This is a genomic window from Streptomyces sp. NPDC020898 (assembly GCF_044333925.1).
In the GTDB taxonomy this organism is placed as follows: domain Bacteria; phylum Actinomycetota; class Actinomycetes; order Streptomycetales; family Streptomycetaceae; genus Streptomyces.
On the sequence record NZ_JBIRRV010000019.1, the window covers coordinates 57,672 to 113,764 of the forward strand.

Here is a 56,093-nt window from a genome sequence, read left to right on the forward strand (position 1 = left end):
ATGCGGTAGCCGGGAACCGGCTGGCCGTTCCTCACGGCGTCGCGGCCCAGCGCCGGTGGGCGAGTGCGACGTACTCCGACACGGAGGAGAGCTCCCCGCCAAGAGGATCCGCAGCTTCCACATCCCGTCGAATCTCACACCGCAGCTCGTTGAAAATCACACCGCGCGGCCTACAACCCTTGATATGACTCAGAAGTCTCTGTGCGTGAGCCATGGGGCTCTACGGTGTTCGAGGGTTTGGCGTGACTGTCGCCGGGCAAGCGTCCGCCGGTCCGCCGCAGGTCGCTGCCGTTCCCTGGGCGGGTGGTCACTGCGGGTGGGCTTCTCTGATGGGGGTTGAACAGGTGTCGATGCAGGGCGCGGACAGTGGGCCGCCGGTACGGGGACGGGTCATGGGAGGGCTGCAGAAGGTGATCCCCTCTCCGCGGCAGCCTCTCCCGCCTGTCGCCGCCGAGCAGCCGCCGGAGGCCCCCGGGACGACGAAGAAGTCCACCCGGACGCCGGCGAAGCGCGCCGCCATCCAGGGCCGCGGCGACCGTCGGCTGTACGCCATCGACGGGCTCCGTCTGCTCGCGGCCCTCGTGGTGGCCTTCCACCACTACGCCGGAACCTGGCGGGCCAACCAGCCGAACAACCTGATCTGGGACCGGCCGGTGTCCGACATCATGCCGACCTGGTTCCGGTTCTCCGCATACGGCTGGATCGGCGTCGAGATCTTCTTCGTGATCAGCGGCTTCGTGATCTGTATGTCGTGCTGGGGCCGCACCCCGAAGCAGTTCTTCACCTCACGCGTGATCCGGCTCTACCCCGCGTACTGGTTCGCCATCATCTTCACCACCGCCGCCCTGATAGCCCTGCCCGGCGTGTGGGAGCGGCATCCGACGCGCGAGGTCCTGCTCAACTTCACGATGCTCCAGTCCGGCTCGGGCGTGTCGAACGTCGACGGCGTGTACTGGACCCTCTGGTCGGAGCTGCGCTTCTACCTGCTCTTCATGGCCGTCGTCGTGACCGGGCTGACGTACCGCAAGGTCGTGGTGTTCTGCTGCCTCTGGGGAGCCGCCGCGATGATCGCGCCGGCCGCCGGATTCCGCCCGGCGACGCTGATCATCAACCCGGAGGGCGCCTGGTACTTCATCGCCGGTCTCGCCCTCTACCTCATGCACCGCTTCGGCCAGGACCTGCTGCTCTGGGGCATCCTCGCCATGTCGTGGCTGATGGGGCAAATGGAACTCGGGCATCGCATCGACACGGTCGAACGGGTCTCCAGCTGGCGCGGAAGCGTGCTGATCTTCACCGTGTTCCTGCTGGTCATGGTCGCCATCGCGCTCGGCTACACCGACCGCATCCGCTGGAAGTGGCTGGTCACGGCGGGTGCGCTGACGTACCCGTTCTATCTGACGCACTACCTCGTCGGTACGACGATCATCAACCGCCTGCGCGACACCATGGACGCCCGGCTGCTGGTCATCTCCGTCATCGCCGGCTTCCTCGTACTGAGCTGGCTGATCCACAAGTTCGTCGAGGCGCCCCTGGCGCGGCTGCTGAAGAGGGGACTGGACACGTCGTTCGCGCGGCTGCGCAACGCCTCGGCCAACACCACCTGAACCGGCAGACCGCCCCCTCCGCCGAAACCCCGGGTCACCCTTCTGGCCCGGGGTTTCCCGGCGTCCGGAGCCGGTTCAGGCAAGGGGCAACCCACGTACGTGTCATGGGCGTTGACCCACCCCGGGCGTACCAGCAGAATGAGCGCGCGCGTTCATGAGAGCGCTCTCAAACCTTTGAAGGAGTCCCATGAACGGCAGGCCCGGTACGTCAGGTCCCAGCCGCCGTGCGCTCATCGGGGCCGCCGGTCTCGGCGCCGCGGCGCTCACGGCAGCGGCTTCCGGAGTGGCCCACGCCGCCGACTCCCGTACCGCTTCCGGGAGTTCGGCCCGGCGCCGGGGTCATACCTTCCTCGCCGCCGCCATGGACGCGTACCCCGACCACGGCACCCTCAGCCTCACCCAGAGCTACGCCGACCAGGCCAACCTGTTCAGCACCGCGTTCACCTACGACAACGCCCTCGCGATACTCGCCCACCTCGCGGTCCGCACCGAGGACGGCGAGACCCGGGCCGTCGCCCTCGGGGACGCGCTGCTGTACGCGCAGGCCAACGACCCTGCGTACGACGACGGCAGGCTCCGGCAGGCCTACAACGTCGGGCCGTACGTCTTCTTCGACGGCGTCGCGCAGCCCGACGGGTTCGTGCGAGCCGACGGGACAGCCAACGTCGGCACCCAGTTCGGTTTCACCGGTACCGCCGTGGGCGACATGGCCTGGGCCGGGATCGCGCTCAGCGCGCTGGCCCGCCGGACCGGGAAGCGCCGTTTCCTCGACGGGGCCGTGCGGATCGGCACCTGGATCGAGGTGAACGGCGGCACCGACCAGCCCCTCGGCGGCTACAAGTTCGGGGTCGACGGGGCGAACGTGAAACTGCCGTTCAGCTCGACCGAGCACAACACCGACCTGGTCTGCCTCTTCGGACGGCTCGCCAAGCTCACCGGGGACCCGGTGTGGCGGGAGCGGCGGGCGAGGGCACGGGCGTTCGTCGAGAAGATGTGGGAACCCGCCGCCGGGACAGGAGCAGGAGCAGGAACTGGGTCAGGGGGCTTCTTCTATACGGGCACCAACGACGGCGTGACCGTCAACAAGTTCCCGATCCCCGAGGACACCCAGACCTGGACCCACCTCGCCCTCGACTCCCGCCGGTACTCCGGATCCCTCGACTGGGCGGGCGCCGAACTGGCCGTCCTGGACCGGTCCGACCGCACCAACAGCACGGTGCCCGCGGGACAGTCGTACGAGGGCGCCACCTTCAGCTCCGCGAGCCTGGTGGCGAACGAGGACGCGCCGATCGCCGAGTTCCAGCCCCGGCCCAACCGCAACGGCGTGTGGTTCGAGGGGACCGCGCACCTCGCGCTCGCCCTGCGGGACCGGGCCGGACGCGGCGACGAGGCACGCGCCCACCGGCTGATCGCCTCCATCGAGCGGGCCCAGGAACTCCTCGGCACCGGACAGACCGTCGGCGGCCGGGCCCTGCCCGAACGCGCCGGGGTCGTCTCGGCGACCAGCCCCCTCGACACGGGCTTCGGCTTCGGCTACTACCCGTACCGGCACGCGGGCGCGACCGCCTGGTACCTGCTGGCGGCAACCCGCACGAACCCCCTGCGCGCGTGAGTATGTGAGCGGCGGCGGCCCTGTCGGCCAACGCGCGGGAGGCGCGTCGGAACCCCGACGCGCCTCGCACCCAAAGGAGTTGAGCCTGAGCCCCGGCCGGTCAGGCCGTCGCCGCTGCCGCCGCCCTGCCTGCCTGTCGGCCCGAGAACAGGCAGCCGCCGAGGAACGTCCCCTCCAGTGAGCGGTACCCGTGGACCCCGCCGCCGCCGAAGCCCGCGACCTCACCGGCCGCGTACAGCCCGGGAACCGGGGTGCCGGTGGCGTCGAGGACGCGGCCCGACAGGTCGGTCTGGAGGCCGCCGAGTGTCTTGCGGGTGAGGACGTTGAGGCGTACGGCGATCAGCGGTCCGGCGGAGGAGTCCAGGATCTTGTGGGCGGACGCCGTACGGCTGAGGACGTCACCGGGGTAGGCGAGGGCGTTGCGGATGCCCATGACCTGGAGGTCCTTGCTGTACGCGTTGTCGATCTCGCGGTCCCGTGCCTCGATCTGGCGCTGGAGCGTGGCCAGGTCGATCAGGCTCGTGCCGGTCAGCTTGTTCATGCCCCGGACCAGCTCGGACAGCGTCGTGGACACGACGAAGTCCTCGCCGTACTTCTTGAACCGTTCGAGCGGCTCCGGGGTCTGCCAGGCGCGCGAGAGCAGCTTCCAGATGTCCTTGTTGGTGAGGTCGGGGTTCTGTTCGGATCCGGAGAGCGCGAACTCCTTCGCGAGGATCTTCTGGGTCGTCACGAACCACGAGTAGTCGTAGCCGGTGTCGACGATCGTCTTGAGGGTGTGGAGGGTGTCGTAGCCCGGCATGTCGGGTGCGGAGAACCTCTTGCCCTTCGCGTCGAACCACATCGACGACGGGCCGGGCAGGATGCGGATGCCGTGGTTGGCCCAGATCGGGTCGTAGTTCTTGATGCCCTCGGTGTAGTGCCACATCCGGTCCGGGTTGACGATCCGGCCGCCCGCCTTCTCGGTGATCCCGAGCATCCGCCCGTCCACGTGCGCGGGCACGCCCGCGATCATCGACTTGGGCGCGGTGCCCATCCGGGCCGGCCAGTTCCGCCGTACGAGATCGTGGTTGGCGCCGATCCCGCCGGACGTCACGATCACCACGGGCGCGCTCAGCTCGAAGTCCCCGACCACCGTGCGCGAACTGGCCTTGCCCCGCGCGGCGGTGCTCGGTTCGAGGACCGCGCCGCGCACGCCGGTGACGGCGCCGTTCGTGCGCACCAGCTCGTCCACGCGGTGCCGGAACCTGAACGTCACCAGACCGGACGCCACCGCCGCCCGTACCTTCTTCTCGAACGGTTCCACTACGGCGGGACCCGTGCCCCAGGTGACGTGGAAGCGCGGTACGGAGTTGCCGTGGCCGTCCGCGAGACCGCCGCCGCGCTCCGCCCAGCCGACCATCGGGAACCACTGCATGCCCAGCCCGATCAGCCAGGACTGCTTCTCGCCGGATGCGAAGTCGACGTACGACTCGGCCCACTTGTAGGCCCAGTGGTCCTGGCCCAGCGGGTCGTCGATGCCCCGGTCGAAGCCGGCCGTGCCCAGCCAGTCCTGCCAGGCCAGTTCCTTCGAGTCCTTGACGCCCATCAGGCGCTGTTCGCCGGAGTTGACGAAGAACAGTCCGCCGAACGACCAGAACGCCTGGCCGCCGAGGTTGGACTCCGGTTCCTGGTCGAGCAGCAGCACCTTGCGGCCCGCCGCCGCGAGTTCGGCCGTGGCGACCAGTCCGGCCAGCCCGCCGCCCACGACGATCGCGTCGGCCGACGTGGCCGCCGCCGAGGCCGCGAAGGCGGTGCCCGTCTGGGTGAGAGCGGTCGCGGCGACCGCGCCGCCGGCCAGTGTCAACGCCCGGCGGCGGCTCACGGGGTCAGTCAAGTGCTCCATGTGGGTGCCTTCCGGGGGTGCGGCTGGTGCGGGTGCGGGTGCAGAATCGGGTGCGCGTGCACGTGCGCGAGGGCGCCTGTGCCGAGGGCGTACTTCTGGCGGGCCTGAGGTTACCGCCGGTAGCGCCCAGGGAATCAGGTCCGTACGACAGCGCGGTAGTAGCCGGGAGCCAACGCATCCGACTCTCCGTTGTGTCCCGGCGACACCGCACCGACGCGGAAGGGGAGGCCCATGACGACCCTCACCGGGCGGTCCGGACGCTCCGAGCGGTCCGAACACGCGACCGTCACCGAGGTGCTGCGGGCCATGGCCACGGACGCGGACGTCCAGGGCGAACTCGTGCACGCGGCCCGGATGCACTCCCCGGAGGTGGCCCGCCTCGCGGAGGCGGAGACCCACTGGCACGTCACCGCCATGATCAACGCGGCCGGCGCCTGGCTGGGAGACCCCGGCGAGCGTGACTCCCGTACCGGTGACCCTCGTTCGGGCGACTCCAGTACGTCGGAGGACCCCAGGACAACGGACGACGAGCAACAGGGCGACGAGCAACAGGGCGTCGAGGAACAGGACTTCGCCGCCGCCCTGCTGCTCGGTGCCGACCGGGCCGGTCAGGGCGTGCCGATGACCGCCGTACTGCGCGGAGTTCAGGCCGCCCACACCCGCGCCGTCGAGATCACCGTCGACCGTTGCCGCTCGGCCGGGGTACCCGACGCGGCGCTGCTCGCCACCGTCATGCGGCTCAAGGAGTACGGCGACGCCCTGCAACGGCACGTGGTCAGCGGGTACCGCGCCGCCGAGTGGGGCACCCCGCGCGGGCTGGGCGAGACCCGGGCGCGACTGCTCCGCCGGCTGCTCGTCGAGGGTGAACAGCCGCCTGCCGCCGAGGAGTTGGCGCGAGCAGGGCTGCGCCAGGACGCCGTACGCCACTGCCTGGTCGCCGACCCGCGCCGCGACCCCGCCCGCACCCGCCGCCTGGCCCACCGCCTCGCCGCCCTGCGCGGCTGCCTCTTCGGCATGCTCGACGGACGGCTGGTGGGCCTGTATCCACGGCTGCCGGCAGGCGACGAGATCCAGGCGGAGGAGGGGGAGCCGGCGGGGGAGGGAGCAGCGGGCGGTGCGGAGAGCGGCGGGGCGCTCGTCGTGGTCTCACCGGCCGTGCCCCTGGACGACCTCCGGGCGGCGTACGGCCTCTGCGTCCGCGCCCTGGACCTCGACGGGACCGGTGGAGCCGACGGGACCGACGGGCGCCACGGGGTGTACGAACTCACCGAGTTGGCCGCAGAGATCGCCCTCGCCGGCCAGCCGCTCCTCGGCGCCTGGCTCAGCGCCCGGCTCCTCGCGGACCTCGACCCGCGGGACGACTTCCACCGCCAGATCGCGGTCACCGCGCTGACGTTTCTCGACCACGGTCGCCGCCTCGACCGGACGGCGGCTACCCTGTTCACCCACCCCAACACCATCCGCTATCGCCTCGCCCGACTTCAGCAACTCACGGGAGAGTCCTTGGCGGACGACGTGCCGGGCAGCGCTTCGGGGCCGCTGGGCACACTGCACTGGTGGTGGGCGCTGCGGACGTGGCTGGGGTCGGGCTCCAGCTGAAAGCCGTAGGGTGTTATGGAGAAGAGACGTACTTAATGCGTACTTAATACATCCTTACTGTAAACAGATAGCATCCGACCGCGATGGTGTACGTCGGCGGCCGGAACGAGGTGGGTCTGGTGGGTGGCATGACGGTGGAGCCGCGTATCGCGGTGGCCGTGGTGACCATGGGAAACCGGCCCGTCGCGCTGAACGCGCTGCTGGAGTCGATCGCCAAGCAGGACCTCGCCCCCGCCCGCATCGTGCTGGTCGGCAACGGCTGTGCACTGCCCGAACTCCCCGGTCTCTCCGGCGAGGTCACCACCATCGAGGTCGACGAGAACCTCGGCTGCCCGGGCGGCCGCAACGTGGCCCTGGCCCGGCTGCGCGCGTTCGGTGACATCGACGTCGTGGTCGACCTCGACGACGACGGCCTGCTCGTCGACGTCGATGTGCTCAGCCGCGTACGGGACTTGTACGCCGCCGATCCCCGGCTCGGCATCGTCGGCTTCCGCATAGCCGACGAGAACGGTGTGACCCAGCGCCGGCACGTCCCCCGGCCCGGCGCGGGCGACCCGATGCTCGGCGGATACGTCACCCAGTTCCTCGGCGGCGGCCACGCCCTGCGCATGACGATGCTCGACGAGACCGGCGACTGGCCCGCCGCCTTCTTCTTCGCCCACGAGGAGACCGACCTCGCCTGGCGGGCCGTCGACGGCGGCTGGAAGATCCTCTACGAACCGCGTCTCCTGCTGCGCCACCCCAGCACCTCGCCCGCCCGGCACGCCATCTACCACCGGGTCACCGCCCGCAACCGGGTCTGGCTGGTCCGGCGCCGGCTGCCGCTGCCGCTGATCCCGGTGCACCTGGGCGTATGGATCGCGATCACCGTCCTGCGCGCCCGCTCCAAAGGGGCGCTGCGGGCCTGGTTCGGCGGCTTCGCGGAGGGCCTGCGCGAACCGGCGGGCGAGCGCCGCCCGATGCGCTGGCGCACGGTGTGGCGACTGACCCGGCTGGGCCGACCGCCGATCCTGTGACGCCGCGGCCTCGATCCGGTCCCTGACCATCACCTCTGGCGGTCCGGGCCCTTTCGCGCAACCGGATCCGGCCGCGTTGCCCACCTCGCCCGCACCCTGCGACTGCCGGCCAGAGCTGACGCGCGCCGGCCACACCGAACGCGCCGACCAAACCGAACACGCCGCCAACACCCCCACCACCGCCACCAGCCACACCACGTGAGCCCCGCCGATCACTTGGCGTCCCCGTAACACTCCACCACCGCCGTACTGAACGGAAACCGCACCGGCGTCTCCCCGAACGTCAGCCGCCCCGCCAGTTCCGCGGCCTCCCGGATCGCCGCCACGACCGTCTCCGCCTCCTCCTCGGGACAGTGCACGATCACCTCGTCGTGCTGGAAGAAGACCAGCTCGGCCGCCATCCCCGCACAGGCCCGGCGCAGCGCGGCGAGCAGCAGCAGGGTCCAGTCGGCGGCGCTGCCCTGGACGACGAAGTTGCGCGCGAAGCGGCCACGGGCACGGGAGTTGGAGGAGGCGTACCCGGGCACCCACTCCTGCGCCCCCGAACCTCCCGCGCCCTCCGTCGCGTCGGCGACCTGGTCCTCCGAGTCCGGGATGCCCGCCTCCTCCAGCGAGTCGCCGTTCGCCCCCGCGGCCGGCGGGCAGGTCCGCCCCAGCCAGGTCCGCACGAGCCGCCCCTCCTCTCCCGCACGCGCCGCGTCGTCCACGTACGCCACCGCCTTCGGGAACCGGCGTCTGAGCGCGGCGAGGTTCTTGAGGCCGTCCCCGGAGGTCTGCCCGTACACCGCGCCCAGCACGGCGAGCTTGGCCTGCTCCCGGTCGCCCGAGAACGCGCGCTCGGAGACGGACTGGTAGAGGTCGCTCTCCCGCCCGGCGACCTCCATCAGCCCGGGGTCGCGCGAGATGGCGGCGAGCACCCGCGGTTCCATCTGGTCGGCGTCGGCGACGACCAGCCGCCAGCCCGGGTCGGCGACCACGGCCCGCCGGATCACCTTGGGGATCTGGAGCCCGCCCCCGCCGTTGGTGACCCAGCGTCCGGTGACCGTGCCGCCCGCGAGGAACTCGGGCCTGAACCGCCCGTCGCGCACCCAGTCCTGGAGCCACGACCACCCGTGCGCGACCCAGATCCGGTACAGCTTCTTGTACTCGACCAGCGGCTTCACGGCCGGATGGTCGAGGCTCTCGATCTCCCATCGCCGCGTGGACCGCACCTTGATGCCGGCCTGCGCGAAGGCCTTGATGACATCGGCGGGCAGATCGGGCCGCACCCGCCGCCCGAACGCCGCCGACACCTCGTCCGCCAGTTCGGCGAGCCGCCGGGGCTCACCACCGCCCGCGTACCGCTCGCCCAGCATGTCGTGGAGCAGGTCGCGGTGGACGTCCGCGCGCCACGGCAGTCCCGACGCGTTCATCTCGGCGGCGACCAGCATCCCCGCCGACTCGGCGGCCGTCAGCAGCCGCATCCGGTCGGGGTGCGCGGTCGCGTCGTGCCGCCGCTGCTGGCCGGCGTACACCTCCAGCAGATCAGCCAGCGGTACGTGCACAGGACCCGGTTCGAAGAGCGGCGACTGCGCGCCGGGTTCGGCGGACCGCTGCGGCGGATCCGGCGGTACGGGACCGCCGCGCAGCCGGCCGAGGGCCGCCGCCGCGTTCCGGGGTTCGCCGAGCCGTCCCTCGTGGCCGAGCAGCAGCGTCTCGGCGTCCTCGATGTCGTAGCACCGCTCGACTCGCACCCCCGTGGCGAGCAGTCGCGGATAGATCTCGGGGGTGGACCGCCACACCCACCGGGTGACGTCCGGCCGGCCTCGGACGGCCGCGACGAGGTCCCCCTCCCGCCGCACCGGCGCGGCGGGCAGCCCGTCCGGACCGAGGGGGGCGATCTCTACGCCACCGTCCTCGGCCGGAGCGAGAGCCCACCGCTCGGCCGTCTCCGCTACTCCTGCCATGTCCGCGAGTGTGGCAGGAGGGTCTGACAATGCCCCCGACCAGCGCTTTCATCGCTTCCAGAACATTCAGCCATTCAGCACATTCAGCTCTGTTCGCCGAACTCCACCTTGATCTTGGCGAGGGCGGCGACGACGTACTCCTCCGTCGCCGGCTTGGTGAGGCCGAGGCCGGACAGGACCCCCTCGCCGTTCTCGAACTCCAGCAGGGCGAGCAGGATGTGCTCGGTGCCGACGTAGTTGTGGCCCAGGCGCAGGGCCTCGCGGAAGGTGAGTTCGAGGGACTTCTTCGCGTTGGCGTCGAAGGGGATGAGGGCGGGGTCGTTCTCGCCACGCGGCGGGAGGCCGGCGGTCGCGGCCTCGCGCACGCTGTCCAGGGAGACGCCCTGCGCGGTGATCGCCTTCGCCCCGAGGCCCTCCGGGTCGGCGAGGAGGCCGAGGATCAGGTGCGCCGGGCCGATCTGGTCGTTGCCGGCGGCCTTGGCCCCTTCCTGGGAGAGGACCACCACGTTCCTGGCCCGTGGCGTGAAGCGGCTGAAGCCCTGGCTCGGGTCGAGGTCCGACTCGCTCTTCGGCACGAACCGCTTCTGTGCGGCCTGCCGGGTGACGCCCATGCTCCTGCCGATGTCGGTCCAGGAGGCACCGGAACGCCGTGCCTGGTCCACGAAGTGCCCGATCAGATGGTCGGCCACCTCGCCGAGGTGATCAGCGGCGATCACCGCGTCCTGGAGCTGTTCGAGGGCGTCGGTGTGCACTTTCTTGATCGCCTCGATGAGGTCGTCGAGACGTACGGAGGCCCGGGCGGGCTGATTGGTCGTCATGTGTCAACCGTAGGTTGTCAGTACGAGGACTGTCAACCCGAAGTTGACAGTCGACGTCGGCGGCATGAAACGATCGACCGGTGACCAGCAGCAAGCCCCTTCCGCCCAGCATCGTCGAACGCGCCTTCGAGGCCGCTCTGTACGCCGACACGGACGCAACCCTCGACACGGGCGCGTCCCTCCTCGCCGCCGACCCGTCCGCGGACCCCGAACTCGCCCGCCGGGGCGAGGAGTTCGTGGCGTCGGCCTGGCGCCGCGGCTGGCAGCCGGCCGACGTCGTACGCCTCGTACGGCGCGAGCTGGACGACGTACACGTACGCCTGCTGTCGGCGCTGATCACCGCCCAGGCGCCGAACGACCGCCCCCGCGGCCCCCGCTGGACGGACCAGCTCGCCGACCTCGCCGCCACCCCCGCTCCGCCGCGCACGGACCGCTTCACGCACGCGACGACGGTTCTGGAGCTGTACCGCCTGCTGCTGACCCTGCCGACGCTGGAGTCACTGGACGAGCAGTCGGCGAGGTCGGGGGAGAGTGCTCGCCGGGACCACCCGGAGTCCCGCATGCTGCCCCGTATCCGCGCGCTGCTGGCGAAGGCGGAGGCGACCGGGTTCCCGGAGGAGGCGGAGGCGCTGAGCGCGAAGGCCCAGGAACTGATGGCCAGGCACAGCATCGACGAGGCCCTGCTCGCGGCCGGCGCCCCCGCAGCCGACGCCCCGCGCGCGTGCCGTCTGGGTGTGGACGCGCCCTACGAGGAGGCCAAGGCCGTCCTCCTCCACGCGGTGGCCGACGCGAACCGCTGCCGAGCGGTGTGGAACGAGGCACTGGGTTTCTCCACAGTGGTGGGCTTCGAACCGGACCTGGAGGCGGTGGAGCTCCTCTACACGTCCCTGCTGGTCCAGGCCACGGCGGCGATGACGAAGGCGGAGGCGGCGCAGCGCGCGCGGGGCCGCAAGCGGACGAAGACCTTCCGCCAGTCCTTCCTGGCGGCCTACGCCCACAAGACGGGCACCCGCCTGGCGGCAGCGGTGGCAGCGGAAACGGCGGCGACGCAGTCCACCACAGCCCTCCTCCCGGTCCTGGCCACCCGGGACCTGGCGGTCACCGCCCACGTGGACCAGATGTTCCCCACGACCACGACAACCCGCCTACGCGGCGTGACAGACGAAGCAGGCTGGACAGAGGGCACAGCAGCAGCGAACCGAGCCGCCCTCCACACCCACCCCCGCCTGCCGAACGCGTAGGGCTTCTGCAGCCCAGGCTCAGGCATCTCAGCCCGTCCGGCCCTTGACGACAGGGCCCGTCCGGCCCCAGCTTCTCTCCCACCCACCCACCCACCCACCCACCCACCTGCCCCCGCCGTGTCTTCAGCCCACGCCCAGGCCTCTCAGCCCGTCCGGCGTTTGAGGACGAGGCCCGTTCAGGGCCGTAGGGGGTCTGGGGGCGCAGCCCCCAGGAAGGGATGGGACGGGTAGGGGCGGCGGGGGCGAAGAACCCCTCAGGACCCCAACCCCACCGTAGGCAACCCCGACGGCAGCTGCCCGCCCTGCGACTTCGTGTACGTCTCCGTGCCGAGGCCGCTCTCCCACGTGACCTTCATCGACGTCTTGTCGACGGAGTCGACCATCCCCTCGGCCCGTTCGTCGCTCCCGTCGGAGCACTTGAGGCGGATCATCTCCATCCCCGCCTCCTTGCCGGCCGTACCGCTGCACACGGTCCCCCCGGTCGCGAACAGCCCGGCCTTCGTCCCGTCGATCACCAGCGCCACGGCACTGCCCCTGCTGGTGGTCAGCCAGCTCCCCACCAGCTGACTGTCCGCAGCCGTCGTACCGCTGCCGCCACCACCGTCCCCCGAGCCCGAGCCCGAGCCCGAGGGCGAGGGCGACGGGTCCGCAGAGGACGACGAGCCCGAGCCACCCGCCCCCTCGTCGGACCCGCCGTCCCCACTGCACCCGGTCAGCACGAGCGCGGCGGCCAACCCGACCGCCGAGGCCACACCGGCCCTGCGCGTCACGGCCCTGCGCACCACAGCCCTGCGCGTCACGCGCGCGTACGTCACCGAAGTCACCGGAAGCTCCCAAGCCCTAGCTGTTGGCGGCAGCCGGTACGGCCGCACGACCGCAGCAAGCTACCAGGAGGACTTGCGAACCCCCGGAAGGAACCCTGCGTGAGCCTGCGACCGCAGGCTCACCCGGGACAGTCCGAACGTCCGGAAGTACCCGCGGGGCCGCCCGTCCACCTGGTCCCGGTTGCGCACGCGCGTGGCGCTCGCGTCCCGGGGCTGCCGCTCCAGCTCCCGCCGGGCAGCCGCCCGCTCCTCGTCCGTCGACGACGGCCGCCGGGCGATCTCCTTCAGCTCGGCCCGCCGCTCCGCGTACCGCGCGACGATCTCCTGCCGCTTCTCGTTCTTAGCGATCTTGCTCTTCTTCGCCATGTTCCGTACTCCTCCCTCAGACCTTGACCCCGCGGGCCCGGATCCGGGCCACCGCCGCCTCGACGCCGATCGTGTCGACCGTCTTGATGCCCTTCGTGCTCAGCCGCAGCCGAACGTTCCTGCCCTCGCTCGGCAGCCAGTAGCGCTTGGACTGGATGTTGGGGTCGAACCGGCGGGGCGTACGCCGGTGGGAGTGGGAGATGTTGTTGCCGAAGCCCGGCTGGCGGCCGGTCAGCATGCAGTGGGCGGACAAGGTGACGCACCTCTCTCGGTCGGATCGCACTCGGGTTGTGCAAATGGAAGTCGTTTTCAGTAAGGTACCAGCATGGCTCGCAATGAACTCCGGCCGGTCATCAAGCTCCGGTCCACGGCCGGGACCGGCTTCACCTACGTCACCCGCAAGAACCGCCGCAACGACCCGGACCGTATGACCCTGCGCAAGTACGACCCGGTCGTCCGCCGCCACGTCGACTTCCGAGAGGAGCGCTGATCAGCCGCCATGCGTGAAGGAATCCACCCCGCGTACGGACCCGTCGTCTTCCGCGACCGGGCCGCGAACCACGCCTTCCTGACCCAGTCCACGATGACCAGCGAGAAGACGATCGACTGGGAGGACGGCAACACCTACCCCGTCGTCGACGTCGAGATCTCGAACGTCAGCCACCCCTTCTACACCGGCACGGCCCGCGTCATGGACACGGCCGGCCGTGTGGAGCGCTTCGAGCGCCGGTACGGCAAGAAGGACTGAGGAGTTCACACGTGCAGGTGCATGAGCATGAGCTCTCCGTGGCGATCGTCGGCGGACTTCACTCCGACGCCCGCAAGGCAGCCGTCGCGCGGCTGCTCGCCGACGTCCCCGGCAGCGTCGTACTCCACCACGACCTCGCCACGGCCGCCGCAGGCACGGTCGTCCGGACCGTCAGCGACACCACCGGCATCCTCTCCGCGGGTGAGGCGCCCCTGGTCAACGACTGTGCGTGCTGTGCCCTGCGCGAGGACCTCGTCCCGGAGCTGCGGCGGCTCGCGGACGCCGGGCAGACCAGGCTGGCGATAGTCGAGCTGTGGGACTCCGTCGAGCCCAAGGCGATGGCCGAGGTGGTGACCGAGGGCGGCCTCACGGTCACCGGCGTCATCACCGCCGTCGACCCGGCCCTGCTGCTGCCGTACCTCGGCAACGGCGACGACCTGGCCGACGGCGGCCTCGCCGCCGCGGCCACCGACCAGCGCACGGTCGCGGACACCTTCGCCCGCCAGCTGGAGTACGCCACCGTCCTCGCCCTCGTCGACTCCCCGGACGCCGACGACGAGGACCGCGAGCTGCTCGCGCAGCTCCACCCGACAGCCCGCCAAGTCCCCGTCTCGGGCGGCCACCCAGGGGACTTGGCGGGCATGGAAGCCCCTGCGGATGCACCTGCGGAAGCATCCGCGGCGGCTGGCGCCGGGGAGGAGACGGGCCGCCCCCTCTCGCCCCTCGCCGCCGCCGCTCTCGCCGGCTTCGACGTCGAGGCCGCCGCCGCTGCCCAGCACCCGGCGTGCGCGCTGCTGCCGGCCGAGGCCGACGCGCACGGCGTCGCCACCTTCGTCTGGCGCCGGCACCGCCCCTTCCACCCCGGGCGGCTGTACGAGGCGCTGGAGGACCTGACCTGCGCCGCCGCGCGCAGCCGGGGCCGGTTCTGGCTCGCCGACCACCCCGACACGCTGCTCCACTGGGACGCGGCGGGCGGCGCGCTGTGCGTGGAGAGCGCGGGCCCCTGGCTCGCCTCGCTCCCGGACGCGGCCTGGGACATGGTCCCGCCCGTGCGCCGGGCCGCCGCCGCGCTCGACTGGCACCCCGAGCACGGCGACTGCTGCCAGCACCTGGTGTTCACGTCTCCCGGCCTCGACCGCGACGGGCTCGAAGAGCTCCTGGAGTCCTGCCTGCTCACCGACGCCGAGTACGCCGGCGGGCGCACCGCCTGGAAGCGCCTGCCGCCCGCCTTCGACACCCTCCTGGAGGTCTGACCCGCCATGGCCCGCAAGATCGAACGCAAGCCCCTCAAGGCCCGCCCCAACCCGCTGGACGCGGCCAAGATCACGTACATCGACTACAAGGACACGGACCTGCTGCGGAAGTTCATCTCCGACCGCGGCAAGATCCGCAGCCGCCGGGTCACCCGCGTCTCGGCCCAGCAGCAGCGGATGCTCGCCCGCGCGATCAAGAACGCCCGCGAGATGGCGCTGCTGCCGTACGTGTCCCGGTAGCCGCGAACGCCCTGCTCGCGGGCCCGGGACCGGGCAATCGCACCACCCCGCACCCCCGTCTCCGTATGTCCCAGGAGGCGGGGGTGCGGGCGTGCGGGGGAACGAGACGGGGCGCGGATGCGTCAAGGTGTGTAGCGGAACGAACACCCGGCGTGCACGTGCATCTGCTCGTGCGCATGCCTGTGCATAGGCCCGTGCATACGTCCATGCGTCTGCACGTGAACAGAGTTATGATCCGGGTCAGTTGACCACTGCATCAATGGCCTCACCAGCCAGTGCACCACCAGGGAGCGACCTGTGGACCACGACGTGTACGGCGTTGGCGTAGACGATGAGTCCGGCGTGTACAACGGCATGGCCGCCGCGCGGCTGGAGGGGGTCGCCGCCTGGCAGAAGAGCCGGCACAGCAACTCGCAGGGCTCCTGCGTCGAGTTCGCGCGGCTGCCCGGCGGCGAGGTGGCGGTACGCAACTCGCGCTTCCCCGACGGTCCGGCGCTCGTCTACACGCGCGCCGAGATCGAGGCGATGCTCCTGGGCATCAAGGACGGCGAGTTCGACCACCTGGTAGCGAGCTGACCGCCCCGCAGCCAGGCGAAACGGGGCGTAGTCGGCACTCCACGCGCCGTGACGCGCGTAGAACCGCGACCCGAAGGTGCGCCGCGGCCCCTCAGTCGGCGGGGTGCAGCCGGAACAGGGCCCAGACGACCTTGCCGCCGAGCGAGCCCGACAGCGGATGCCAGCCCCAGCTGTCGCTGAACGAGTCGACGAGGAACAGTCCGCGCCCCGACTCGGCCGCGAAGTCCTCCGAGAACTCCTCGGCGTCGTACGCCACCGGACTGTCCCGGCTCGGGTCGCGCACCGCGCACACCAGCCGCCCCGTCCAGCGCATCAGATGCAGCCGTACGGGCGGCTCCTGGGCCGACGGGAGCGGGGTGTCCGTGGGCAGCGCGTGCCGCAGGGCGTTGGTGACCAGCTCGGAGACGACCAGGCAGACGTCGTCGAAGCGGTCGCCGATGTCCCATTGGGAGAGTGTTCTGCGGCTGAACTGCCGTGCCTCGCGCACCGCTTCGTAGCGGGCGGGCAGCGAACAGGACGCCGCGTCGGACACGGTCGAGGGATCCAGTGGCGGAAGCCCCTGCCTTAACGGCTCGAGCATGGTCGATCCATTCATCCCCATGCGAGGCACTCCCGGGAGATTGCGGTCGTTGCGATGCAGTCATTGCGTTGCAGCGGTGGCGCGAGACCATGGTTTCCGATGCGTACGGCGGATGCAAGGGCAGATGCACGTGCACGTGCCTGAATTGGACCCTCCCGTACCGCTTCTTGGTCATTTTTTCCGCCAAGTTTTCACCTCTGGCCGGTCTTCCCCTTGCCTCTGCCTGTGCGTACTCTCTGACGTCTTCCCATTTGAGTAACCGGACGAGTACTGCTCGGAGTGTTTTAGTGGCAGACTGCGGCCCCTGGAGAGGTTGGGGAGGGTGACGAACGTGAGCGCGGGAGAGCCGGGATCGGTGGTGCGGCGGATGCTGCTCGGATCACACCTGAGGCGACTGCGTGAGGCGCGGGGGATCACGCGAGAGGCCGCGGGCTACTCGATCCGCGCCTCCGAATCGAAAATCAGTCGCATGGAGCTGGGCCGGGTGAGCTTCAAGACGAGGGACGTCGAGGACCTGCTGACGCTGTACGGCGTCACCGACGACACCGAGCGCAACGCGCTGCTCTCCCTCGCCAGGGAGGCCAACGTCGCGGGCTGGTGGCACAGTTACTCGGACGTCCTGCCGAACTGGTTCCCCACGTACGTGGGTCTGGAGGGCGCGGCCTCGCTGATCCGCGCCTACGAAGTGCAGTTCGTGCACGGCCTGTTGCAGACCGAGGCGTATGCACGTGCGGTCGTCGGACGCGGAATGAAGGGCGCGAGCCCCGCCGACATCGAACGCCGTGTCGCGCTGCGCATGGAGCGGCAGAAGTACCTCCTCTCCGAGGGGGGCCCGGAGTTCCACGTCGTCCTCGACGAGGCCGCGTTGCGCCGCCCGTACGGCGACCGCGAGGTGATGCGCGGTCAGCTCCAGCACCTGATCGAGATCTCCGCGCGGCCCAACGTGCGGTTGCAGGTCATGCCGTTCGGCTTCGGCGGGCACGCGGGCGAGAGCGGCGCGTTCACCATTCTGAGCTTCCCGGAGTCGGACCTGTCCGACGTGATCTTCCTGGAGCAGCTCACGAGCGCGCTGTACCTGGACAAGGCGGAGGACGTCACCCAGTACGAGAAGGCGATGAAGGAACTCCAGCAGGACAGCCCCGGGCCGGACGAGAGCCGGGACCTGCTGAGGGGCCTGCTTCAACTGTCGTAACTGATCCCCCAACTCCCTCTGGACACACGTACGATGACGTGCGATCAGACCGTGATACGGGATTGAGGGATTGAGGGATCGCATGCCATCGCCTGAGTACTACTTCACCGACCTGGCCCAGCAGTACATCGGTGGTGAGTGGCGCCCGGGAACCGGATCCTGGGACATCATCGACTTCAACCCGTACGACGGTGAGAAGCTCGCCTCGATCACGATCGCCACGGTGGACGAGGTCGACGAGGCGTACCGCGCCGCCGCCGCGGCCCAGAAGGAATGGGCCGCGACCAGCCCGTACGCCCGCCGCGGGGTCTTCGAGAAGGCCCTGCGCATCGTCGAGGACCGTGAGCCGGAGATCGCCGAGGCGATCATCGCCGAGCTCGGCGGCACGCACCTCAAGGCCGGCTTCGAACTGCACCTCGCCAAGGAGTTCCTGCGCGAGTCGATCCGGCTGGCGCTGAGCCCCGAGGGGCAGATCATCCCGTCGCCGGCCGAGGGCAAGGAGAACCGCGTCTACCGCGTCCCGGTGGGTGTGGTGGGCGTGATCAGCCCCTTCAACTTCCCCTTCCTGCTCTCCCTGAAGTCGGTCGCGCCGGCCCTCGCGCTGGGCAACGCGGTCGTCCTGAAGCCGCACCAGGACACCCCGATCACCGGTGGCTCGCTGGTCGCGAAGATCTTCGAGGACGCGGGCCTGCCGCCCGGCCTCCTGAACGTCGTCATCACGGACATCGCCGAGATCGGCGACGCGTTCATCGAGCACCCGATCCCGAAGGTCATCTCCTTCACCGGCTCCGACAAGGTCGGCCGCCACGTCGGCACCGTCTGCGCCTCCCTCTTCAAGCGCGCGGTCCTCGAACTGGGCGGCAACAGCGCCCTGGTGGTCCTGGAGGACGCGGACATCGACTACGCGGTCGACGCGGCGGTCTTCAGCCGGTACGTCCATCAGGGCCAGGTCTGCATGGCCGCGAACCGTGTCCTGGTGGACCGGCGCATCGCCGACGAGTTCACCGAGAAGTTCGTGACCAAGGTCAGGTCCCTGAAGGTCGGCGACCCGCGCGACCCCGGGACGGTCATCGGCCCGGTCATCAACTCCTCGCAGGCGCAGTCGTTGTCGGGCACGGTGGAGCAGGCGATCGCGGAGGGCGCGACGGCCCTGGTGCACGGCACGACGACGGACAACCTGGTGTCGCCCTCGGTCCTGACGGACGTACCCGCCGACTCGGCGCTCCTGCGGCAGGAGATCTTCGGCCCGGTGGCGTTCCTCATCCCCTTCGACGGCGAGGAGGACGCGGTCCGCCTCGTCAACGACACCCCGTACGGCCTCAGCGGCGCCGTCCACACGGCCGACGTCGAACGCGGCGTCGCCTTCGCCAAGCGGATCGACACGGGCATGTTCCACGTCAACGACGGCACCGTCCACGACGAGCCCCTGGTCGCCTTCGGCGGCGAGAAGTCCTCGGGCATCGGCCGCCTGAACGGCGACGCGACGGTGGAGGCGTTCACCACCCAGAAGTGGATCTCGATCCAGCACGGCCGGAGCGGCTTCCCGTTCTGAGGTTTCTGGTATTTCCGGGTATCGCGGGCCGTTTAGGACAGTTGCTGTCCTAAACGGTCCGTAACTTCATCGGTGTCAGGCAGCACGCGAACCCGACCCGATGAAAGGCGGCCGACCATGGTCACTCACGTCCCCTCCGAAGCACCCGGCGACGAGCGCGGCGCCCTGCTCGCGTTCCTGGAGGAGCAGCGCGGCGGTATCCGCCGGGCGCTGCTGGGGCTGACCGAGGAGCAGGCGGCCTCGCGGCCCAGTGCCAGCGAACTGTCCCTCTCCGGGCTGCTCAAGCACGTCGCCGAGGTCGAGCAGGGGTGGATCGCGCGGGCCAAGGGCGAGGCGTCGGCCATCAAGCGGGACGAGTCGAACTGGCACGAGTGTTTCGTCCTCGTCGGGGGCGAGACCGTCGCGTCGCAGCTCGCGTACTGGGAGAAGGTCGCCGCCGAGACCGAGGCGTTCCTGCGGTCCGTGCCGAGCCTCGACGACACCTTCGCGCTGCCGCCGGAGCCCTGGTTCCCGCCGGAGGGCCGGGTCTCGGTGCGCTGGGTGGCGCTGCACCTGATCCGCGAGACCGCCCGGCACGCCGGTCACGCCGACATCGTCCGCGAGTCCCTCGACGGTGCCACCGCCTTCGAGCTGGTGGCCCGGGAGCAGGCGGCTTGACGCCGGGGCCCTAATGTGGCCTGCATGTCAGCGATCCGTCTCCTCGTGCTCGGTGCGGTCCGTCAGCACGGGCGGGCCCACGGCTACCAGGTGCGCAACGACCTGGAGTACTGGGGCGCCCACGAGTGGTCCAACGCGAAGCCCGGCTCGATCTACCACGCCCTGAAGCAGATGGCCAAGCAGGGCCTGCTGATCGCGCACGAGATCGCCCCCTCGACGGCCGGCGGCCCGCCGCGCACGGAGTACGAGATCACCGAGGCCGGCACCGAGGAGTGCTTCCGGCTGGTGCGCGAGGCGCTGACCTCGTACGACCAGAAGATGGACGTCAAGTCGGCGGCGATCGGCTTCATGGTCGAACTGCCGCGCGCCGAGGCCGTGGCGCTCCTCAAGGAGCGGATCCGCGGGATCGAGGCGTGGCGCTCCTCGGTCACCGAGCACTACGTGCCCGAGGAGGGCCCCGAACAGCTGGGCCACATCGGCGAGATCATGAACCTCTGGATCCACACGGCCGACGCCGAGGCCGAGTGGACCCTGGGCCTGATCGCCCGGATCGAGGGCGGGGCGTACACGTTCGCGGGCGAGGGGGAACCGTTCGTCGGCATCCTGGCCGAGGGCGAGGAGAACCCGTACGCGACGGGGGAGCGGCATCCAGGAGACGCTGGCTAATCAAGTTTGACCAACCCTTCCGGGTGGGTTACTTTGGAGGGGTAATCAAGTTTGATTAGTACAGATGAGTGGAGGAGTGATCCGTGGCCGACGCGGCGATCACCGTCGAAGGCGCACACAAGAAGTACGGCGACACACAGGCACTGTCCGGACTCGATCTCACGGTCGCCCGCGGCACGGTGCACGGCGTGCTCGGGCCGAACGGCGCGGGCAAGACGACCCTGGTCCGCATCCTGTCCACCCTGCTGCGGCCCGACGGCGGCCGGGTCGAGGTGGCCGGCCACGACGTGCTGACCGAGGCCCGGGAGGTCCGTTTCCGCATCGGTCTGCTCGGCCAGCACGCGGCGCTCGACGAGGAGTTGAGCGGCCGGCAGAACCTGGAGATGTTCGGCCGCCTCTACCACCTGGGCGCCAGCCGCGCGCGCGTGCGGGCCGACGAACTCCTCGTCCGCTTCGGGCTCGCGGACACCGGTCGCAAGGCGGTCAAGCAGTACAGCGGCGGAATGCGCCGCCGCCTCGACCTCGCCGCCTCCCTCATCACCGACCCGGAGGTGCTCTTCCTCGACGAGCCGACGACCGGCCTCGACCCGCGCGGCCGCAACGAGGTGTGGACCGCGGTCCGCTCCCTGGTCGGCGGCGGTACGACGGTCCTGCTCACCACCCAGTACCTGGAGGAGGCCGACCAGCTCGCCGACCGCGTCTCGGTCGTCGACCGGGGCAGGGTCGTCGCCGACGGCACACCGGACGAGCTGAAGGCTGCCACCGGCGGCGACCGCATCGACGTCGTCCTGCGCGACGCGGGTCAACTGGGCGCGGCGGTCGCCCTGTTGCCCGTACCCGCCGAGGGAGTCTCCGTGGACCCCGACCGGCGCCTGCTGAGCGCCCAGGTCACCGACCGCATGGCGGCGCTCTCCGGGGTTGTACGGGCCCTGGAGGAGGCCGGGATCGAGGCCGAGGACGTCGCCCTGCGGCGCCCGACGCTGGACGAGGTGTTCCTGGAGCTCACCGGGGGCGACGAACGGGCGAAGGAGGCCGTGTGACGACGACGTACGGGACGAAGACGGGCGGTGGCCGGGCCCTGGCACCGGCGCCGGGCACGCACGCGTGGGCCGACTGCTGGACCATGACCCGCCGCGAACTCGCCCACTGGGCACGGCAGCCGGTCCAGGTGCTGGTCGGGCTGGTCTTCCCGGTGATGCTGCTGTTGATGTTCGGCTATCTGGTGGGCGGCGGCCGGGGAGTGAGCGGCGAGTACGTCGACTACCTGGTCCCCGGCATGCTCGCGCTCACCATGGCCTTCGGCCTGGAGGGCACGATGCTCGCCGTCACCCAGGACCTCAACAAGGGCGTGATCGACCGCTTCAGGTCGATGCCCATGGCCAACGGAGCGGTCCTGGTGGGCCGTTCGGCCGCCGACATGCTCCAGTCGGCCCTGGGGCTCGCCGTGATGCTCGTGGTGGGGTACGCGATCGGCTGGCGCGCGAACGGCGGCGTGGCGGCCTTCCTGGGGGCCGTGGGCCTCCTCCTGCTCTTCCGCTTCGCCATGCTGTGGATCGGCATCCAGCTGGCCATGGTGGCCGGAAAGCCGGAGCTGGTGCAGGCGGTCCAGATCCTGGTCTGGCCGGTCGGCTTCCTCTCCAACGCCTTTGCGACCCCCGAATCCATGCCGGGCTGGCTCGGTACGGCCGTCCAATGGAACCCGATGTCCCAGACGGCCACCGCGGTACGCGATCTGTTCGGCAACCCCGGCGGCGAACCGGGCCACATCTGGGCCGCCGTCGCCTGGCCGCTGGCCCTGCTGGCGGTCTTCTTCCCCCTGGCGGTACGCAGGTTCGGGCGCCTGAGCAGCTGAGCGTTCCGCTGGAAGCGCGGTGATGTACCTGCGGGCCGGTGGGGGCTGGTCGCGCAGTTCCCCGCGCCCCTTTCGGGGCGCGGTCGCGCACCCGCCGTGGGCCACACCCGCCGTGGGCCACACCCGCCGTGGGCCGCACCCGCCGTGCGGCGGGACCGCCGCACGGCGGAGCGCAGATCGACACCGCCCGCGCCCCGGTCTCACCAGGGCCGCTCAGGCCGGTACCCATGACCCATGGACCTCGTTCAGTGATGGAATCCGGTGGCCGCGTCCTTGTCGTGCGTCCAGGGGTGCGGCTGCCGGCGCAGTTCGGGCAGCAGCCCTTCCAGGTCCTCCACGAACAGCTCGGCAAGGTCCACGGAGAACCCGTTGCGGCACACGACCCGCAGGACGGACAGATCCTGCCGGTTCTCCGGGAAGGTGTACGCGGGCACCAGCCAGCCGCGCTCCCGCAGCCGTCGTGAGACGTCGAAGACGTCGTACGCGGTCACGTCCGCCCCGGTCGTGAAGGCGAACACGGGCAGCTCATCGCCCCGGGTGAGCAGCCGGAAGTCGCCCAGCTCCTCGATCCGCCCGGCGAGGGAGAGCGCCACGTCCCGCGTGGACTGCTGCACGGCCCGGTAGCCGTCGCGGCCCAGCCGCAGGAACGTGTAGTACTGCGCGACCACCTGGGCCCCGGGGCGCGAGAAGTTGAGCGCGAACGTCGGCATGTCGCCGCCCAGGTAGTTGACGCGGAAGACGAGTTCCTCGGGCAGCGCCTCCTTGTCGCGCCACAGCGCCCAGCCGACGCCCGGGTAGACCAGCCCGTACTTGTGCCCCGAGGTGTTGATCGAGGCCACGCGCGGCAGCCGGAAGTCCCACACCAGGTCCTCGTCGAGGAAGGGCGCCACCATGGCTCCTGAGGCCCCGTCGACGTGCACGGGGACGTCGAGCCCGGTGCGCTCCTGGAGGGCGTCCAGAGCCGCACAGAGGTCCGCGATCGGCTCGTACGACCCGTCGAAGGTCGACCCGAGGATCCCGACGACCCCGATGGTGTTCTCGTCGCACAGCTCGGCCGCCGCCTGCGGATCGAGATGGAATCGCTCACCCTCCATGGGCACCAGGCGCGCCTCCACCTCCCAGAAGTTGCAGAACTTCTCCCAGCAGACCTGCACGTTGACGCCCATGACGAGGTTCGGCCGGACGTCCCGCCCCGGATACCGGTCGGCGTTGCGCGCCGCCCACCGACGCTTCAGCGCCATCCCGGCGAGCATGCACGCCTCACTCGAACCGGTGGTCGAACAGCCCACGGCCGCGGCCGGATCGGGCGCGTTCCACAGGTCGGCGAGCATCGCCACACAGCGCCGCTCCAGCTCGGCCGTGCGCGGGTACTCGTCCTTGTCGATCATGTTCTTGTCCTGGCACTCGCCCATCAGAACCCCGGCCTGCGGTTCCATCCAGGTGGTGACGAAGGTGGCCAGGTTGAGCCGCGAGTTGCCGTCGAGCATCAGTTCGTCGTGCACGAGCTGGTACGCCGTCGTCGGCGGCAGCGGGGCGTCCGCCAGCCGGTGCGTGGGCGGGGCCTCGGCCATACCGCCGACCGGATCGGCCTCCCCGTAGAACGGGTTGACGGAGAGCCTGCGCCCGTCGCCCTTGCCGTCAGATGTTTCGCTGTCTCCGCGGTGCAGTGGCATGCGTTCGACGGTAGGTCCGGGCGGCGGGGCTTGCACCTCACGCCGGGTGAGGAAGCAGTGTGGAGTGCGTACCGAGAAGGGAGCGGAAGTGAGCTACTCCGTAGGACAGGTCGCCGGCTTCGCCGGCATCACGGTGCGCACCCTGCACCACTACGACGAGATCGGCCTCCTTGTGCCGGGCGGACGCAGCCACGCGGGCCACCGGCGCTACAGCGACGCCGACCTCGACCGGCTGCAGCAGATCCTGTTCTACCGGGAGCTCGGTTTCCCCCTCGACGAGGTCGCCACCCTGCTGGACGATCCGAACGCGGACCCGCGCGCGCAGCTGCGCCGTCAGCACGAGCTGCTGACCGCCCGGATCGAACAGCTCCAGAAGATGGCGGCGGCCGTGGAGCACGCCATGGAGGCACGCAGAATGGGCATCAACCTCACGCCCGAGGAGAAGTTCGAGGTCTTCGGCGACAAGGACCCGGAGGCACACGCGGAGGAGGCCGAGCGCCGCTGGGGCGGCACGGAGGCCTACGAGGAGTCGCAGCGCCGCGCGGCCACGTACACGAAGGACGACTGGAAGCGCATGCAGGCCGAGGTGGCCTCCTGGGGCGAGCGCTACGACGTCCTGATGGCCGCCGGCGAGCCCCCGACCGGCGAGAACGCCCTCGCCATGGCCGAGGAACACCGCCGGCACATCACCAAGTGGTTCTACGAATGCACGTACGACACTCACCGGGGCCTCGCCGACATGTACATCTCCGACGAGCGCTTCAAGGAGTTCTACGACTCCGTGCGACCGGGCCTCGCCGAGCACCTCTGGGAGGCGATCACGGCGAACGCGGCCCGCAACGGTTCGTAGTGCTCAGCCCCGGGTGGGTCACTCCCGGACCAGGACCACCGCGGTCCCGTACGCGCACACCTCCGTGCCCACGTCCTGCGCGTCCGCCACGTCGAAGCGGAACGCCAGCACCCCGTTGGCGCCGCGCGCGCGTGCCTGCTCGACGAGACGTTCCATGGCCTGGTTGCGGGTCTCGACGAGCGTCTTCGTCAGCCCCTTCAGCTCACCGCCGATCATCGACTTCAGCCCGGCCCCGATCTGGCTGCCGAGGTGCCGCGACCGCACGGTCAGCCCGAAGACCTCACCGATGACCTTCTCGACCCGGTAGCCGGGGATGTCGTTCGTCGTCACGACCAGGACGTCGGACTCAGGTCCCTGGCCGCCGCCGTACTCTTCGATACCCATAACCTCACAGGGTGGCCCCAGTTGCCGCACAGCGCACCCCGGAGTGACTCATGGAAGCTGTGGAACCCGAAGGGGACGCATTGCGTTGATAGCTTTGTGCGGACCCATCTGGTTGCCGTATCTCCCTAGGTAAAACAGGAGCACGAAACAGTGCACGGAACAGTGACGACGCTTGCCCTCGGACCAAGCTGGCTGGATCCGGACTACCTGTTGGACCAGTTCGGCATCTGGGGCCTGCTCCTGATCGTGTTCGCCGAGTCCGGCCTGCTCATCGGCTTCTTCCTGCCGGGTGACTCGCTGCTGTTCACGGCGGGTCTGCTGATCACCGCGGGCACGCTGGACTTCCCCCTCTGGGGCGCGGTCGCCCTGATCTGCGTCGCCGCGATCCTCGGCGACCAGGCGGGCTACATGTTCGGCAAGAAGGTCGGCCCCGCGCTCTTCACGCGCCCGGACTCCCGGCTCTTCAAGCAGGAGAACGTCGCCAAGGCCCACGAGTTCTTCGAGAAGTACGGCCCGAAGTCCCTCGTGCTGGCCCGTTTCGTGCCCATCGTGCGCACGTTCACGCCGATCATCGCCGGCGTCTGCGGCATGAAGTACCGCACGTTCGTCACGTACAACGTCATCGGCGGCGTGCTCTGGGGCGCCGGCGTCACCCTGCTCGGCTCCTGGCTCGGCAACATCGACTTCGTCAAGAAGAACATCGAGCCCATCCTGCTGCTGATCGTCCTCATCTCCGTCGTCCCGATCATCATCGAGTTCGCCCGAGCCCGCAGCAAGGCCAAGAAGAACCCGCCCCAGCAGCAGCCCCCGGCCCAGCCGATGATGGACGACGCGACAACCCAGCTCCGCCGCATCCCCCCGGCGGACCAGCAGGACGAGTACCCGCAGCAGTACGGCCAGAACCCGGGCTACGACCAGTACTACGACCAGCAGCCCTACGCCCAGCAATACCCCCAGCAGTACCCCCAGGGCTATCAGCAGGACCAGCAGCAGTACCCATACGGCAACCAGAACAACGGCTACCCCCCGAACTGACGGCTGGGCAGCGCACCTAGGGGCGCGGGGAACTGCGCGACAAGCCACAACGAGCCCGCACCCGCCACACAACAGAACCCCCCGAGCTCCTAGGCACCCCGTGCTAAAACCCCCGCGTCCGCTTCGCGGCCCGCCTGGCCCCGGCGGAGCCGCTGGGCATCCTCAGGAACAACCGCGAGATCTCCGACCCGAGGTTCACCCCGATCGCGATGGCCATCGCGAGCGCCGCCGCCTTGGACAGCGACAGCAACCCCGCGTCCATGTCGTTCTGCGCGATCGACAACAGCCCGAAATAGGTCGCAGACCCCGGCAGCAGGGGCCCGATGGCGGCCGTCGTGTACGGCAGCGCGGACGCGTACCGGTAGCGGGACAGCAGTTGCCCGAACAGCCCGACCAGCCCCGCCGCGACGGCGGTCGAGGCCACCGGGGAGAAGTCGCCGGTGTCGTGCATCGCGCCGTACACGGTCCAGGCGACACCCCCGTTGAGCGTCACGATGAGCACGGTGGAACGTTCCTGCTGGAGCATGATCGCGAAGGTCAGCGACAGCAGCATGGAGGCGCCGATCTGCAACAGCGGCTCCGCGGTGCCCAGGGCGGCGTCAGGGTTGAGCTCGGCGCCGAGTTCCACGCCGAAGTACAGGATCAGCAGCACCCCGACGACGATGCCCACGAAGAAGTACATGACCTCCAGCAGACGTGCGGACGCGGTGATGTAGAACCCGGTCAGCCCGTCCTGCACCCCGGCCACCAGCGCCCGCCCGGGCAGCAGCGCGAACAGCCCGCCGGTGACCACGGCGGACGCCTTCACGTCCACCTCCGCGAGCGTCAGTGCGACCCCTATGGCCGCCGGCGGCATCGCGGCCACCGTGAACTGGTAGAACTCCGGCAGCCCACGCCCCGCGCACAGCCACGCCAGCCGGTCGCCCAGTATCGCGCCGAGCGCCGCCGCCACGAACACCACCAGGTCGCCGCCGACCAGCACGGAGGCGGCGCCCGCGAGCAGCCCGGCGGCCACGGTGAGCCCCCAGCCGGGATACGGGTGCCGGTTGCGCCGCATCTCAGCGAGGCGCCCGTAGGCCTCTTCCAGGGAGGTGGCGGTCTCCGAGTCGCTCAGGTCGTCCACGAGCCGGTAGACGGCCGCCAGACGCGTGTAGTCGGTGCCCCGGCGCCGGACCGTCCGTGACGCCGTCACCGGATCGTCGACGAGCGAGGGCTGGTACGAGATCGACAGCAGGGTGAACGTGACGTTCGGCTCGCAGCGGTCGAGGCCGTAGGAGTGGCAGACGGCGAACATGGCCGCCTCCACGTCCTCGGCGCCCTCGCCGCCCGCGAGCAGCAGTTCGCCGATGCGCAGGGTCAGGTCGAGCACGCGCGGGACGGCGGGCCCGTCCTCCTCGGCGGCCTTCGGGATCCGCTCCGGCGCGGGCCGCTCGGCCACCGGCATACGCAGCATCGTGCGCATCCGGTCCTGCCAGGGCACGTCCTTGGTGAGACTCACCACAGGGATACCGGTGGGCGGCGTGAACGCGGGCGCCCGATAGGTGCGCGGGGTGCTGAAGGCCGACCCCGACCCCGCGGCATCACCGGGCGGCTGCGGAACGTCGAGCCCGTCCGGCAGGGCGAACTCGGAGGTGGTCTCGGCCTCCCCGACGACGTGCTTCGGCGGGGCCAGCCCCTTGGGAAGCGCGAACTCGGAGGTGGTGGACGACTCCCCGTCACCACCGCCCGTCGCCCCGCCCCCGACGGGAACCGTGAAGACGGCTCCGGCCTCGTCCGACGGCGGCTTGCGGTCCTCGTCCGTCACTCCGTATCGCTCCCTGCGCACGCCCTTTCAGTACGCCTCAGTATGCGCACAGAGACACGAACGGGCCGCACGCGTACGCGTGCGGCCCGTTTCGGGAACCACCGTCCGGGAAGCTCAGTGGCCGCCCTGCTCCTTGAGGCGCTTGTACGACCGCTCGATCTCGGCCTCGGCCTCCGTGCGGCCCACCCAGTTGGCGCCCTCGACGGACTTGCCGGGCTCCAGGTCCTTGTAGACCTCGAAGAAGTGCTGGATCTCCAGCCGGTCGAACTCCGACACGTGGTGGATGTCGCGCAGGTGCTCCACGCGCGGGTCGTGCGCGGGCACGCACAGCAGCTTGTCGTCGCCGCCGGCCTCGTCCGTCATCCGGAACATGCCGATCGTGCGGCACTGGATGAGGCAGCCGGGGAAGGTCGGCTCGTCCAGGATGACCAGCGCGTCCAGCGGGTCGCCGTCCTCGCCGAGGGTGTTCTCGACGAAGCCGTAGTCGGCCGGGTAACTGGTCGAGGTGAAGAGGCGACGGTCCAGACGGATCCGACCGGTCTCGTGGTCCACCTCGTACTTGTTCCGCGAACCCTTCGGAATCTCGATCGTGACGTCGAACTCCACCGGTGGCTCCTCCATGATCAGTACATAGTTCTGGTGGTTAAGTGTCCCTCACGCAGGTGTGTGATCGCGAAAGGGGCTGGTGGTCGTGCCAGAGCTGAGGCCGTGGCGGGCCGCGAGGCCGCGTGTGGCGCGGCTCGCGCGAACCGTACGGCCGCGTCTGACCCGGGCCGCGGCAACGGTGAAACCGCAGCTCGGACGGGCCGGAGCAGCCGTAAGACCGCAACTCGAACGAGCGACGGCGACCGTGAAACCGCAACTCGCGCGGGCCTCGGACGCGGTGAAACCGCGGGTGGCACGGATCACACAGGCCGTGGCACCGAAGCTCGCCGGTCTCCCGAGGCCGACGTCGTTCAAGACCCTGCCGATGTCGCTGCCGAAGACCGTGCGGACCTGGCAGTACACCGCGGGCGCCGCCACCGCCGGACTGGCCCTGACCGCCGGCGTGGTGACCGCCACCGGCCCCTGGGACTCCACCGGTCAGCGTACGGCCGAGCGGGACTGGGCCGCCGCGCAGGAACGGTCCGGTGGCACAGATCACGGGCGTAAATCCGGTACGTCGGACACCTCCGGTACCTCTGGTACGTCGGCCGGGGCGCCCGCCCCCGCACCGAGCGCCCCCTCCGTGCTGGCCGGCCTCGGCGGCGCCACCGGCACCCTGAAGGCGCCACCGGCCGGAAAGGCCCTGGAGGCCGTTCTGGAGCCGCTCCTGAGGAACCCGGCCCTCGGCACCCACCGGACGGCCGCCGTCGTCGACGTGGCCACCGGGAAGCGCCTGTACGGCCTGGGGGCCGGCGAGGCGCTCGTCCCGGCCTCCACCACGAAGATCGCCACGGCCGTCGCCGCGCTCTCCGCGATGGGCGCCGACCACCGCCTCACCACCCGGGCCGCCCTGGAGTCCGACACGAACGAACTCGTCCTGGTCGGCGGCGGCGACCCCACCCTGACGGCCCGTACGGACCCGGCGGGCTGGGCGAGCCTGCGCACCCTGGCCGACTCGACGGCCGCCGCCCTGAAGAAGCGCGGCGTGCGCCAGGTGACGCTCTCGTACGACACCACGCTCTACGCCGGCAAGGAACTCCACCCGATCGGGGTCAACGACAACCTCGCCCCGGTCAGCGCCCTGATGGCCGACGAGGCCCGCACGGACGGCTCGTCGAGCGGACCGGCCCCGCGCGTCACCGACCCGGCGGCGGACGCGACCCGCACGTTCGCCGTCCTGCTGGCGAAGCACGGCATCAAGACGACCTCCCCCGGCCCGTCCAAGGCCACGGGCCGCGCGACCACCCTGGCGAAGGTCTCCTCGCCGCCGCTCTCGGACCTGGTCGAGCGCATGCTGACCAACAGCGACAACGACCTCGCGGAGGCCCTGGCCCGCCAGACCGCGCTCGCGACGGACATCCGGCCCGACTTCGCGGGCGGTGCCAAAGCGATCCACGCGCAGCTCAAGAAGCTCGAACTGCCCATGTCCGGCGCCCGGTTCGCGGACGGCAGCGGCCTGAACCGCGCCGACCGGCTCACCCCGGCCCTCCTCACGTCCCTCCTGGCCAAGGCCGGCGACCCGTCCCGCCCCGAACTCCGCCCGGCCCTCACAGGCCTCCCGGTGGCAGGCTTCACGGGCACCCTGAGCACCCGCTACACGGACGGCGCGGCAGGCGTCGTACGGGCCAAGACGGGCACCCTGACCGGCGTGAACGCCCTCGCGGGCACGGTCGTCGACCGCGACGGCCGTCTCCTGGCCTTCGCCTTCCTGGCAGCGAACACGACCAGCCCGACCCAGGCCCAGGCGGCCCTGGACCGCACGGCAACGGCACTGGCGGCCTGCGGCTGCTGAGCGCTCCGCGGGAGACGCGGTTCTTTGTCTGCGGGCCGGTGGGGGCTGGTCGCGCCCGCGCGGCGGAGCCGCAAATCGACACAGCCCCGCGCCCCAATGGGGCGCGTTTCCGCACCCGCTGTGGGCAGGGACCGGTCAGCACCGCTGTGGGGTGCCGGCCCAACAAGCCTCGGCCCCTGCCGACCTCGTCGCCCTGCCCCCGGAGGGCCCCCTCACGTACGGTTGACGCATGACGAGCATCGGTGGTGCTGCATCTGCTGGGATGGTCGACTGGAATCTCGCGGTGGCGACCGCGACCCGGCTTGTTCGGCCGGGTCCCGAGGTGAGCCGCGACGAGGCCCGGGCCATCGTCGCGGAGCTGCGCCGACATGCGAAGGCCTCTGAAGAACACGTCCGGGGCTTCACCCGGATGGGAACCGACGCCGTCCACGACACCCCCGTACTCGTCGTCGACCGCCCAGGCTGGGTGCGGGCGAACGTCGCGGGGTTCCGGGAGGTGCTCAGGCCGCTGCTCGACAAGATGCAGGAGCGGCGGGGGAGTACACCGGGCGGGGCCGTACTGGGCGCGGTCGGCGGCAAGGTGACCGGCGTCGAGCTGGGGATGCTCCTGTCGTTCCTGTCGTCCCGGGTGCTCGGCCAGTACGAGACCTTCGCCCCGGCCACCCGCGAACTGCCGGCGGGCGCGAACGGCGGCGGCAGGCTGCTTCTCGTCGCGCCGAACATCGTGCACGTGGAGCGCGAACTCGACGTACAGCCCCACGACTTCAGGCTCTGGGTGTGTCTGCACGAGGAGACGCACCGCACCCAGTTCACGGGTGTGCCGTGGCTGCGTGACCACCTGGAGGGCGAAATCCAGTCGTTCTTGGGGGAGACCGACGTCGACCCCATGACGTTCCTGGAGCGCATCAGGGAGGCAGCGCAGTCCCTCGCGGGCGGCAGGCCGGAGGGCGAGGAGGACGACGGCGGGCGGTCTCTGGTGGAGCTGGTGCAGACGCCGGCCCAGCGGGAGATCCTCGGCCGGCTCACCGCGGTCATGTCCCTCCTTGAGGGACATGCCGACTTCGTGATGGACGGAGTGGGCCCCGCGGTGGTGCCCTCCGTGGCCGAGATCCGGGAGAAATTCCAGCAGCGGCGGGCCAAGGGGGCCTCCCGGCTGGACCTCGCCCTGCGCAAGCTCCTCGGTCTGGATGCCAAACTCAGGCAGTACCGGGACGGCGAACGGTTCGTCAGCGCCGTCGTCGGCCAGGTGGGCATGGACGGCTTCAACCGCGTGTGGACCTCTCCGAACACCCTCCCGACGAAGGCGGAGATCGCCACACCGGCGGACTGGGTCGCGAGGGTGCACCGCAAGCCGGAATCGTGAGCCCTTGGGGTTTGTGGTGAAGCGAAACCGGCCGACGGCAGGCAAACGCCCCTTCAATCACCCGTCCGAGGGACCGTGGGGCATGGGTAGGCGTGCAATGCTCGGGGAACGGCCTGTTTCTGTCACCATCTACACACTCTGAGTGACCGGACTCGGGTTCACACCCCCCGAAAACTTCATGAAGGGAACCGGACATGGGTCCCCATCCTGCGGTCGCGGCGATACGCCTGGCGGTTCGCCGCGCCCTCCACGACATCCTCAGCGGGCACACCTCGCCTGCCGCCCTCCTCCCCGGCCCCGCCACGCCGGGCGGGTCGTCCCCGCTCGTCCTCGTCGCGTGCTCGGGCGGCGCCGACTCCATGGCGCTCGCCTCCGCCCTCGCCTTCGAAGCGCCCAAGCTCGGTCTGCGCGCCGGCGGCGTCACCATCGACCACGGTCTCCAGCCCGGCTCCGACCTCCGCGCCGACGAGGTCGTCCTGCGCCTGACCGAACTCGGCCTCGCCCCGGTCGAGTCGGTCGCCGTCACCGTCGGCCGTGAGGGCGGCCCCGAGGCCGCCGCCCGCGACGCGCGGTACTCCGCCCTGGACGCCGTCGCCGAGCGCCACGGCGCCACCGCGGTCCTCCTCGGCCACACCCGCGACGACCAGGCCGAGACCGTACTGCTGGGCCTCGCCCGTGGCTCCGGCATCCGCTCCCTGTCGGGCATGGCCGCTGTTTCCGGGGGTCCGGGGGCCCCCGGCCGTTACCGCCGGCCCTTCCTCCAGCTCGACCGCCAGACCGCCCGCAAGGCGTGCATGGTCCAGTCCCTCCCGGTCTGGGACGACCCGCACAACGCCGACCCGGCGTACACCCGGTCCCGGCTGCGCCACGAGGGGCTGCCCGCCCTGGAGAAGGCCCTCGGCAAGGGCGTGGTGGAGGCCCTGGCCCGCACGGCTCAGCTCTCCCGCGACGACGCCGACGCCCTCGACACCTGGGCCCGCCAGGCCGAGGCGTCCGTACGGGATGCCGCGGGCCTTCTGGAGTGCGCCAAGCTGTACGCCCTGCCGCCCGCCGTACGCCGCCGCATCCTGCGCCGCGCCGCCATCGAGGCGGGCGCTCCGGCCGGTTCGCTGTTCGCCCGCCACATCGAGGAGGTCGACCGGCTGATCACCGGCTGGCGGGGTCAGGGGGCCATCAATCTCCCCGGTCGGGTCGTCGCCCAGCGGCAGGGTGGCAGACTGGTGATTCGGCAAGGCTGAATCCGGACCCACCGGCGAAACCGCGTACGCGGCCTTCGCAGGACCGCTCACGTGGTCGAGGGCGGTCCGAGCGACCGGTGGGACGACCGAAAGTGATGCGGGTGGACGCGAAAGACATGGGTGCCGACCTCAAGTCGGTGCTCATCACCAAGGAAGAGATCGACGCGAAGCTGGTCGAACTGGCCGCGAAGATCGACGCGGAGTACGCGGGCAAGGACCTGCTGATCGTCGGTGTCCTCAAGGGCGCGGTGATGGTCATGGCCGACCTGGCCCGGGCGCTGTCCACCCCCCTCACCATGGACTGGATGGCCGTGTCGTCGTACGGCGCGGGCACCCAGTCCTCCGGTGTGGTGCGGATCCTCAAGGACCTCGACACCGACATCAAGGGCAAGCACGTCCTCATCGTCGAGGACATCATCGACTCCGGCCTGACCCTGTCGTGGCTGATCTCCAACCTCGGCTCCCGTGAGCCCGAGTCGCTGAAGATCTGCACCCTGCTGCGCAAGCCGGAGGCCGCGAAGGTCGCCATCGACGTGGAGTGGGTCGGCTTCGACATCCCGAACGAGTTCGTGATCGGGTACGGCCTCGACTACGCGGAGAAGTACCGCAACCTTCCGTTCGTCGGTACGCTCGCGCCGCACGTCTACGGCGGCTGACACGGCACTGGGTCCCGAGGCTGCTGAGCCAAAGGGCCAGTCCTGTGGGACGTTCGGGAACCCTGGAGGGTTCCGCGCCGTTGGAGCATTCGTGGACGGGATTGCCGACCCACCCGTGCGGCTTCGGGTGACAATGCTGGGGTACCGTCCGAAGCACAGTCTTTAGAACAGTCTTTATCAAACTCACTATGGCAGGAGGGACGGGGCGACACCGCTCCGTATGGATGGACGTGAAGCGATACTTCCGTGGGCCGGTCATGTGGATCGTGCTGGCCGTCCTTGCCGTGGTCGTGTTGATGCAGGTCGTCGGCTCGTCCGGCGGCTACAAGACAGTGGACACAGGCCAGGTCGTCCAGGCGATCAATGACAACAAGGTCGAGCAAGTCAAGATCACCACCGGCGACGAGCAGGTGATCAAGGCTCAGCTCAAGGACGGCCAAAAGGTCGAGGGCAGCTCGAAGATCCAGGCGAGCTACATCGGCGACCAGGGCGTCAACCTGGCGAACACTCTCCAGGACAAATACCAGAACAAGCAGATTCCGGACGGCTACACGGTCTCTCCGACCAAGCAGAACGCATTCGTGAGCATTCTGCTGTCGCTGCTCCCCTTCGTCCTCATCGTCGTCGTGTTCCTGTTCCTGATGAACCAGATGCAGGGCGGCGGCTCCCGAGTCATGCAATTCGGGAAGTCCAAGGCCAAGCTCATCACCAAGGACACCCCGAAGACGACGTTCGCGGACGTCGCGGGCTCGGACGAGGCCGTCGAGGAGCTCCACGAGATCAAGGAGTTCCTCCAGGAACCGGCCAAGTTCCAGGCCGTCGGCGCCAAGATCCCCAAGGGTGTGCTCCTCTACGGGCCTCCCGGTACGGGTAAGACGCTGCTCGCGCGTGCTGTCGCGGGTGAGGCGGGCGTTCCCTTCTACTCGATCTCGGGTTCCGACTTCGTCGAGATGTTCGTCGGTGTCGGTGCCTCCCGGGTCCGTGACCTCTTCGAGCAGGCCAAGGCGAACGCCCCGGCGATCGTCTTCGTCGACGAGATCGACGCGGTCGGCCGGCACCGTGGTGCCGGTATGGGCGGCGGTCACGACGAGCGCGAGCAGACGCTGAACCAGTTGCTCGTCGAGATGGACGGCTTCGACGTGAAGGGCGGCGTCATTCTGATCGCTGCCACGAACCGGCCCGACATCCTCGACCCGGCCCTTCTGCGTCCCGGCCGCTTCGACCGCCAGATCGCGGTCGACCGCCCGGACATGATCGGCCGCCTGGAGATCCTCAAGGTTCACCAGAAGGGCAAGCCGGTCGCTCCGGACGTCGACCTGTCCGCGGTTGCGCGTCGTACGCCGGGCTTCACCGGCGCCGACCTGTCGAACGTGCTGAACGAAGCCGCGCTGCTCACCGCGCGCGGCAACCTGAAGCTGATCGACAACAACATGCTGGACGAGGCGATCGACCGTGTGGTCGCGGGCCCGCAGAAGCGGACCCGGATCATGTCGGACAAGGAGAAGAAGATCACCGCGTACCACGAGGGCGGTCACGCCCTGGTTGCGGCGGCATCTCCGAACTCCGACCCCGTCCACAAGATCACGATCCTTTCGAGGGGCCGTGCTCTGGGCTACACGATGGTCCTGCCGGACGAGGACAGGTACTCCACGACCCGCAACGAGATGCTCGACCAGCTTGCGTACATGCTGGGCGGGCGCGCGGCCGAGGAGCTCGTCTTCCACGACCCGACCACGGGCGCTGCGAACGACATCGAGAAGGCCACCGCAACGGCCCGCGCGATGGTCACGCAGTACGGCATGACCGAGCGGCTCGGCGCGATCAAGTTCGGTGGCGACAACACCGAACCGTTCCTCGGCCGTGAGATGGGTCACCCGCGCGACTACTCGGAAGAGGTCGCCGCGCTGGTCGACGAAGAGGTCAAGAAGCTCATCGAGAACGCGCACAACGAGGCCTGGGAGATCCTGGTCGAGAACCGCGACGTCCTCGACGCCCTGGTGCTCGAGCTGCTGGAGAAGGAGACGCTGAGCAAGGAGCAGATCGCCGAGGTCTTCGCTCCCATCATCAAGCGCCCGGCCCGCCCCGCGTGGACCGGATCCTCCCGCCGTACGCCGTCCACCCGCCCGCCGGTGCTCTCCCCCAAGGAGCTGTCGCTGACGAACGGTGCGAACGGTTCGGCGCCGGCGATCACCACCAAGGCCGGTGCCACCGAGTCCGTCCCCGCGACGGAGCCGGTGACGGAGGACCGCACCGAGAGCTGATCCCGGCTCTCCTGCCTCCTCCCGCTCAGTGGGCCCGGAATGGATGCCGCGCCCCCCAGGTTCTAGCCTGGGGGGCGCGGCATTTCGGTATGTCCGCACGCGCGACGCGTGTCCACACGCGTGACAGGGACAGGAACGAGGCACCAGATGACCGACCCCGTGACGCTGGACGGCGAGGGCACGATCGGTGTCTTTGACGAGAAACGAGCTGAGAACGCCGTACGGGAGCTGCTGATCGCGGTCGGCGAGGACCCGGACCGGGAGGGCCTGCGGGAGACACCGGGGCGGGTGGCGCGGGCGTACCGGGAGATATTCGCGGGGCTGTGGCAGAAGCCCGAGGACGTGCTGACGACCACGTTCGACCTGGGGCACGACGAGATGGTGCTGGTGAAGGACATCGAGGTGCTCAGTTCCTGTGAGCACCATCTGGTGCCGTTCGTCGGGGTCGCCCACGTCGGCTACATCCCGTCTGTCGACGGCAAGATCACCGGGTTGTCGAAGCTGGCCCGGCTGGTGGACGTCTACGCCCGCCGTCCGCAGGTGCAGGAACGGCTCACCACGCAGATCGCCGACTCCCTGATGGAGATCCTGGAGCCGCGCGGGGTGATCGTCGTCATCCAGTGCGAGCACATGTGCATGTCGATGCGGGGTGTGCGGAAGCCGGGTGCGAAGACGATCACGTCGGCGGTGCGGGGGCAGTTGCGGGATCCGGCCACTCGTAACGAGGCGATGAGTTTGATCATGGCGCGGTGATGTAGTCGGTTCTTCGTCTGCGGGTCCGTTGTGGCTGGTCGCGCAGTTCCCCGCGCCCCTTTGGGGCGGGCGCGCTTTACGAGGCCGGTGCTGTTCCGGCGTTGTTGTCGTCGTCCTCCGGGAGTTTGCAGACGCGTTCCAGGAAGAAGGCCGCGGCGATGACGGCGATGCCTGCGAGGACCGAGAAGCCGGCGTAGATGGCCTGGTCGCGGCGGGCGGGGATGTCCAGGGACTCCAGGAGGAAGACGCCCGTGCCGCCGTACATCCCGGCGACGAGGGCGGCCACCAGGGCGCTGGCCTGGCCGAAGACGACCGCGCGGGCGGCCATCAGGGGATCGACGCCCTTGGCACCGGGGCGCCGGTCGCGCTGGGCGTTGAGGCGGGCGCGCAGGGAGAGCGCCGTGGCCAGCAGGACCGCGGCGATCAGGGCGAGGACAACGGGGGCGGCCAGCGGGACGCTGGGGAGTGTCCCCACCGAGTTCCACAGCCGGGCGCCCGCCCAGGAGAGCACTCCGGCCACACCGAACATGCCGGCCAGCAACTTGACGCGCAGCTCTCTCACAATGCCCCTTCAGCTCCCCGGACCGGCCGATCGACCTGTGGTCGTCATGACCTTAACGGCTATTCCGGCAGCCGGAGTTCCAGGTCGGCGCGGGGTTCGACACCGTCCAGGGCGACGGTCTCCAGGAGCGCGGTCACCGGGCCGCGGCCGGGCAGCTGGGCCTCGGGGTCCACGTCGTGCCAGGGGGCGAGGACGAAGGCCCGCTCGTGGGCGCGCGGGTGGGGGAGGGTGAGGACCGGGTCGTCGGAGATCTCGTCGGCGTACGCGACGATGTCGACGTCGATCGTGCGCGGGGCCCAGCGTTCCTCCCGGACGCGGTGGAAGGCCTCCTCGACCGCGTGGGCCCGCTCCAGGAGCGAGGACGGCGGAAGCGTCGTCTTCAGGACGACCACCGCGTTGAAGTACGACGGCTGGCTGCCCGCGGGCACGCCCCACGGCTCCGTCTCGTACACCGGGGAGACCGCTTTGACGCGGACGCCCGGGGTGTCCTCCAGGGCGTCGATGGCCCCCTGGAGGGTCTCCAGGCGGTTGCCGAGGTTCGAGCCGAGGGAGATGACGGCCCGCTTCGGGTTGTGCAGGGTCGTGTCGGCCGCGTCGACCTGCTGGACGACGGAGGCCGGCACCGGCTGGACGGTCGGGTCGCTGTGACTCTCGGTGAACGAGGCGGTCATACTCGGCTCCGGGTGATGGTGATGGTCACGTCGTCGAAGGGCACCGTGATCGGCGCGCCCGGTTTGTGGACGCACACCTCGACCTCCTGGACCCCCTGGTGCTTGAGGCAGACCTGGGCGATGCGCTCGGCGAGCGTCTCGATGAGGTCCACGGGCTCGCCCTCGACGACGGCCACGACCTCCTCCGCCACGATGCCGTAGTGCACGGTCTTCGCCAGGTCGTCGTCGGCCGCGGCCGGACGGGTGTCCAGGCCCAGCGACAGGTCCACGACGAAGGTCTGGCCCTCTTCCCGCTCCTGCGGGAACACACCGTGGTGACCACGGGCCCTGAGGCCGCGCAGCGCGACACGATCCACGCGAATCACTCCTGCAATCGTCGTTGACGGCCGCTTCGGACCGGGTGCGGTCGACCGGGCAGCCACTCTCGAATCTACCTGCGGGCACTGACAGTGCCCGCTCCGCGAAGGCCCCGTCCAGGTGGTGGTCAGAAGGGTTCACCGAGAGTTTCCCCGTGGGAACACCGCTGATCACGGGCTGGGTAGCCGCGCCTACCCAGCGTCCATGATTCCAACCACGTACGGCTCAGGAGGGTGTGTCGTCGGCCTCGGGCTCGTCGTCTTCGGTCTCGGCCAGGACCGGGGACGCGTGGTGCGACCAGAGCTTCCAGCCGGCGGACGTGCGGCGGAACACATTGGTGGCGACGACCAGCTGGCCGACCAGCGGCCCCAGCTCGTCGCTGTCCTCGGGGGCCGGGCCGCCGCTGAGGATGTTCTCGGTGCAGGTCACCAGGGCGGTGTCGCCGGTGACGGAGACATGCACGTCGGTGAGGAAGAACTGGATGTACTCGGTGTTCGCCATGATAAGCGCGTACGAGCGGAGCACCTCGCCGCGTCCTGTCAGCACCGGCCAGCCCGGGTGCACGCAGGAGACCACGCCGGAGTCCGCCGGGTCGTGGTACTCCTCGTCGACGCCCAGGTCGGCGGGGGTGAGCCAGAGTGCGGACACTCCGTCGAAGTCGCCCTGTTCCAGCGCCTCGTAGAAGGCGGTGTTGGCGAGTTCGACCTGCTCGACGTCGGTGTGGGGCGCGCTCACCGGGCTCCCTCTGCGTTGCGGACGGCTTCGGCGCCGCGGGCTTCCTCGACCGCGCGGGCGACCCGTACGGCGTCGGCGGTGGCGCGGACCTCGTGGACGCGGACCGCCCAGGCGCCCTGGTGGGCGGCGAGCGCGGAGACGGCGGCGGTGGCTGCGTCGCGCTCCCGCGCGGGTGGTGGGGCCCCCTCGGGACCGGCCAGTACGCGGCCCAGGAACCGTTTACGGGACGCGGCGACCAGCAGGGGGTGGCCCAGGCCGTGCAGGCGGTCGAGGTGGGCCAGGAGGGTCAGGTCGTGACCGGCCTCCTTGGAGAAGCCGAGGCCCGGGTCGACGACGATCCGGTCGGGGGCGATGCCGCCGGCCAGAACGGCGTCCACGCGCGCGTGCAGTTCGTCGACGACCTCGGAGACGACGTCCGTGTACACGCCCTTGATGTTGCCGCCCTCCAGGAAGCCGCGCCAGTGCATGACGACGAAGGGGGCGCCGGCGTCCGCGACGACCGGGATCATCGCGGGGTCGGCGAGGCCGCCGCTGACGTCGTTGACGAGGACGGCGCCGGCTGCCAGTGCTTGCTCGGCGACCGAGGCGCGCATGGTGTCGACGGAGACGGTGACGCCCTCGGAGGCGAGGCCGCGGACCACGGGGACGACGCGCTTGAGTTCCTCGGCCTCGTCGACGCGGGCGGCGCCGGGGCGGGTGGACTCGCCGCCGACGTCGACCAGGTCGGCGCCCTCGGTGACCAGGTCGAGGCCGTGCTTGACGGCGATGGTCGTGTCGAACCAGCGGCCACCGTCGGAGAAGGAGTCCGGGGTCACGTTCACGACGCCCATGACCGCGCAGCGGTCCCAGGCCGGGAGGCCGGCGACGCGGCCGCGTCCGCTGTGGTTGTTCATGCGTTCAGCGTAGGCCCCCGGCGGTTGGGCGGGTTCTTTGGTGCGGGTGCGGTGTGGCTTGGGCCTTTGTTTCCCACCCACCCGCCCGTCTCGGTCCGTTGATCGGCTCGGTCGAAAAGCATTCTCGGCTCGGTCCAATACAGCCTCGGTTCGGTCGACATGTGACCTCGGTTCGGTCGGAAGGCGACCTTGGCTCGGTCGGGATGTGGCCTCGGCCCGGGTGGAAGGCGACCCTGGCTCAGGCGCAAGACGACCTTGGCCCGGGTGGGAAGTGGCCCCGGCCCGGGTGGAGGCATTCGTCGGCCCGTGGCCCGAGCGGCTGCCCCTGGGCTGGGAGGGGGCGGGGCGCCGCTCGGGCCTGTCTCTGGTGCGGGGTCACGCCGCGCGTACCGTGCCTCTGTCTGCCGTTCCGTGGGCGCAGGGGCGGCGGGTCGATGTGCGGCGGCGTAGGAGGCGGGGGAGGGCCAGGGTGACGAAGCCCTCGGCCTGCATCGCGGCGAGGCCGATGCGGGGGAGGTCGCTGGAGGTGCGGTAGACGACGAAGCGGGGCTCCCAGCGGGGGCGGAACTTGGCGTTGAACTTGTACAGGGACTCGATCTGGAACCAGCGGGACAGGAACACCAGCAGGCCCCGCCAGGCCCGCAGTACCGGCCCCGCGCCGATCTTCTCGCCGCGGGCCAGTGCCGAGCGGAACATGGCGAAGTTGAGCGAGACACGGGCGACGCCGAGGCGGGGAGCGGCCTCCAGGGCGGCCACGATGAGCAGTTCGTTCATGCCGGGGTCGGCCGAGCGGTCGCGCCGCATCAGGTCGAGGGAGACGCCGTCCGGGCCCCACGGCACGAAGTGCAGGATCGCCTTCAGGTCGCCGTACGGGCCGGGCCGGTCGTCGGCCTTGTGGGCGGTGGCGATCAGGCAGTCGCCGTCGTCGGGGTCGCCGATGCGGCCCAGCGCCATGGAGAAGCCGCGCTCGGTGTCGGTCCCGCGCCAGTCCTCCGCGGCGAGCCTGATCCGCTCCAGCTCGTTCTCCCCGAGGTCACGGACGCGTCGTACCCGGGTTTCGTAGCCCGCGCGTTCGATGCGCTTGACCATCTGGCGCACGTTGCGCATCGCGCGCCCGGAGAGGGAGAAATCCGCGACGTCCACCACCGCCTCGTCTCCCAGTTCGAGGGCGTCGAGGCCGGTCTCGCGAGTCCAGACCTCGCCGCCCGTCTCCGAGCAGCCCATGACCGCGGGGGTCCAGGAATGGGCCTTGGCCTCGTCCATGAAGCGTTCGATGGCGCCCGGCCAGGCCTCCACGTCGCCGATCGGGTCGCCGCTCGCGAGCATCACGCCGGAGACGACGCGGTAGGTGACGGCGGCTTTCCCGCTGGGGGAGAAGACGACCGCCTTGTCGCGGCGCAACGCGAAGTGGCCGAGGGAGTCGCGGCGGCCGTGCTTGTCGAGGAGGACGCGCAGCCGGTCCTCGTCCTCCTGGGTGAGGTGTGCGGCCGGGTGTTCGGGGCGGAAGGCGAAGTAGATGGTGGTGAGGGCGGTGAGCAGGCCCAGGGCGCCGAGCGAGAAGCCGACCGTCCAGGAGGTGGGCCCGTCGTAGTCGACGGGGCCCTCGAAGCCGAACAGGCCGTACAGCACGTGGGTGATGCGGTCGGCGAGGCTCGGGTCGCCGTACATGCGGTCGCCGTGGGCGCTCACGATGACCAGCCCGAGCGCGAGTGAACCGGCGCTCATCAGCACGAAGTTGGTGAGTGCGCGCCAGCGGCTGCGCGGGTCGGGCAGGGCCTCGAACTCGGTGCGATGACGCAGCAGCACCACCAGCAGGAGTACGGAGATGACGAGCCCGACGAGGGAGTGCCGGTAGGCGAACTGGGCCACGGCGCCGGCCGGCAGCAGGGCCACGGCGGCGCGCCAGGCCCGGCGCTTGCGGCGCCTGAGGCCGTGCGCGAGGAGCAGCAGGAGGACGCCGGTGCTGAGCGAGAGCGCGGCGGCGAACGGGCCGAGCGCGCCCGGCAGCACCTCCGCGATCGCGTGCATACGGCTGTGCCGGAAGCGTGGGAAGACGCCCGCGGCGATGTCGACCAGGCCCACGAGCGCACAGGCCCGGGCGACCACCGCGGGGACGGCCTCGGGGCGCGGACCGCGCAGTACGCGCCGCACTCGGTGTGATCGTCCCGGAACCTCGACCGACATTTCCGCATCTAGCCTGACAGACATCGCATCCCGTAGTTCCGCGAGAGACCTGGAATCCGGAGCCAATCCGGCATCCGGCGACATTGCGCCCTCTAGGACGGTGTCTCGGGGGAGGAGGTTCACTCGCCCACGGAAAGCTGTACCAAAGGGCACCCAAAGCCCGGGGCAAGCCGCAGTGAAGGAACGTGCAGGAAGCGGCCGCCGCCGGCGGAGAGAGTGGGCAACAGCAGTCATGGGTCTCACGAGCAAGACAGTGCTGGCGCTGGCGATCCTGGCCGCCACCCTGCTGTTCATCGGCACGATCGTGTTCTGGCCCCGGCTGGCGCACCGCACCTGGCGGGCCGTCAGCGGCCGGGCGGTGCTGCTCCTGGCCACCCAGGTCATGGTGTTCGCCTCGGTCGGTCTCGTCGCCAACCAGAGCTTCGGCTTCTACGCGTCCTGGGCCGACCTCCTGGGCAAGGAGACCGACCAGGGCGTGGTCGTCGACCAGACCGCCGGCGCACGGGGCGGCGTCCGGACGATCTCCACCCAGTCGGTGGACGTGCCGGGCGGACACCTGCCCAGGGTCGGCGGCCAGATCCAGAAGATCGGCGTCGTCGGCAAGAAGACAGGCATCACCTCTCCCGCGTACGTCTATCTGCCGCCGGAGTACTTCCAGCAGCAGTACGCCGAGCGCACCTTCCCGGTGGTCGTCGTACTCACCGGCTATCCGGGGACCGCGAAGGCCCTCGTCACCAAGCTCGACTTCCCGGACACCGCACATGAGCTGGTCAGGGACGGCAGGTCGCAGCCGATGATCCTGGTGATGCTGCGGCCGACCGTGGCACCGCCCCGGGACACCGAGTGCGTGGACGTGCCCGGCGGGCCGCAGACGGAGACGTTCTTCGCCCAGGATCTGCCCGCGGCCCTCGCCGCCCACTACCGGGTGGGTTCGAGGCCCGGCAGCTGGGGCATCATCGGCGACTCGACGGGCGGCTACTGCGCGCTGAAGCTCGCGATGCACCATCCGCGCGCGTACACGGCGGCGGTGGGCCTGTCGCCGTACTACAGGGCACCGGTCGACGCCACCACGGGAGACCTTTTCCAGGGCGACGGGAAGCTGAAGCGCCACGCCGACCTGGAGTGGTACATCGAGCACATGCCGCCGCCGGACGTCTCCCTCCTGGTCACCACCAGCAGGCACGGGGAGACCAACTACGGGCCGACGATGCGGTTCGTGGACCTCGTCAAGAAGAGGGCCCCGACCAGGATCTCGACGATCGTCCTGGAGAGCGGCGGCCACAACTTCAACACCTGGCGGCGCGAGATCCCGGCATCGCTGGAGTGGCTGAGCGGGCGGCTGACGGATCGTTGACGGGCCGTCGACGGGCCAGCTGTGTGCGGCAGGGGCGTCATGAGGCCCTTGGCCTTGGGCCGTAAGCCCTGTGAAGGGTTGGGGACCGCTGTGTTTTTACCGGGCGGGGCACCAAGATTCGCCTACGCGCGGTAAGTTTCTGGCCATGCCACGTGGACGTCATCGCCATTCCCCCCCTCTGCACAGGCTGCTGCCTCCTGCGGCGATCGCGGGCGTCTCGCTCGTCTGCTCCCTGGGTCCATGGGTGTTCACGGATACCGGCGTCCTCCGGATGCTCGCCGCGTTCGCCGCGGCGATCGCGGTCGTGGGTGCGGCCGTCATGCGCCGCTGGGACACGGAGGCGGGCAAGCAGGTCGCCGACCTCACGCGCGCGCGTGCGAGCGACGACTGGCGGTACGAGGAGCGCGTCGCCGAACTGGAGACCGACCTGGAGGAGTCCCGCGAACTGCGCGGCAAGCTGGAACAGAAGCTGCGCGCGAAGCGGACCGAGCTCCAGGGGCTGCGCAACGAACACGCGGCGCTGTTGCGGCGGTACGCCACGGCGGAGACCGAGCGGGCCAGCGCGCTGGAGGGCCGACGGCTGCTGGAGCTGGAGGCCGCGGTGCCGGCCCAGGGCGCGGACTCGGACTCGGACTCGGACTCGGGCGTGAAAGCGAAAACGGGAGCGGGGGCGAAGTCGGCTGCGGCCACGGGCTCGGCGCGGGCGCTTCCCGCCGGGGCCGGCGAGTCCGCCGCCGCAACGGACGCAACGGACACGGCGGACACGGCGGATTCCGACGCGGCCGCGCTGGACGCGGCGGCGGCCGGAGTGTCGGCGGCGCTGGGCGCGGTCGGGGCGGAGACCCCGGACACCGCCGAGCCGGCGGAGTCTGCCGAGGCCGCGGAGTCCACGGAGACCGAAGAGACCCCGGTGACGTCGGCGATCTTCTCTCCGGCGGGTTCCTCACTCTTCCTGCGGGCGCGGGCGGCGCTGGCCAAGTTCGACGGCGAGGCTTTGGCGAAGGCCGAACCGGCCCTGGTCGCCGCGGAGATAGCCGGCACCACTGATGCCGCCGACGTCTCCGACGGCCCCGGTGCAGGCGACGCGGAGGCCGCACAGGAGGACGAGGCGAAGGGGAAGTCCGAGGCGGCCCGTGGGCACACACGCGCCGCCGCAACTCCCCCCGAGGCCAAGCCGGCCAAGCCCGTGCGCGGTTTTGGGCACTACACCGTGCCGACCGCGGTGGCCGTCGTACCGACCACCGCGCCGGTGCGCAGGCCCACCGCCGAGGGCGGGTTCGACTTCTTCGGTACGCAGAAGGAGTCGGCGTCCGCCGCGCTGGAGGCCGTGCAGAACGAGGACCTCGCCGACGTCGTCGGGCAGGAGGCGCTCGCGCTCCACAAGGCGGAGGCCGAGTCGCAGTTCAAGCCCGCCGACGAGGAGTCCCGGGGGATCGGGGTCGGTCAGGTGATCGACCTGACGGCCCACGACGAGACCGAGCAGATCGACTTGCAGGGGCTGCGGAGCGCGGTTTCCTGACGGCCGGTCACACCCTGCCGCGTCCGTTATGCCATCCACCGGTCCGGGCGCGCGTCCCGTCGTCCCGTCCGGGACCGCTCCGCCTGCCCCCGCAGCAGCTCCGCGGCCTCCTGGGCGTCCCGTAGGCCCGCTGTGACGGTCTTGTTGGCCCCCGTGTCCACGTGGACGTCCGCGAGGCCCTTGAAGCGCGCCCAGGGCCCCTGCTCCAGCCGTACGCTCTGCACCTTCGCGTGCGGGACCAGGGCCAGGCTGCGGCGCAGCAGCCCGTGCCGGGAGACGAAGACGCTGTCGGTGACGGCGATGCCGTAGCCGCGCCACCAGAACGGCAGGCACCAGCCCGCCCGGCGCGGCGGACGTGACAGCGACGCGGGCACGGTCACCCCGGGCAGTACCCGGCCTATCACCGCCTCCGCTATCTCGCGCGGAGCCACCGGCACCAGCACCGAGTTCGACGAGCCCGCCACGTCCAGCTCCACCCGGACCCACCCGCGCCGCCGCCACAGCAGCGGCTCCACGATCCGTACGGTCTGCACGCGCCCCGGCGGCACCGTCTCGTGCGTACGGTCCAGGAGCCCGTGGTCGATGCGCAGCCCGTCCGGGGACTCGCCGACCGTCCAGTCGTACTCGCTGATGAACCGCCCCACGCTGCTCGCGCCCGCCGCGCCGAGCAGGGGGACGCCGGTCGCGAGCACTGTCCACAGGCTGTGGGTGGCGAACCAGAGGAACGGCGGTACGACGAGGGCGGCGGCCAGTGATCCCCAGGTCGCGCCGGTCAGCACCAGGGAAACGGCGAGCACGCGCGCGGGGATGTGCAGCAGCTGCCGGGCCGGTGCCTCACCCACCTCGTGCGCGGTCTCGGGCGCGAAACCGGCCGCGCGGGCGAGGAGTTCGGCCCGCAGGGCACGCGCGTGCCCCTCGCCCAGGTAGGCCAGCTCGTCCTTCTTGTCCGTCCCCACGACGTCGAGCTTGAGCTTGGCGACGCCCACGACCCGGGCCAGCAGCGGCTGGGTGATGTCGACCGCCTGGATGCGTTCGAGCCGGATGTGCGCGGTGCGCCGGAACAACAGGCCGGTACGGATGCGCAGTTCGCTGTCGGTCACCGCGAAGTGGGTGAACCACCAGGTCAGAAAGCCGTACAGGGCGCCGCCCACGAGGCACAGCACGAGGCCGAGCAGCAGGGTCGTGGTCGTCAGCCGGGTCAGTTGCCGCTGCGCCTGGTTGGGGTCGTGCACGGCCCACCCGATGAGCACGGCGATCGGCGCCCACGCGCGCCTGAGCGGGGTGACGGGATGCAGCCGCTGCTCGAAGACCGGCTTCTTGCCGCCCTCCGTGGGTACGTCCGTCTCGGTACCGGGGGTCGTCACAGCCCCGCCGATCGGGCCTGGCCGAGCTCGGTCAGTCGGTCCCGCAGCCGTTCCGCCTCGGCCGGTTCGAGGCCCGGGATGAGCGCGTCGGTCGCGGCGGCGGCCGTGTGCAGCTGCACGCTCGCCAGCCCGAAGTGCCGGGCGACGGGCCCCGACGTCACCTCGACCAGCTGCATCCGCCCGTACGGCACGATCGTCTCCTCGCGCCACAGCACACCCCTGCTGATCAGCAGGTCGTCGGCCCGCTCGGCGTACCGCCAGGAGGCCCAGTTGCGGCCCAGCATCGGCCAGCCCCACAGCAGCAGCCCGAGCGGCAGCAGCGCGAAGGCCGCCCAGGCGGGCCCCGCGAGCAGGTTGAGCAGCAGCCCCGTACCGAGCGTCAGCGGCACCAGCCAGACGACCAGCAGCAGCCGGCGCATCCGCAGCAGGTCCCGCGGCAGCCCGGTCCACACCGGTTCGCCGTGCGGTTCGCCTCGCGTTTCGCCCGCGGACTCCGGGCTCCCCGTCTCCATGCCGCAAGCGTACGTACGACAGACTGTGTCCATGAGTCTCACGACGGGTCCCACGGAGACCGTGATCGGGGTCGGCGGCGCCGCGGAGAGCACCGACATGGTGCTCAACATCGGGCCCCAGCACCCGTCCACGCACGGTGTGCTGCGGCTGCGGCTGGTGCTCGACGGCGAGCGGATCCAGCACGCGGAGCCGGTGATCGGCTATATGCACCGCGGCGCGGAGAAGCTCTTCGAGGCGCGTGACTACCGTCAGATCATCATGCTGGCCAACCGGCACGACTGGCTGTCGGCGTTCTCGAACGAGCTGGGCGTGGTCCTCGCCGTGGAGCGGATGCTCGGCATGGAGGTCCCCACGCGCGCGGTGTGGACGCGCACCCTGCTCGCGGAGCTGAACCGGGTGCTCAACCACCTGATGTTCCTGGGCTCGTACCCGCTGGAGCTGGGCGGGATCACCCCGATCTTCTACGCCTTCACCGAGCGCGAGGAACTCCAGCACGTCATGGAGGAGGTCTCCGGCGGGCGCATGCACTACATGTTCAACCGCGTCGGCGGCCTGAAGGAGGACCTGCCGGCGGGCTGGACCACGCGCGCGCGTGCCTCCGTCGCGTCCCTGCGCTCGCGCATGGACCGCTTCGACGACCTGGTGCTCGGCAACGAGATCTTCCGGGGGCGCACGCGCGGTGTGGGCGAGCTCTCGGCGGAGGCGGTGCACGCGTACGGCGTGAGCGGGCCGATCGCGCGCGCCTCGGGCGTGGACTTCGACCTGCGCCGCGACGAGCCGTATCTGGCGTACGGCGAGCTCCAGGACACCCTGAAGGTGGTGACCCGGCAGGAGGGCGACTGTCTCGCCCGCTTCGAGTGCCTCCTGGAGCAGACGCACAACGCCCTCGACCTGGCCGACGCCTGCCTCGACCGCCTCGCCGAACTGCCGCCGGGTCCGATCAACCAGCGGCTGCCGAAGGTCCTGAAGGCACCCGAGGGGCACACGTACGCGTGGACCGAGAACCCCCTCGGCATCAACGGCTACTACCTCGTCAGCAAGGGCGAGAAGACCCCGTACCGGCTGAAGCTGCGCTCGGCGTCGTTCAACAACATCCAGGCGCTGGCGGTACTGCTGCCCGGGACGCTGGTCTCGGACATGGTGGCGATCCTGGGGTCGCTGTTCTTCGTGGTCGGGGACATCGACAAGTAGGGCAGAGGCAACATAGGGCACAGGCACATAGGGCACAGGCCCGAAAGGCAGGTCCTCAGAGGAGCGGGTCGGTGATTCCCGCCGGTTCCATCAGCCACCCGAAGTCCCCGAGTCCGCCCCTCGCCGTCAGCTCGGCGGCCTCTCCCGCGCCCGCCAGGGCCCGTACGTAGGCGACCGGGTCCGTCGACGCCAGGGCGACCTCAGGACGCCCCCCGGCCACCCCGAGGGCGTGCAGGGCCTCCCGCTGGGTCAGCAGGCGGGCTCCCGGCCCCGCGCAGGCGTCCAGTGCCACATGGGCGGTCAGGTCGCACGAGCCGTCCGGCACGGGCGCCGTCTCCCGGCCGGCCCGGAAGCCGGTGAGCGTCCCGAAGAGCGGCCGGGTGCCGGCGGTGTGCGCGTAGTCGACGGCGACGGCGAGACCCCGGTCGAGGGTGCCCCGCGCGGCGGCCCAGGCGGTGTCCCTGGGGAGCCCGATCTCGGCCCGCAGCCCCGGCTCCGGCGGCAGCGGCCACCACCGCGCCAGCCACCGGGCCTCCGCACCGGCGACGGGCTCCCCGAGCCGCTCGGTCCCGTCCCGTCGTACGAGAACCAGGCGCGGTACGCCGGCGGGGTCGACCTCCGCCACCTCCACGGGCACGTTGTCCAGCCACTCGTTGGCGAACAGCAGGCCGGTGACGCCGCCGGGCGGTTCGGCCAGCCACTCGACGCGGTGATCGAGGTCCGCGGGGCGGCCGGCGAGCTCGACGGCGTACCCGCGCGCGCGGGCGGCCACTTCCGGGGGCAGGGCCGCCAGGACGCCGGTGACCAGTTCGCCCCGGCCCGCGCCCATGTCGACGAAGCCGAGCGACGCGGGGCGGCCCAGCGCCTCGTCGACCCGGCACAGCAGCCGCGCCACGGCACCGGCGAAGAGCGGCGACGCGTGGACGGACGTACGGAAGTGCCCGGCAGGGCCCTCGGGCCGGCGATAGAACCCCTGGTCCCCGTACAGCGACTCCTGTGCCGCGGCCCGCCAGCCACGCCACTCGCGCGCTGTCCCGCCCGCCGTCTCTGCTGCCACGGGATCAGGCTAACCAGTCGGATGAGCGATCCGTAGCGGTCCCGTGGCAGAATGTTACGCACACGCCCGGCGCCCAGGCGACGTCGGGCACCCTCCGCGGTGAGGTCGCGAGACCTCACCGACCAGCGTCCGGAGGGGCGTGCCACGAGGGCTGACGGCTCCCGCCGTTCGGCACCAGGGCACGAATGCGATTGGCTCACATCCCTGAGCAACACTGGGGATCACTAAGTCAATCAGAGACGCTAGGCGCCGGGACCCCGCCACTGAGGGGACGGGGTCTCCACCTTGGGGAGTACGCGGGGCCGTTGCGGATCGATCCTCCGGTTGACCCCTGCACGCATCACGCATCCCTACTCTGGGTTACGTGCAACGCGTCTATGACTTCCTCCGCAGACACCCGGCATGGGTCGACGGCTTCTGGGCCGTCTTCCTGTTCGGGATCTCCGTGCTGGGCGGAGCCGCCCGGGAGGAGGCCCGGGGCGCCGACGAGCCGGCGGCGACCGTCCTGGTGATGCTCCTGCTGTGCCTGGTGATCGCCCTGCGCCGGCGCATGCCCGAACGGATGCTGGTGCTGGCCGCCGTGGTCGGGCTGGCGCAGCTGGCGCTGGACGTCGAGCCGTTGCCCGCCAACTTCGCCATGCTGGTGATCGTCTACACGGTGGCCGTGAGCGGGCCTCGCTGGGCCTCGCGGTTCGCGCTGATCGGCGGCATGGTCGCGGCCCCGCTGGCCCAGCTGCGCTGGCCGGAGAGGGAGTCGAGCACCGCGGGCAATCTCGCCCTGATGGTCTTCCTGACGGTGCCGTTCGCCCTGGCCTGGGTGCTCGGCGACTCGCTGCGCACCCGCCGCGCCTACTTCGCCCAGCTGGAGGAGCGCGCCGCCCGTCTGGAGCGGGAGCGCGAGGCGCAGGCCAAGGTGGCGGTCGCCGCCGAGCGCGCCCGGATCGCCCGTGAGCTGCACGACGTCGTCGCGCACAACGTCTCCGTGATGGTGGTCCAGGCCGACGGCGCCGCCTACGTCCTCGACTCCGCCCCCGACCAGGCGAAGAAGGCATTGGAGACCATCTCCGGCACCGGCCGCCAGGCCCTCGCCGAGATGCGCCGGCTGCTCGGCGTCCTGCGCACCGGCGAGCACCAGGAGAGCGGCGAGTACGTTCCGCAGCCCGACGTGGAGCAGCTCGACGAGCTGATCGAGCAGTGCCGTACGGCGGGCCTGCCCGTCGACTTCAAGGTCGAGGGCACCCCGCGCCCGCTGCCCAGCGGCGTGGAGCTGACGGCGTACCGCATCGTGCAGGAGGCGCTCACCAACACCCGCAAGCACGGTGGCCCGAACACCGGAGCGAGCGTGCGCCTGGTCTACTTCGACGACGGTCTCGGCCTGCTGGTCGAGGACGACGGCAAGGGCGCCCCGCACGAGCTGTACGAAGAGGGCGGCCCCGACGGGCAGGGACACGGCCTGATCGGCATGCGCGAGCGCGTCGGCATGGTGGGCGGCACCCTGGACGCGGGCCCGCGCCCGGGCGGCGGCTTCCGCATCAGCGCTCTGCTGCCGCTGAAACCCGCTCACTGACACGTGCACGTTCGATATAAGAGTGCACGTTCGATCTATCGGAGGACCCCGCCATGCCGATCCGCGTGATGCTCGTCGACGACCAGGTGCTGCTGCGCACCGGGTTCCGGATGGTGCTCGACGCCCAGCCGGACATGGAGGTCGTGGCGGAGGCGGGTGACGGCGTCGAGGCCCTCCAGGTACTGCGGGAGGCCGAGGTCGACGTGGTGCTGATGGACGTACGCATGCCGAAGCTCGACGGGGTGGAGACCACCCGGCGCATCTGCCAGGGCGAGGACCCGCCGAAGGTGCTGATCCTGACCACCTTCGACCTCGACGAGTACGCCTTCTCCGGGCTCAAGGCCGGCGCGTCCGGCTTCATGCTCAAGGACGTGCCGCCCGGTGAGCTCCTCACCGCGATCCGCTCCGTGCACAGCGGAGACGCCGTCGTGGCGCCCTCGACGACCCGGCGGCTCCTCGACCGCTTCGCGCCCATGCTGCCGAGCACCGGAAAGCAGCCCAAGCAGAAGGAACTGGAGCGGCTCACCGACCGAGAGCGCGAGGTCATGATCCTGGTCGCCCAGGGCCTGTCGAACGGTGAGATCGCGGCCCGGCTGGTGCTGTCGGAGGCGACCGTGAAGACGCACGTGGGCCGCATCCTGACCAAGCTGGGGCTGCGGGACCGCGTGCAGGTGGTCGTCCTCGCGTACGAGACGGGGCTGGTGCGGGCGGGCGGGGGCGGCTGACCCCGTCGGGTTTCCGGAACCGGCCGGCTACCTGAGGAGGCCCTCCAGGAAGTCGCTGCCCAGTCGCGCCACCATCGTCACGTCCAGCTGGTGCAGGACGTACCGGCCGCGGCGGCGGGTGGTGGTCAGGCCCGCCTTCCGCAGGACGGTGAGGTGCCGGGATATCTCGGGTGCCGTCATGCCGTGCGTCCGCGCCAGCTCGCTGGTCGTGAACGAGCTGCGGGCCAGCTGGCGGCACAGCCGCATCCGCACCGGGTGGGACAGCGCGGTCATCCGCAGGCCGAGCTGCTCGACCGAGGGCGGGGCGGCGAGTTCGGGGGAGCCCGCCGGGTAGTGCAGGACCGGCTGCCAGCCGTACCGGTGCAGGACCATCAGGTGCGGCCAGCCCAGGCTCGTCGGGACGAGCAGGAGGCTGCCCGCGGCCGTGGTGTGGCCGCTGCCCAGCTTGTCGACGGTGATCCGGCCGGCGGCCTCGTCGAGCGTGACCGCGGACGACACCGAGGCCAGCGCGTCCGGCAGGCCCTTGTGCCGCAGGAGGTCCGTCTTGTGGCGGGCGTCCGCCGCGAGCTGGGGGTGCAGCCGGGACCAGGTCTCGGCGAAGAAGGCCTCGTCGCAGTCCGCGAGCAGCTGCCGCAGCCAGGTGCGGATCCGGGGCGGGTCGTCCAGCAGCCGCTTGGTGAACCGCACCTGCCGGGGTCCGCGGGAGGCGGCCAGGGCGAGGGCCCGCCCGCGCGCGTCGGCGTCGGCGAGCGCGCCGACGCCCTGCTCGTCGTACGGCAGCGCGCAGGTGAACTCCAGGCCCGCGTCCACGAACTGTTCGTCCGTCAGCCGGTCCAGCTGGTCGAGTTCCGCGGTGAGGGTGCCGCCGGGGACCGTGCCCGCGCCCAGTCCCGCGTACGGCAGGAAGAGGTCCGAGAACGTGGAGCGCCACAGGAAGTCCGCATCGCACATCCGGTCGGCCAGATGCGGGTCGAGCCGGGCGGTCACCCCCGTCGCCCAGCCCTGAAGCCGGGGGTGGTGCCCCGGCTCGGTCAGCGCGTGCAGCGCCATGCCGAGCTCGGCCAGCGGCGACGGCACGACGGCGACCTGCTCCCGCCCCAGCCCGCACACGTCGATGCTCACGCTCATGCACTCATCGTGCACCCCACCACTGACAACGCCTCCGTGCCCGCCACCACGGCCTCCTACAGCCGCGCCACGAACTCCGTCACCGCCGCCTTCACGTCGTCCGCCGTCCACTCCAGACCGGCGGCGCGGACGAACATCTCCGTGACCGCGAGCCCCGGGCCGCCGCGGGCCCATTCGTTGGCGAACAGGAGGGTCTTCGTCTCCTCGCCCTGCCGGACCGCGGCCTCCGCGGTGACCTCGTGGTCGTACGGCAGCCAGACCTGGAACTCGTTCGTGTGCGGCACCTCCGGGTGGACGCGCGCCCACGGCACCCCGGCCGCCGCGAAGCCCTCGCGCAGCGCGGCGGCGACCACGCGCGCGTGGGCCACGTACTCCGGGAGGCGGGGCAGCTCGCGGTCCAGGCCGACGAGGGCCGACAGGACCGTCGGGAACTGCTGGAAGATCGCGCCGCCGTACCGGTGCCGCCAGGCCTTCGCCTCCTCGACGAGGGTCCTGGGACCGGCCAGTACGGCGCCGCCGAAGCCGTCGAGGGACTTGTAGAGCGACACATAGACGCTGTCCGCGAGGCCCGCTATCTCGTCCAGGGGGCGGCCGAAGTGGGTGGTCGACTCCCACAGGCGGGCCCCGTCGAAGTGCACCACCGCGTCGCGTTCCCGCGCCGCCGCCACGACCGCGGACAGCTCCTCCCACGTGGGCAGCACGAAACCGGCGTCCCGGAGGGGCAGTTCGAGCATCAGCGTCCCGAAGGGCTCGTCGAAGTCGCGCACCTCGTCGGCCGTCGGCAGCCGGGGCTCGCTCGTCACCCGGAGCGGGCGCAGTCCGCTGACCATGCCGAACGCGTTCCGCTCGTGCACCTCGGGGTGGCCCAGTGCGTGCAGGGCCACGCTGGGACTGCCGGTGCGGCCCGCCCAGCAGCGCAGGGCGACCTGCTGGGCCATCGTGCCGGTGGGGAAGAAGGCCGCGGCCTCCTTGCCGAGCAGCCAGGCGACCCGCTCCTCCAGGGTCTCGACGATCCCGCCGCCGTAGATGTCGGACGGCTCGTCCAGGTCGTACGACTCCCGCGCCTCGTCGAGCAGCGCCAGCCGCTGCCCGATCGACCCCAGGAACCCCGGGCGGGCCAGGACCCGTTCGGCGCCCCGGAGCGCGGCCCGGCGCCGCAGCCGCCGTTCGTCCTTGCCGTGTCCGCCGACGTGTTCGCCACCGGGTTCCTCGTCCGGTCGCCCGGCCTGCCCCGCCCTATCGCTCATGCTCCGGATCATGCCGCGCGCAGGTCGGGGCGGTCACGCGGATTTCCGTACGCCCGGCGGGGTCTGTACACCGACGGCTCGCGCGTGCCCACAGCCTGTGGACAACCGGACGCCTCCCGGACCGATCGCGTTAACATGACGAGAAATCGTCCGGTACATCGTCCGGTACCCCGAGCGGACTGGAACGGGAAGGCCGTCGTCGAGTGAGTACATTCCAACAGCCAGACCCCAAGGACCGCCCCGCGCGGCTCACTGTCGGCGTGGTCGGCGCCGGACGCGTGGGCCCTGCGCTGGCCGCGTCCCTGCAACTCGCCGGACACCGTCCGGTGGCCGTCTCCGCGGTCTCCGACGCCTCCGTCCGGCGGGCCGGGCTGCTGCTCCCGGACGTGCCCGTCGTGTCGACGGCCCAGGTCATGGAGCGCGCCGACCTCGTCCTGCTGACCGTTCCGGACGACGCCCTGCCGGGGCTCGTCGAGGGGCTCGCCGAGACCGGCGCCGTACGGCCCGGACAGCTGCTCGTGCACACCTCCGGGCGGTACGGCGTGCAGGTCCTGGACCCCGCCCTGCGGGCCGGCGCGCTGCCGCTGGCCCTGCACCCCGCCATGACGTTCACCGGCACTCCCGTGGACGTCCAGCGGCTCGCCGGGTGCTCCTTCGGGGTCACCGCGCGCGCGGAGCTGCGGATGGCCGCCGAGGCCCTCGTCATCGAGATGGGCGGCGAACCCGAATGGATCGCCGAGGAGAGCCGCCCGCTCTACCACGCGGCCCTCGCCCTGGGCGCCAACCACCTGGTGACCCTGGTCGCCGAGTCCATGGACCTGCTGCGCGCGGCCGGCGTCGAATCCCCCAACCGGATGCTCGGCCCGCTGCTGGGCGCCGCCCTGGACAACGCGCTGCGCTCCGGGGACGCGGCGCTCACCGGACCCGTTGCGCGCGGGGACGCGGGCACCGTCGCCGCGCACGTCGCCGAATTGCGCAAGCACTCCCCGCAGAGTGTCGCCGCCTATCTGGCGATGGCCCGCGCGACCGCCGACCGCGCCCTCGCACACGGCCTCCTCAAGCCGGAGCTGGCCGAGGACCTCCTCGGGGTACTGGCGGGCGGCACGAACCCGCCCGCGGGCCCGGAGAGTCCGGAGAGCCCCAAGAACGACGGGGGAGACCGATGAGCAGCCGTTTCTGGGGACTCCTGTCCGACATCGACGGCCTGGAGGACGCGCGCGCACACATCGGCGTGCCCGGACACAACGCCGTGGTCATGACCATGGGCGCCCTCCACGAAGGCCACGCCACCCTGGTCCGGACCGCCCGGGAACACGTCGGCCCCAAGGGCTTCGTGGTCGTCACCGTCTTCGTGAACCCCCTCCAGTTCGGCCAGGGCGAGGACCTCGACCGCTACCCGCGCACCCTCGACGCCGACGTCGAACTCGCCGAACAGGCGGGCGCGGACGCCGTGTTCGCCCCCTCCGTGGACGAGGTCTACCCGGGCGGCCAACCCCAGGTGCGGATCAGTTCGGGCCCCATGGGAGAGCGACTGGAAGGCGCCACGCGCCCCGGGCACTTCGACGGCGTGCTCACCGTCGTGGGCAAGCTGCTCCACCTCACCCGCCCCGACGTGGCCTTCTTCGGGCAGAAGGACGCCCAGCAGCTCGCGATGATCCGCCGCATGGTCCGCGACCTGAACTTCGGCGTGGAGATCGTCGGCGTACCGACCGTCCGCGAACCCGACGGCCTGGCCCTGTCCAGCCGCAACCGCTACCTCTCCGCTCAGGAACGGCGTACGGCGCTCGCGCTCTCCCAGGCACTGTTCGCCGGCAGCGACCGGCACGCCGCCCAGGAGGCGCTGCGCGCGCGGGCCCGCGAAGTGCCCGCCACGCACGCGCGTGCCCAGGCCCTCAGCGCGATCGGCGAATCCCGCGCCGCCGCCGACGCGCACGCCGTCGCGAAGGTCCCCGGCGGCGGTCCCACCGCCGTCCGGGTCGCCGCCCGCCTGCTCCTGGACGACGCGGCCCGCCTCAAGCCGCCGCTGGTCCTCGACTACCTCGCCCTGGTCGACCCCGCCGACTTCACCGAGATCCCGGACGACTTCACGGGCGAAGCCGTCCTCGCCGTCGCAGCCAAGGTCGGGACGACCCGGCTGATCGACAACATCCCGCTCACTTTCGGAACCCCCGGAGCCGCCTCGTGACCACCACAGGCCCCACCGCCGGCAGCCGCGCCGGCACCGCCACCGGCATACGGCTGCACGCCCCGGCCCCCGGCTGGGCCCTGACCGCGGACGTCGTGGTCGTCGGCTCCGGGGTCGCCGGCCTCACCGCGGCCCTGCGCTGCGACGCGGCCGGCCTCAAGAC

The 56,093-nt window shown here is 71.0% G+C and carries 55 protein-coding genes (2 of these 55 cut by a window edge); 32 read left to right on the top strand and 23 right to left on the bottom strand.

What is annotated here, in order from left to right; all coding sequences use genetic code 11:
- Positions 1-35 carry the 5' portion of a hypothetical protein gene (locus ACH4TV_RS39685; RefSeq protein ID WP_398406207.1) on the bottom strand. 193 nt of this gene lie to the left of the window's left edge, so 35 of the gene's 228 nt are visible here — the first part of the coding sequence; it begins with the start codon at positions 33-35; the stop codon falls past the left edge of the window.
- Positions 36-392: 357 nt separating this feature from the next.
- Between ACH4TV_RS39685 and ACH4TV_RS39690 the strand changes: the two genes are divergently transcribed.
- Positions 393-1,604 carry an acyltransferase family protein gene (locus tag ACH4TV_RS39690; RefSeq protein ID WP_398406208.1) on the top strand — a complete coding sequence of 404 codons (1,212 nt, stop codon included), beginning with the start codon at positions 393-395 and terminating at the stop codon, positions 1,602-1,604.
- 187 nt (positions 1,605-1,791) lie between these two features.
- Entirely contained in the window at positions 1,792-3,216 is a 1,425-nt protein-coding gene (locus ACH4TV_RS39695) for a Tat pathway signal sequence domain protein (RefSeq protein ID WP_398406209.1), read from the top strand.
- Between the two features lie 100 nt (positions 3,217-3,316).
- Here ACH4TV_RS39695 and ACH4TV_RS39700 read toward each other — a convergent pair whose 3' ends face one another.
- Positions 3,317-5,098, bottom strand: a complete 1,782-nt coding sequence (locus ACH4TV_RS39700) for an FAD-binding dehydrogenase (RefSeq protein WP_398406210.1) — start codon at positions 5,096-5,098, stop codon at positions 3,317-3,319.
- A gap of 231 nt (positions 5,099-5,329) precedes the next feature.
- On the opposite strand from ACH4TV_RS39700, the gene ACH4TV_RS39705 reads away from it, so the two are divergent.
- Together ACH4TV_RS39705 and ACH4TV_RS39710 are read left to right on the top strand one after the other, a co-directional pair.
- Positions 5,330-6,697, top strand: a complete 1,368-nt coding sequence (locus ACH4TV_RS39705) for a PucR family transcriptional regulator (RefSeq protein WP_398406211.1) — start codon at positions 5,330-5,332, stop codon at positions 6,695-6,697.
- An 83-nt stretch (positions 6,698-6,780) separates the two neighbouring features.
- Positions 6,781-7,713: a glycosyltransferase family 2 protein gene (locus ACH4TV_RS39710; RefSeq protein WP_398406212.1), complete on the top strand. Its 933-nt coding sequence runs from the start codon at positions 6,781-6,783 to the stop codon at positions 7,711-7,713.
- A 212-nt stretch (positions 7,714-7,925) separates the two neighbouring features.
- Here the strand turns inward: ACH4TV_RS39710 and ACH4TV_RS39715 are convergent, their stop codons facing one another.
- Both ACH4TV_RS39715 and ACH4TV_RS39720 read right to left on the bottom strand, forming a co-directional pair.
- Positions 7,926-9,659, bottom strand: coding sequence for a bifunctional 3'-5' exonuclease/DNA polymerase (locus ACH4TV_RS39715; protein ID WP_398406213.1), 1,734 nt, complete (start codon positions 9,657-9,659; stop codon positions 7,926-7,928).
- Between the two features lie 83 nt (positions 9,660-9,742).
- Complete coding sequence (locus ACH4TV_RS39720) at positions 9,743-10,477, bottom strand: Clp protease N-terminal domain-containing protein (protein WP_398406214.1); 735 nt, start codon at positions 10,475-10,477, stop codon at positions 9,743-9,745.
- Between the two features lie 80 nt (positions 10,478-10,557).
- On the opposite strand from ACH4TV_RS39720, the gene ACH4TV_RS39725 reads away from it, so the two are divergent.
- Positions 10,558-11,718: a DUF2786 domain-containing protein gene (locus ACH4TV_RS39725; protein WP_398406215.1), complete on the top strand. Its 1,161-nt coding sequence runs from the start codon at positions 10,558-10,560 to the stop codon at positions 11,716-11,718.
- A 254-nt stretch (positions 11,719-11,972) separates the two neighbouring features.
- Here ACH4TV_RS39725 and ACH4TV_RS39730 read toward each other — a convergent pair whose 3' ends face one another.
- The 3 genes from ACH4TV_RS39730 to rpmB are packed head-to-tail and all read right to left on the bottom strand — an operon-like array spanning position 11,973 to position 13,161.
- Positions 11,973-12,542: a hypothetical protein gene (locus ACH4TV_RS39730; protein WP_398406216.1), complete on the bottom strand. Its 570-nt coding sequence runs from the start codon at positions 12,540-12,542 to the stop codon at positions 11,973-11,975.
- 60 nt (positions 12,543-12,602) lie between these two features.
- Entirely contained in the window at positions 12,603-12,908 is a 306-nt protein-coding gene (gene rpsN, locus ACH4TV_RS39735; RefSeq protein WP_398406217.1) for a 30S ribosomal protein S14, read from the bottom strand.
- Between the two features lie 16 nt (positions 12,909-12,924).
- On the bottom strand, positions 12,925-13,161 hold the full coding sequence (gene rpmB / locus ACH4TV_RS39740; RefSeq protein ID WP_398406218.1) for a 50S ribosomal protein L28: 237 nt from the start codon (positions 13,159-13,161) through the stop codon (positions 12,925-12,927).
- A 72-nt stretch (positions 13,162-13,233) separates the two neighbouring features.
- On the opposite strand from rpmB, the gene rpmG reads away from it, so the two are divergent.
- From rpmG to ACH4TV_RS39765, 5 genes are all read left to right on the top strand, one after another.
- Entirely contained in the window at positions 13,234-13,398 is a 165-nt protein-coding gene (rpmG, locus tag ACH4TV_RS39745; RefSeq protein ID WP_067028123.1) for a 50S ribosomal protein L33, read from the top strand.
- Positions 13,399-13,407: 9 nt separating this feature from the next.
- Positions 13,408-13,656 (top strand): type B 50S ribosomal protein L31, encoded by a 249-nt coding sequence (locus ACH4TV_RS39750; protein WP_398406219.1) that lies wholly within the window; start codon positions 13,408-13,410, stop codon positions 13,654-13,656.
- A gap of 11 nt (positions 13,657-13,667) precedes the next feature.
- Positions 13,668-14,909 (top strand): GTP-binding protein, encoded by a 1,242-nt coding sequence (locus ACH4TV_RS39755; protein ID WP_398406220.1) that lies wholly within the window; start codon positions 13,668-13,670, stop codon positions 14,907-14,909.
- A gap of 6 nt (positions 14,910-14,915) precedes the next feature.
- Positions 14,916-15,149, top strand: coding sequence for a 30S ribosomal protein S18 (rpsR, locus tag ACH4TV_RS39760; RefSeq protein WP_398406221.1), 234 nt, complete (start codon positions 14,916-14,918; stop codon positions 15,147-15,149).
- 297 nt (positions 15,150-15,446) lie between these two features.
- Positions 15,447-15,725, top strand: coding sequence for a DUF397 domain-containing protein (locus ACH4TV_RS39765; protein WP_398406222.1), 279 nt, complete (start codon positions 15,447-15,449; stop codon positions 15,723-15,725).
- Between the two features lie 91 nt (positions 15,726-15,816).
- Here ACH4TV_RS39765 and ACH4TV_RS39770 read toward each other — a convergent pair whose 3' ends face one another.
- Positions 15,817-16,326 carry an ATP-binding protein gene (locus ACH4TV_RS39770; protein ID WP_398406223.1) on the bottom strand — a complete coding sequence of 170 codons (510 nt, stop codon included), beginning with the start codon at positions 16,324-16,326 and terminating at the stop codon, positions 15,817-15,819.
- Positions 16,327-16,672: 346 nt separating this feature from the next.
- Between ACH4TV_RS39770 and ACH4TV_RS39775 the strand changes: the two genes are divergently transcribed.
- From ACH4TV_RS39775 to ACH4TV_RS39800, 6 genes are all read left to right on the top strand, one after another.
- Positions 16,673-17,497: a helix-turn-helix domain-containing protein gene (locus tag ACH4TV_RS39775; RefSeq protein ID WP_398406287.1), complete on the top strand. Its 825-nt coding sequence runs from the start codon at positions 16,673-16,675 to the stop codon at positions 17,495-17,497.
- An 82-nt stretch (positions 17,498-17,579) separates the two neighbouring features.
- On the top strand, positions 17,580-19,049 hold the full coding sequence (locus ACH4TV_RS39780) for an aldehyde dehydrogenase family protein (RefSeq protein WP_398406224.1): 1,470 nt from the start codon (positions 17,580-17,582) through the stop codon (positions 19,047-19,049).
- Positions 19,050-19,166: 117 nt separating this feature from the next.
- Positions 19,167-19,706 (top strand): DinB family protein, encoded by a 540-nt coding sequence (locus tag ACH4TV_RS39785; RefSeq protein WP_398406225.1) that lies wholly within the window; start codon positions 19,167-19,169, stop codon positions 19,704-19,706.
- Between the two features lie 24 nt (positions 19,707-19,730).
- Positions 19,731-20,372 (top strand): PadR family transcriptional regulator, encoded by a 642-nt coding sequence (locus tag ACH4TV_RS39790; RefSeq protein WP_398406226.1) that lies wholly within the window; start codon positions 19,731-19,733, stop codon positions 20,370-20,372.
- An 83-nt stretch (positions 20,373-20,455) separates the two neighbouring features.
- A complete protein-coding gene (locus ACH4TV_RS39795) occupies positions 20,456-21,412 on the top strand; it encodes an ATP-binding cassette domain-containing protein (protein WP_398406227.1) in 957 nt (318 codons plus the stop codon).
- 83 nt (positions 21,413-21,495) lie between these two features.
- Entirely contained in the window at positions 21,496-22,224 is a 729-nt protein-coding gene (locus ACH4TV_RS39800) for an ABC transporter permease (RefSeq protein ID WP_398406288.1), read from the top strand.
- A 245-nt stretch (positions 22,225-22,469) separates the two neighbouring features.
- Here ACH4TV_RS39800 and ACH4TV_RS39805 read toward each other — a convergent pair whose 3' ends face one another.
- On the bottom strand, positions 22,470-23,897 hold the full coding sequence (locus ACH4TV_RS39805) for a glutamate decarboxylase (protein ID WP_398406228.1): 1,428 nt from the start codon (positions 23,895-23,897) through the stop codon (positions 22,470-22,472).
- Between the two features lie 88 nt (positions 23,898-23,985).
- Here ACH4TV_RS39805 and ACH4TV_RS39810 point away from each other — a divergent pair, with 88 nt between their 5' ends.
- Positions 23,986-24,747 (top strand): MerR family transcriptional regulator, encoded by a 762-nt coding sequence (locus ACH4TV_RS39810; protein ID WP_398406229.1) that lies wholly within the window; start codon positions 23,986-23,988, stop codon positions 24,745-24,747.
- Positions 24,748-24,765: 18 nt separating this feature from the next.
- Here the strand turns inward: ACH4TV_RS39810 and ACH4TV_RS39815 are convergent, their stop codons facing one another.
- Complete coding sequence (locus ACH4TV_RS39815; protein ID WP_398406230.1) at positions 24,766-25,131, bottom strand: YbjQ family protein; 366 nt, start codon at positions 25,129-25,131, stop codon at positions 24,766-24,768.
- 162 nt (positions 25,132-25,293) lie between these two features.
- On the opposite strand from ACH4TV_RS39815, the gene ACH4TV_RS39820 reads away from it, so the two are divergent.
- A complete protein-coding gene (locus tag ACH4TV_RS39820; protein ID WP_398406289.1) occupies positions 25,294-26,166 on the top strand; it encodes a DedA family protein in 873 nt (290 codons plus the stop codon).
- 103 nt (positions 26,167-26,269) lie between these two features.
- Here ACH4TV_RS39820 and ACH4TV_RS39825 read toward each other — a convergent pair whose 3' ends face one another.
- Together ACH4TV_RS39825 and ACH4TV_RS39830 are read right to left on the bottom strand one after the other, a co-directional pair.
- Positions 26,270-27,970 (bottom strand): threonine/serine exporter ThrE family protein, encoded by a 1,701-nt coding sequence (locus ACH4TV_RS39825; protein WP_398406290.1) that lies wholly within the window; start codon positions 27,968-27,970, stop codon positions 26,270-26,272.
- Between the two features lie 114 nt (positions 27,971-28,084).
- Positions 28,085-28,576, bottom strand: coding sequence for an inorganic diphosphatase (locus ACH4TV_RS39830; protein WP_168529311.1), 492 nt, complete (start codon positions 28,574-28,576; stop codon positions 28,085-28,087).
- A 79-nt stretch (positions 28,577-28,655) separates the two neighbouring features.
- Here ACH4TV_RS39830 and dacB point away from each other — a divergent pair, with 79 nt between their 5' ends.
- From dacB to folE, 6 genes are all read left to right on the top strand, one after another.
- Positions 28,656-30,407, top strand: a complete 1,752-nt coding sequence (dacB, locus tag ACH4TV_RS39835) for a D-alanyl-D-alanine carboxypeptidase/D-alanyl-D-alanine-endopeptidase (RefSeq protein WP_398406231.1) — start codon at positions 28,656-28,658, stop codon at positions 30,405-30,407.
- A gap of 229 nt (positions 30,408-30,636) precedes the next feature.
- The gene (locus ACH4TV_RS39840; protein WP_398406232.1) at positions 30,637-31,770 is read left to right on the top strand and encodes a zinc-dependent metalloprotease; all 1,134 of its coding nucleotides are present in this window, start codon (positions 30,637-30,639) and stop codon (positions 31,768-31,770) included.
- 194 nt (positions 31,771-31,964) lie between these two features.
- Positions 31,965-33,008, top strand: coding sequence for a tRNA lysidine(34) synthetase TilS (gene tilS, locus ACH4TV_RS39845; RefSeq protein ID WP_398406233.1), 1,044 nt, complete (start codon positions 31,965-31,967; stop codon positions 33,006-33,008).
- Positions 33,009-33,103: 95 nt separating this feature from the next.
- Positions 33,104-33,664, top strand: coding sequence for a hypoxanthine phosphoribosyltransferase (gene hpt, locus ACH4TV_RS39850; RefSeq protein ID WP_044471976.1), 561 nt, complete (start codon positions 33,104-33,106; stop codon positions 33,662-33,664).
- Positions 33,665-33,888: 224 nt separating this feature from the next.
- Positions 33,889-35,925 (top strand): ATP-dependent zinc metalloprotease FtsH, encoded by a 2,037-nt coding sequence (gene ftsH / locus ACH4TV_RS39855; RefSeq protein ID WP_398406234.1) that lies wholly within the window; start codon positions 33,889-33,891, stop codon positions 35,923-35,925.
- A gap of 147 nt (positions 35,926-36,072) precedes the next feature.
- Positions 36,073-36,678 carry a GTP cyclohydrolase I FolE gene (gene folE, locus ACH4TV_RS39860; protein WP_398406235.1) on the top strand — a complete coding sequence of 202 codons (606 nt, stop codon included), beginning with the start codon at positions 36,073-36,075 and terminating at the stop codon, positions 36,676-36,678.
- Between the two features lie 76 nt (positions 36,679-36,754).
- Here folE and ACH4TV_RS39865 read toward each other — a convergent pair whose 3' ends face one another.
- The 6 genes from ACH4TV_RS39865 to ACH4TV_RS39890 all read right to left on the bottom strand — a co-directional run bounded on the left by ACH4TV_RS39865 (position 36,755) and on the right by ACH4TV_RS39890 (position 42,080).
- On the bottom strand, positions 36,755-37,240 hold the full coding sequence (locus tag ACH4TV_RS39865) for a DUF3180 domain-containing protein (RefSeq protein WP_398406236.1): 486 nt from the start codon (positions 37,238-37,240) through the stop codon (positions 36,755-36,757).
- 59 nt (positions 37,241-37,299) lie between these two features.
- Entirely contained in the window at positions 37,300-37,911 is a 612-nt protein-coding gene (gene folK, locus ACH4TV_RS39870) for a 2-amino-4-hydroxy-6-hydroxymethyldihydropteridine diphosphokinase (RefSeq protein ID WP_398406237.1), read from the bottom strand.
- Positions 37,908-38,267: a dihydroneopterin aldolase gene (gene folB, locus ACH4TV_RS39875; RefSeq protein ID WP_327695581.1), complete on the bottom strand. Its 360-nt coding sequence runs from the start codon at positions 38,265-38,267 to the stop codon at positions 37,908-37,910. Before folB ends, folK begins: the two co-directional genes overlap by 4 nt.
- Positions 38,268-38,493: 226 nt before the next feature.
- A complete protein-coding gene (locus ACH4TV_RS39880) occupies positions 38,494-39,003 on the bottom strand; it encodes a nuclear transport factor 2 family protein (RefSeq protein WP_398406238.1) in 510 nt (169 codons plus the stop codon).
- Positions 39,000-39,896 (bottom strand): dihydropteroate synthase, encoded by an 897-nt coding sequence (gene folP / locus ACH4TV_RS39885; RefSeq protein WP_398406239.1) that lies wholly within the window; start codon positions 39,894-39,896, stop codon positions 39,000-39,002. The genes ACH4TV_RS39880 and folP overlap by 4 nt, the downstream gene beginning before the upstream one ends.
- A gap of 375 nt (positions 39,897-40,271) precedes the next feature.
- Positions 40,272-42,080 carry a phosphatidylglycerol lysyltransferase domain-containing protein gene (locus tag ACH4TV_RS39890; RefSeq protein WP_398406240.1) on the bottom strand — a complete coding sequence of 603 codons (1,809 nt, stop codon included), beginning with the start codon at positions 42,078-42,080 and terminating at the stop codon, positions 40,272-40,274.
- 232 nt (positions 42,081-42,312) lie between these two features.
- Here ACH4TV_RS39890 and ACH4TV_RS39895 point away from each other — a divergent pair, with 232 nt between their 5' ends.
- Both ACH4TV_RS39895 and ACH4TV_RS39900 read left to right on the top strand, forming a co-directional pair.
- Positions 42,313-43,434 (top strand): alpha/beta hydrolase, encoded by a 1,122-nt coding sequence (locus ACH4TV_RS39895; protein ID WP_398406241.1) that lies wholly within the window; start codon positions 42,313-42,315, stop codon positions 43,432-43,434.
- 145 nt (positions 43,435-43,579) lie between these two features.
- Positions 43,580-44,953 (top strand): hypothetical protein, encoded by a 1,374-nt coding sequence (locus ACH4TV_RS39900; RefSeq protein ID WP_398406242.1) that lies wholly within the window; start codon positions 43,580-43,582, stop codon positions 44,951-44,953.
- Positions 44,954-44,979: 26 nt separating this feature from the next.
- Here the strand turns inward: ACH4TV_RS39900 and ACH4TV_RS39905 are convergent, their stop codons facing one another.
- Entirely contained in the window at positions 44,980-46,317 is a 1,338-nt protein-coding gene (locus ACH4TV_RS39905; protein WP_398406243.1) for a PH domain-containing protein, read from the bottom strand.
- Positions 46,314-46,829, bottom strand: coding sequence for a PH domain-containing protein (locus ACH4TV_RS39910; protein WP_398406244.1), 516 nt, complete (start codon positions 46,827-46,829; stop codon positions 46,314-46,316). Before ACH4TV_RS39910 ends, ACH4TV_RS39905 begins: the two co-directional genes overlap by 4 nt.
- A 31-nt stretch (positions 46,830-46,860) precedes the next feature.
- Between ACH4TV_RS39910 and ACH4TV_RS39915 the strand changes: the two genes are divergently transcribed.
- Complete coding sequence (locus ACH4TV_RS39915; protein ID WP_398406245.1) at positions 46,861-48,021, top strand: NADH-quinone oxidoreductase subunit D; 1,161 nt, start codon at positions 46,861-46,863, stop codon at positions 48,019-48,021.
- Between the two features lie 55 nt (positions 48,022-48,076).
- Here ACH4TV_RS39915 and ACH4TV_RS39920 read toward each other — a convergent pair whose 3' ends face one another.
- A complete protein-coding gene (locus ACH4TV_RS39920) occupies positions 48,077-49,078 on the bottom strand; it encodes an SAM-dependent methyltransferase (protein ID WP_398406246.1) in 1,002 nt (333 codons plus the stop codon).
- A 364-nt stretch (positions 49,079-49,442) separates the two neighbouring features.
- Here ACH4TV_RS39920 and ACH4TV_RS39925 point away from each other — a divergent pair, with 364 nt between their 5' ends.
- Positions 49,443-50,645, top strand: coding sequence for a sensor histidine kinase (locus tag ACH4TV_RS39925; protein ID WP_398406247.1), 1,203 nt, complete (start codon positions 49,443-49,445; stop codon positions 50,643-50,645).
- Between the two features lie 53 nt (positions 50,646-50,698).
- Complete coding sequence (locus ACH4TV_RS39930) at positions 50,699-51,370, top strand: response regulator (protein ID WP_398406248.1); 672 nt, start codon at positions 50,699-50,701, stop codon at positions 51,368-51,370.
- Between the two features lie 27 nt (positions 51,371-51,397).
- On the opposite strand, the gene ACH4TV_RS39935 is transcribed toward ACH4TV_RS39930, so the two are convergent.
- Both ACH4TV_RS39935 and ACH4TV_RS39940 read right to left on the bottom strand, forming a co-directional pair.
- Complete coding sequence (locus ACH4TV_RS39935) at positions 51,398-52,498, bottom strand: DUF5937 family protein (RefSeq protein ID WP_398406249.1); 1,101 nt, start codon at positions 52,496-52,498, stop codon at positions 51,398-51,400.
- Between the two features lie 56 nt (positions 52,499-52,554).
- Positions 52,555-53,745 (bottom strand): threonine aldolase family protein, encoded by a 1,191-nt coding sequence (locus ACH4TV_RS39940; RefSeq protein WP_398406250.1) that lies wholly within the window; start codon positions 53,743-53,745, stop codon positions 52,555-52,557.
- 203 nt (positions 53,746-53,948) lie between these two features.
- Between ACH4TV_RS39940 and ACH4TV_RS39945 the strand changes: the two genes are divergently transcribed.
- The 3 genes in view from ACH4TV_RS39945 to ACH4TV_RS39955 are tightly spaced (each overlapping or abutting the next) and all read left to right on the top strand, a layout consistent with a single transcriptional unit that may run on beyond the window.
- Complete coding sequence (locus ACH4TV_RS39945; protein ID WP_398406251.1) at positions 53,949-54,911, top strand: Rossmann-like and DUF2520 domain-containing protein; 963 nt, start codon at positions 53,949-53,951, stop codon at positions 54,909-54,911.
- A complete protein-coding gene (gene panC / locus ACH4TV_RS39950; protein WP_398406252.1) occupies positions 54,908-55,930 on the top strand; it encodes a pantoate--beta-alanine ligase in 1,023 nt (340 codons plus the stop codon). Before ACH4TV_RS39945 ends, panC begins: the two co-directional genes overlap by 4 nt.
- Positions 55,927-56,093: the 5' portion of an L-aspartate oxidase gene (locus ACH4TV_RS39955; RefSeq protein ID WP_398406253.1), read on the top strand. It continues 1,600 nt past the right edge of the window; only the first 167 of its 1,767 coding nucleotides appear in the window; the start codon lies at positions 55,927-55,929; the stop codon falls past the right edge of the window. The genes panC and ACH4TV_RS39955 overlap by 4 nt, the downstream gene beginning before the upstream one ends.

Bases quoted from the DNA above. Each gene is read 5' to 3' on its own strand.
- ACH4TV_RS39815 (WP_398406230.1), bottom strand. From the start codon at position 25,131: ATGGGTATCGAAGAGTACGGCGGCGGCCAGGGACCTGAGTCCGACGTC.
- ACH4TV_RS39710 (WP_398406212.1), top strand. From the start codon at position 6,781: ATGGTGTACGTCGGCGGCCGGAACGAGGTGGGTCTGGTGGGTGGCATG.
- ACH4TV_RS39700 (WP_398406210.1), bottom strand. From the start codon at position 5,098: ATGGAGCACTTGACTGACCCCGTGAGCCGCCGCCGGGCGTTGACACTG.
- ACH4TV_RS39750 (WP_398406219.1), top strand. From the start codon at position 13,408: ATGCGTGAAGGAATCCACCCCGCGTACGGACCCGTCGTCTTCCGCGAC.
- ACH4TV_RS39805 (WP_398406228.1), bottom strand. From the start codon at position 23,897: ATGCCACTGCACCGCGGAGACAGCGAAACATCTGACGGCAAGGGCGAC.
- panC (WP_398406252.1), top strand. From the start codon at position 54,908: ATGAGCAGCCGTTTCTGGGGACTCCTGTCCGACATCGACGGCCTGGAG.
- ftsH (WP_398406234.1), top strand. From the start codon at position 33,889: ATGGACGTGAAGCGATACTTCCGTGGGCCGGTCATGTGGATCGTGCTG.
- ACH4TV_RS39785 (WP_398406225.1), top strand. From the start codon at position 19,167: ATGGTCACTCACGTCCCCTCCGAAGCACCCGGCGACGAGCGCGGCGCC.
- ACH4TV_RS39780 (WP_398406224.1), top strand. From the start codon at position 17,580: ATGCCATCGCCTGAGTACTACTTCACCGACCTGGCCCAGCAGTACATC.
- ACH4TV_RS39900 (WP_398406242.1), top strand. From the start codon at position 43,580: ATGCCACGTGGACGTCATCGCCATTCCCCCCCTCTGCACAGGCTGCTG.
- ACH4TV_RS39915 (WP_398406245.1), top strand. From the start codon at position 46,861: ATGAGTCTCACGACGGGTCCCACGGAGACCGTGATCGGGGTCGGCGGC.
- ACH4TV_RS39910 (WP_398406244.1), bottom strand. From the start codon at position 46,829: ATGGAGACGGGGAGCCCGGAGTCCGCGGGCGAAACGCGAGGCGAACCG.
- rpmG (WP_067028123.1), top strand. From the start codon at position 13,234: ATGGCTCGCAATGAACTCCGGCCGGTCATCAAGCTCCGGTCCACGGCC.
- ACH4TV_RS39890 (WP_398406240.1), bottom strand. From the start codon at position 42,080: ATGTCGGTCGAGGTTCCGGGACGATCACACCGAGTGCGGCGCGTACTG.
- ACH4TV_RS39935 (WP_398406249.1), bottom strand. From the start codon at position 52,498: ATGAGCGTGAGCATCGACGTGTGCGGGCTGGGGCGGGAGCAGGTCGCC.
- folP (WP_398406239.1), bottom strand. From the start codon at position 39,896: ATGAACAACCACAGCGGACGCGGCCGCGTCGCCGGCCTCCCGGCCTGG.
- ACH4TV_RS39930 (WP_398406248.1), top strand. From the start codon at position 50,699: ATGCCGATCCGCGTGATGCTCGTCGACGACCAGGTGCTGCTGCGCACC.
- ACH4TV_RS39705 (WP_398406211.1), top strand. From the start codon at position 5,330: ATGACGACCCTCACCGGGCGGTCCGGACGCTCCGAGCGGTCCGAACAC.
- ACH4TV_RS39840 (WP_398406232.1), top strand. From the start codon at position 30,637: ATGACGAGCATCGGTGGTGCTGCATCTGCTGGGATGGTCGACTGGAAT.
- tilS (WP_398406233.1), top strand. From the start codon at position 31,965: ATGGGTCCCCATCCTGCGGTCGCGGCGATACGCCTGGCGGTTCGCCGC.
- folK (WP_398406237.1), bottom strand. From the start codon at position 37,911: ATGACCGCCTCGTTCACCGAGAGTCACAGCGACCCGACCGTCCAGCCG.
- ACH4TV_RS39695 (WP_398406209.1), top strand. From the start codon at position 1,792: ATGAACGGCAGGCCCGGTACGTCAGGTCCCAGCCGCCGTGCGCTCATC.
- ACH4TV_RS39690 (WP_398406208.1), top strand. From the start codon at position 393: ATGGGAGGGCTGCAGAAGGTGATCCCCTCTCCGCGGCAGCCTCTCCCG.
- ACH4TV_RS39940 (WP_398406250.1), bottom strand. From the start codon at position 53,745: ATGAGCGATAGGGCGGGGCAGGCCGGGCGACCGGACGAGGAACCCGGT.
- ACH4TV_RS39800 (WP_398406288.1), top strand. From the start codon at position 21,496: ATGACCCGCCGCGAACTCGCCCACTGGGCACGGCAGCCGGTCCAGGTG.
- ACH4TV_RS39895 (WP_398406241.1), top strand. From the start codon at position 42,313: ATGGGTCTCACGAGCAAGACAGTGCTGGCGCTGGCGATCCTGGCCGCC.
- rpsN (WP_398406217.1), bottom strand. From the start codon at position 12,908: ATGGCGAAGAAGAGCAAGATCGCTAAGAACGAGAAGCGGCAGGAGATC.
- rpsR (WP_398406221.1), top strand. From the start codon at position 14,916: ATGGCCCGCAAGATCGAACGCAAGCCCCTCAAGGCCCGCCCCAACCCG.
- ACH4TV_RS39790 (WP_398406226.1), top strand. From the start codon at position 19,731: ATGTCAGCGATCCGTCTCCTCGTGCTCGGTGCGGTCCGTCAGCACGGG.
- ACH4TV_RS39720 (WP_398406214.1), bottom strand. From the start codon at position 10,477: ATGACGACCAATCAGCCCGCCCGGGCCTCCGTACGTCTCGACGACCTC.
- ACH4TV_RS39775 (WP_398406287.1), top strand. From the start codon at position 16,673: ATGCTGCTCGGATCACACCTGAGGCGACTGCGTGAGGCGCGGGGGATC.
- ACH4TV_RS39770 (WP_398406223.1), bottom strand. From the start codon at position 16,326: ATGGGGATGAATGGATCGACCATGCTCGAGCCGTTAAGGCAGGGGCTT.
- folE (WP_398406235.1), top strand. From the start codon at position 36,073: ATGACCGACCCCGTGACGCTGGACGGCGAGGGCACGATCGGTGTCTTT.
- hpt (WP_044471976.1), top strand. From the start codon at position 33,104: ATGCGGGTGGACGCGAAAGACATGGGTGCCGACCTCAAGTCGGTGCTC.
- ACH4TV_RS39715 (WP_398406213.1), bottom strand. From the start codon at position 9,659: ATGGCAGGAGTAGCGGAGACGGCCGAGCGGTGGGCTCTCGCTCCGGCC.